Genomic DNA, 47,131 nt, shown 5'->3' on the forward strand with positions numbered 1-47,131 from the left:
CTTCCCGAGCCCAGCAACCTGCACACCTCCCGACAACGGAATCGGAGAAGTTTTCGTACCAAAACTGAAGACCATATCCTCAAATACCTCCCGAATAACGGCACGCACTGCCCTGTAACGCGCCGGGGTACATCGAAGCTAACCAGACTTGTAATGTGATCACAACTTGAGAGTTGTCTGACGAAAAGGATCGTGACCCATATGTGATCTTGCCACGACCGTCGTTCCGGGGTCCCGCGTTGGTCGGTGCAATTGTGGTATGAAAGTGAAGTATTTATGCATCCGATGAAGGAAAGCGAGCCGAGTGGTGTCGATGAAGACCCGCAACACGAGGGTGCCTCTGCTCATGCTGAAAGGCGGTGCCTGGCTGTGAGCGTCGCGGAAGCCTTCACCGGTGGTGTGATTGAACCATTACTCGTTGCCGACCAGGTGTACGACTTCATTGAGGGTGAGATTCTCAGCGGAAGGCTCCCGGGAGGATCGCGGTTGCGAGTGCGGCAACTCGCTGAGATGGCCGGCACGAGTGTCATGCCTGTCCGTGACGCAATCAGTCGGCTGGAGGAGAGCGGGCTCGCTGAGCGCGAGGCGCACAAGGGTGCCGTCGTCAAGAAGTTCAGCACTCCGGAGCTCATCGACATCTATTCGGTCAGACAGATGCTCGAACCGGCAGCTGCGCGGCAAGGTGTGGAGAACCTCTCGAAGCGCGGACTCGGGGAAATGGAACGCCGCATGGTCGCGCTGGAGCGAGCGGTCGAGGAGGATCGGCCGGGAGATGCCCTCGAACACGACTCGGAGTTCCTGCGGGCGATGTACCGTGATTCAGGCAATGAGCTGCTCTGCGACATGATCGATGCGCTCTGGAAGCGCAGCCATCTCTACCGGATCACGGTGACGACCGATGATGTGCGCGAGGGGGGTACGCGAACGACGAGCTGCGACCGCAGAATCTTGGAAGCGGCGCGCGGCCGTGATGGTGAAGCCGCGGCGGAATGGATGGCGATCGCGCTCGGCAAGGCGATCCGCGTGCTCACTACTCTCGACCGAGACTAGAGCCGGGCTCCGGGGAGTTCGGGGAGGCGTTTCAGGAGCTGTTTCGAGCTTCGGATACCGACGGCGCCGGCGGCCCTGGCGCGGGCAGCGAGTTCGACGTCACTCGTGACGACTGAGACGTGCTTGCCTGAGGCGACGGCGGCGCGAACCTGCCGCACGATCGCATCGTCGCCGGTTCCTGGCGCGTTGACGATACGCACACCGCCTGCGCTTTCCAAGCCACGAGCAGACCCTTCCGTCACTAGCACCCACTCGGGGAAGGCCAGATCGAGGCCGGGAACCCGGCTGTCAGGGAGTTCGACGAAGCCGCTGCGCACCCCCGTGTGTGCCAGGCGCACCAGTCGATCCCGCAGCCGTTCGGCCGCGCCCCGTCGATCCCGCCACCAGCCGTCGGGAACTGATCCGACGACGTTCGCCCCATCGACGACAACCACCGGTGGTGCTTGCAGGAGCGGCCTCAGTATCGGCCAACTCGTAGCGAACCCCGGGTGCAGGGGCAACGCCTCGACCTCGTCGCACGGAACCCAAGCCAGTGCGAGGCTCTCCGGATCTGTGATGCGGGGCTCGAACGGGACGACCGTTTCCGCGAGCAGGGTCGTGTACGTCCAGATCTCACGATCCAGTACGTGGGTGAAGAGCGGATGCACGGCACCGTCTGGTATTCCCGCCTCCTCCTGAGATTCGCGGATCGCGCCGTCGACGGCGGCTTCGTGCTGATGCCGAGCGCCGCCGGGAATACCCCAGGTGCCGCCGTGGTCGCTCCATTCGACGCGATGCTGCAGCAGGATCGCGGAGCGCCCGCGGTCCACGGCCAGCAGCCCGGCGGCCCCGAATCGGCCCCAGTATCGAACACCGTCGTGGGCGGTTACCCAGGCATCGCCCGGGTCTCTGAGATCGCTCACCCCGATCCACCCCCGTTCTCGACGCACGTTGACCTCCACCCTAGGGGAGCGGGCCGTGGGTGTCCTGTTATTGTGATCCGCCGCTGCCGGAAGGAGAATGCAGGTATGGAGAACGTGGCAGACAACGGCCGGAGCGAAGGTGCCCCCGAAGAGCCAGTACGCAAGCTGACCGCTGAGGAGTGCTGGCAGAGGCTCCAGACGCATCAACTCGGGCGGCTCGTCACCCGTGTCGGAGACGTACTCGACATCTTCCCGGTGAACTACGTCATCGATGGTGAGTCGATCGTGTTCCGCACGGCCGAGGGGACGAAGCTCTCGCAGGTAGCGATCAACGACTCCGTACTGTTCGAGGTCGACGAGTACAACGTGATGGACGCATGGAGCGTCGTCGTGCGGGGGAGTGCGGCAGTCATCGACACCTCGGATGGGATCGCCGCCGCTGAACGGCTGCCGCTGCAGCCCATGGTGCCGACGATCAAGTGGAACTTCGTCAGGGTCGTGCCCGGGCGACAGGACGGGGCAGTCTCGGGCCGCTTCTTCGACCGCGGACCGGAACCGGATCGCTACGAGGCGCTGCTGTACTAGTCGCGCTCGTCGTACCAAATGAACTGAGGCTGAAGGGCGAAAGATGAACGAGCAGGCATCGGAAGAGACACGCATCGAGGTTGCGCACGACCCAGAGCGTCAGCAGTACACGATCTCGGTGGACGGCGTGCAGGCGGGTTTCGCCTCGTATCGGAGACTGCCCGACCGGCCGGACTCTTCAGGCAGCACGCTTGATTTCGAGCACACCGTCGTCGATCCGTCGTTTGAAGGACGCGGGCTCGGCAGCGCGTTGATCGCGGGAGCGGTCGACGATGTGCGCAGTCGCGGCGACCGTATTGTGCCGACGTGCCCCTTTGTCGCAGTGTGGTTCCGCAAGCACCCCGAGTTCGGCGACGTTCTCGCCGACTAGTTGCTGCCTCTTCGCGTCGCTGAGGCAGCCTACGCGAATGCGCCCGAGGGGCGTGCCAGGTCGGCGATGCCGCGCAGTAGCGCTGCGGAGACCACACCGCTTGAGGCCGGGTTGTCGGGCAGTGGCTGGTTCGTGATGGTGAATGCGTAGCTGCCGGATCGGCCTGCCGCCGAAATCTCGTGCGTCGTGAGTTCGGCTTCAGGATCGGCGATGAGTGAGATACGGGTCTCGTCCCAGAGCCCGGTGGCTGCGGCGAGCGCAACGCCGACGTTGAGCGAAGCCGGGAAGAGTCGGATCGCCTCCTCGATGCCGCCTTCGAACAGTGCGTACGGTGTCGTAGTGGTTCGCAGCTGCTCGGCCTGGTCCGCGGACATCCACGGTTGCACGAGTGTTGCGGCGCGCTTGGTCGAGGTGAGCGAGGCCGTGCTGAGGCCGCTGCCTCGGTTCGCTGCTCGCAGGATGTCGAGGCCACCGATCGCGCCGGTACTCAGCAGACATGTGCCGGGGCCGCATTCAAGCAGTTCGTGCCGAAGGCCGGGCTCCGCAAGCGCTCCGACCGATACCACCAGCAGGGTGCGTCCGGCAGCGACGATGGCCGGCCCGTGCTCCCGCACCGCTTCTCCGCCGGCGCATTCGACCACCAGGTCTGCCGCTTCGAGGGCTGCATCCAGGGTGAGCCTGCGGTGGTCGTGCCGCTGAGTGCGGCTGGAACCGACTACGGATCCGGATCCGGATCGCCCGATGACCCCGACCAATTCAGCGCCGGTGACGCGACCCGAGGCGAGTTCTTCGGCGACCTTCGAACCGATCGCCCCGTGCCCGAGCACGGCGACGCGCAGAGTCGGAAGTGCGGTGGCCATCATGACCCACTCTAGCCTCGCGGCAGCGCGCTCAGGGGCCAGCGCTAGCTGGCCGCCCGACCGTCGGTCTCATCCTCGTTGGGCGCGCGATGCGTTGCGGCGTCGCCCCAACCCGGGGGTGCGTCGGCCTGCAGGTGGCCGGAGCGGTTCGGCGTCTGCGATCCGGAACCATCGAACGGGGCTGAGCCGAAACCGGCGGACCCGAAGGACGGGCGTGTTTCGGTCCGTGCGTTCAGGAAGACTCCAGGGCCGTGCTGCAGTTCGTTCCGAAGTTGCCAGAGCGCCAACCAGAACACCCCGAGGCCGCCCATGATCGCACCGACGAGGGTGATCGAGAACCAGTCCTGGGAGAAGAAGCCGACCAACACGGTGAGGAGATGCCAGATGCCGAATCCGGCGACGTCCCACCAGGAGAGCATGCGCGACTGAATGACCGACGGACGCGCCCGAACGAGGAGCGTGAGCACGAGCTGGGCGATGCCGACCGAGGGGATAGCGATGAATAGCACCCAGAAGAAGGCCCATCCGCCGGCCTTGAACACACCCCAACCGAAGAGCAGCCAGAGGGGCAGCACGACGATTGCCGGGAACAACCACCGGAAGAATGCACGCCGCAACCACATGATCCGCAGCCTAACCCCGCTACTTGTGCGGGGGCCGTATCTGCTCTGCAGGTCAGCTGAGTACGAGCGTGTGTTCGAAGTGTGCAATGCAACGGTTGAGGAGCAAATAGTGCCACGAGCCTGTTCGCTGTGCCAGAATAAGCGCGTCATGCCTCGCACAACGAAGTGAAAGGAGGCGCTGAGATGGCTAAACACACGCTCGACAACGCCACAGATACCGGCCACATTCACGTGGGTAAGGGACTCAATGAGGGCGCACTCGGAGTCGTCGGATCAACGGTGATCGGTCTCGCATCGACCGCTCCGCTCTACTCGCTCGCCGCGACCCTCGGCTATGTGATCATCGCGGTCGGCGCGCAGGCGCCGCTCGTGTTCATCATTGCCTGCATTCCGATGATCTTTGCGGCGTTCGCCTATCAAGAACTCAACCGCGAGATGCCCGACTGCGGCACGACTTTCGTCTGGGGCGCTAAAGCCTTCGGACCGGTGATCGGATGGCTCGGCGGCTGGGCCGTCGCGGTCTCCGCAATCATGGTGCTCTCGAACGTCGGCGAGATCACCGGCAAGTACTTCTGGCTGCTGCTCGGCAACGAGGAGTACGCAGACAACCGGGTGATCGTCGTTGCGACCTCGGTCGTGTTCATGGCGATCATGACGTTCATCAGCACGATCGGCGTGCAGATCGGCGAGAAACTGCAGATGGTGCTGATGACGATCCAGGTGGTCGCCATGGTGCTCTTCGGTGCGCTCGCCCTCTGGCACTCGCTGGATGGCAGCAACGCCGGTTCGGTCGCATTCGACTGGCAGTGGTTCAACCCCGCGCAACTGACGTCATGGTCGGGCTTCATCGAAGCAGTGCTGCTGGCGCTCTTCATCTACTGGGGATGGGACACCTGCCTCGCGCTCAACGAGGAGACGAAGAATCCACGGAAGACTCCCGGGCGGGCAGCGCTCTCGAGCATTGCCGTGCTCATCATCCTCTACGTCGGCACTTCGATTGCGGTCATGATGTTCGCCGGATTCGGTGACACGGGGCTCGGACTCACGAACCCCGAGAGCCTTGATGACGTGTTCTCAGTGCTCGGCGGAGCCCTCTTCGGCCCCTGGGGATGGTTCCTGATCCTCGGCGTCATGCTGTCGGCTGCATCATCCACCCAGACGACGATTCTGCCGACGGCTCGCGGCACGCTGTCGATGGCGGTCTACCGGGCACTCCCCGCGAAGTTCGCGGAGCTGCACCCGAAGTTCAAGACGCCCTGGTTCTCCACCACGCTCATGGGCATCGCGGCCATCGTCTACTACGTCTGCATGTCGATCATCTCCGAAGACGTGCTCGCCGACTCGCTGACCTCAATGGGTCTCGCGGTAGCGCTCTACTACGCGATCACCTCGTTCGCGTGCGTCTGGTACTTCCGGGACACGCTGCGCGATAGTGCGCGCAACCTCTGGATGCGCGGCATCTTCCCGCTGCTCGGCGGCCTGCTGCTCACGTACGCCTTCATCCAGTCGGCGATCGACATGTGGAGCGTCGACTACAGCTACACCGTGCTGCTCGGCATCGGCGGAGCCTTCGTCGTCGGGGTCGGCGCGATTCTGCTCGGCTTCGTGCTCATGGGCATCTGGTGGCTTCGTCCAGGATCGCGTCCCTTCTTCCGGGGCGAGAGCCTGAATCGCGACACCCCCGTGCTGGTGCCCGATGAGGGATGATCGCCCGCATCCGCGAACTGAGGAAGGAACGCCCATGGAACGCTTCGACGTCATCGTGGTGGGCGCCGGCGTCTCCGGTCTCGTCGCCGCGCGACTGCTCGTCGACGCGGGTGCGAGCGTGGTCGTGCTCGAGGCGAGAGACCGCACGGGTGGCCGCACGCACACCGACCGCGAACCCGCAATCGATGGCGCGCCCGCACGGGTGACCGACAGGGGTGCCTCGTGGATTCACGGCATCGACGACAGCCCGGTCTACGCGGCAGTGCAAGCGTTCGGCATGCGCACCGTCGAGTTCACCCTGGGCAGTTATCAGGCGGGCGGGCGCCCGGTCGCCTACTACGGGCCAGATGGATCCCGGCTCTCGGACGCCGAAGCCGAGTCCTTCATCGCCGATGTCGCGACCGCTGACGAGCAGCTGCAGGCCGCAGTCGCTGCATCCCCGCCGGGAACCTCCTTCGCCGAGGCGGTGGAGGCCGCGCTCGCTCCTCTCGAAGCGCTCGGGTGGGATGCGGATCGCGCCCAGCGCGTGCGCGAGTATCTGCATCATCGCAGCGAGGAGCAAGACGGTGCTGACGCCTCCGTGCTCGACGCGCACGGACTCGACAACGAAGAGATCGACGGCGACGAGGTCGTGTTCCCTGACGGGTACGACCGGTTGGCGGCCGCACTCGCCGAACCACTCGACGTGCGACTCGAGCACCGAGTTTCGAACGTGCGGTGGGGGTCGGAAGGCGTCGTCGTACGGTCAGACCATGGCGAGTTCGGTGCGGCGCAGGCGGTCGTGACCGTGCCCGTCGGAGTGCTGCGGTCGAACGCGTTCACGATCGAGCCCGAGTTGCCCGAGCGACAGCGGCGTGCGCTGCACGGATTCGTCATGAACGACTTCGAGAAGATCTTCCTGCGGTTCGACCGGGTCTTCTGGGACGAAAGCGTGTATGCGGTGCGCAGGCAGGGCCCGGCAGGAGCCTGGTGGCACTCCTGGTACGACTTGACCGAGGCGCACGGTGAACCGACGCTGCTCACCTTTGCCGCCGGAGAGTGCGCACGCGAGATTCGTGACTGGAGCGAGGAACGCGTGGTCGCATCGGTCATGGATGGCTTGCGTGACATCTACGGGGCAGAGATTCCCGAACCGGTGCACACGACCATCACGCACTGGCGTGATGACGAGTTCGCCCGCGGAGCCTACGTCTACATGACCGTGGGATCGCACACCTCCGACCATGACGCGCTCGGCGCCCCCATTGGAGGCGTGCTGCACTTCGCGGGCGAAGCGACGTGGACCGACGACCCTGGCACGGTCACGGGAGCATTCGCGTCAGGACACCGTGCTGCAGAGCAGGTGCTCGGCCGCGGCATCGATATCAGCCGTGCCTGGGCGAGCTGACTCGGTGCGGTGGCGAGGCGCGCAATGTCTTCAGCTGCAAGCTCGCGTCTCCGTCAGGGCACGTAACGCATAGCATCGGATCATGGAGAACGAGACGGAGCGACCGGCCTCGGAATCGAGCGAAGCCGAAACGGGTGGCGTGCCGGGCGCTCGGCACGCCTGGGCCGCGACGTCGCTCGGCGACCTGCTGCTGGTCGCCCGAAGCACCACGGACGGCGACGCGCTGGTCGGCCTGTACTTTGCGAACCACAGCTATCCGCCCGCAGCCGATGCGATCGGTGAAGCCGTGGATCTCGCAGAGGATCCGGTGCTCGCCGCAACGGCTCAGCAACTGCGTGAGTATCTCGCCGGGGAGCGCCGCGAGTTCGACCTGCCACTGCGCGCGAGCGGAGATGAGTTCCGAGAGCGGGTGTGGGAGCGGCTGCTCGCGATCCCATATGGCGAGACCACCACGTACGGGGCGCTCGCCGCAGAGCTCGGCAGTCGCGGACTCGCGCAGCTCGTCGGTCAGGCGGTCGGGCACAACCCGATCAGCATCGTGATCCCATGCCACCGCGTGGTCGGAGCCGACGGCTCACTCACGGGCTATGCCGGTGGGAAGGAGCGCAAGCAGCGTCTGCTCGAGCTCGAGGAGCCGCCCGAGGCCGCCGCCTCTCGGCTGTTCTGAATGCACGCTGGGGTGCAAACTCTCTTCGGCTGGCGCAGACTGGGATGAAGAATGCATTCATATCTCAATCTGTGACAGCTGAAGCGCGAGGACTTCTTTGCTCGCATGCGGGGTCTTTAGTCGTTGAGGTCCGCGATCTATCCCTCGCGCCAACCGGTGGTCACATCGACCCAGCCCTCGGCCTCGCAGAGCGCCTCGAGTTCGGTGACATCGATGCGTACCGCAGAGGTCGCGGTACCGGCGGCCGGATAGACGGTCTCGAATCGGCGCAGCGACTCGTCGAGAAAGACCCGCGCGTGCGGCGGGTTTGCGAATGGGCACACGCCGCCGGCCGGGTATCCGGTGAACGCTTCGACGTCTTCGAGACGCAGCATCTTCGGCCGGCCGCCGAATCGCCTCTTGAACATGCCGCTGTTGACCTTTACATCGCCGGCCGCAACGATGAGCACGGCGCGCTCCGACGCTTCGGGGTCGTAGAAGCCGAGCGTCTTGGCGATCCTCGCCGGCTCAGTGCCGACCTTTTGCGCCGCGAGCTCGACCGTCGCACTCGACTCGTCGAATTCGAGGATCTCTCCGCCCCACTCGCGCTCAGCGAAGTGCGCGCGCACCCGTGCGATTCCCATCCGGTCTGCCCCTCCGTCGGCTGCTGGTAGTCTCGACCCAGACTATCTGCGCGCCGACGACGCCCACTCGTAGACCACTGAACAGGATGCCCATGACCGCTGCCATCGGTGATGCGGTGCTGGCGACCGACGGCCTCAGCAAGGATTACGGCACGGTTCGCGTTGTCTCGAACTTCACCCTTCCGTTCCGTGCCGGCAGCATTCACGCGATTCTCGGTGAGAACGGCGCAGGCAAGTCGACGCTCATCAAGATGCTTTCGGGCACGGTCACACCGACGCACGGCGACATCATTATCGGGGGCGCGATCTATCGGCCGCGGTCGGTGCGTGAGGCGCAAGAACTCGGGATCGTCGCGCTGCCGCAAGAGCTCAGCCTGGTCCCGACGCTCGGGGCTGGTGAAAACATCTTCCTGGGCATGCGAAAGAGTGGCCACCGGGTGCTGTCGAAGCAGCGCATTCTGGATCGCGAGGCGCGCATCCACCTCTCTCATCTCGGCCAGCACATCCCGCTCGACGTGCCCGTGGGCGACTTGTCGGCGGTGCAGCAAACCATGGTCGCTCTCGTGCGCGCCCTTGTGCGCGATGCGACGGTCCTGATTCTTGATGAGCCCACCGCAGCACTCACGGATACTGAGACAGCCCAGCTGTTCGAAGTGCTGCGCGCACTCCGTGACCGGGGCACTGCGATCGTGTACGTCTCGCACCGTCTCGAGGAGGTGTTCGCTCTCGCCGACACGATCACCGTGATGCGCAGCGGCGAGCACGTGTGGACGAAACCGACCGCGCACACGGACACCGAGGACGTGATCACGGCGATGATCGGGCGCGAGCAGGGGCAGATCTTCCCGGCGCGTTCGGAGCACCCGGGGCATGAGCTGCTCGAGGTGCGAGACATCGCCGGGCACACCCTGAACGGTGTCTCGCTCTCGGCGCGCAGCGGGAGTGTGCTCGGGGTCGCGGGGCTCGCCGGGGCAGGGCGCAGCGAACTGCTCAAGCTGATCTCGGGTGCCGAGCGCACGCAACGCGGGAGCATCCTGTTCGACGGGCGCGACGTGACGCGTCGCTCGCTCGTGAGACGCATGGACGCGGGTATCGTGCTGGTTCCCGAGGAGCGCCGCAGCCAGGGCTTGGTGGTCACCGATTCCGTGTCCGACAACATCGCGTTGGCGAACCTCCGGGCCCTCAGCGGGCTCGGTATTTGGAACGAGCGCCGTGCTCGCGACACCGCGGAGCGGGGCATCGAAGATCTGCAGATCAAGGTGCTCTCGCCAGATCAACCGGTCGATGAGCTCTCGGGTGGCAACCAGCAGAAGGTCGTGCTCGCGAAGTATCTCGAGCGGAAGCCGAAGCTGCTGCTGCTCGACGAGCCCACACGCGGCATCGACATCGGTACGAAAGCCGAGATCTACTATCTGATCCGTCGGCTGGCAGACGAGGGCGTCGCGGTGATCATGGTCTCGAGCGAGATTCCTGAACTCATCGGCGTCGCCGACGACATCGCAGTGCTGCACGAAGGCCGCCTGATCGACACCGTCCCCGCGGAGAGGGCCGACGAGCGTCTGATTCTGCACCTGTGCTACGGGAACCCGGAGCCGCCACCCGATCCGGAGCCGGGCCCAGTGCCGACCACTGAGATCCCGATCCAAGACGATCCCGATGATGCGCAGGATCTCGGCGATGCACCGGATCCCACCCGCACCCCACCGCCCAGCACCGACCAGCACTCCTCGAGGAACCCCGCATGACGAATCCGACGAACGGCGCGCCGCCCACGGCTAGCGAGAACGGCTCGGTGCCGGATGGCGAGGCGCTTGCGGGGCCGGTGCGCGCCCCGGCGAAGTCATTGCCGGCGCTGGCCCGCTTCGCCCCGTACGGCACCCTGATCGGTTTGATCGGGCTCGTCGTGCTGTTCTCGGTGCTGCGCCCGCAGACCTTCCTGACTCCGCTGAATTTCACGAACATTCTCGAGCAGGTGGCGATTCTCGCCATGATCGCGGGAGTGCAGACCGTCGTGATGGTCGTCGGAGACTTCGACCTCTCGGTCGGATCGCTCGCGAGCCTCGTGGGCGTCGTCACCGCGCAGCTGCTCGTCGGCGGCATGGCTCCGGGATGGGCCGTGCTGATCGGGTTGGGGATCGGCCTGCTGGCGGGAGCTGTGAACGGGGCGCTCGTCGCCTACCTCGGGCTTTCCGCGTTCATCGCCACGCTCGCGACCATGACCACGTTCACCGGGCTCGCGCTACTGCTCTCGAACGGTGCCACGGTGTTCGGCCTGCCCGAGAGCTTCGTGTGGATCGGGCAGGGGCGCTTCGGGCCGATCCCGCTGCCCGTGATCATCACCGCAGTGCTGCTGCTCATCGTCTGGTTCGCACTGTCGCGCACAGTGCTTGGCCGCAGCTGGTACGCGGTCGGCGGCAACGCCGAGGCCGCACGACTCTCGGGTGTGAACACGAAGCTGGTGCGATTCAGCGCGTTCCTCGTCTCGGGGTTCGGGGCCGCGCTCGCGGGCATCGTGCTGACCGCCAGGCTCGCGTCGGGGCATCCGAACGCGGCCGACCCGTACATGCTCACGTCGATCGCCGCCGTCTTCCTGGGGATCACCCTGTCGCGCGCGGGTAAGCCGACCACCGGCGGCACGATCGTCGGCATCGGCATCATGGGCGTGCTCGCGAATGGGCTCAACATCATGCAGGTGAACAGCTATGTGCAGCAGGTGCTGACGGGTGTCATCATCGTCATCGCGGTGAGCCTCAGCCGCCTGAGCCGGAAGCGACGCTGAGTTGCGGGGAGAAGAGGCGGCGGCGCTGCGGGTCGATCGTGGCGCAGGATCGGCGGGGGCGTATGGCCCGGAGACCGTGATCGCGGGTCTCGACTTCGGCACTTCGAGCGTGAAGCTGGTCGTCATGACGGCAGAGGGCATGACCCTCGCAAGCTCGTATGCCGCGTACGGCATGCACACGGGTGCAGCGGGGGAGTCGGAGCAGCAGCCAGAGGACTGGTGGCATGCGGCGGCTCGCGCACTCGCCGACAGCGGCGTGGCAGATCGCATCGATGTGCTGGGGCTGACCGGGCAGATGCAGGACCTGATCGTCGTCGCCGAGACCGGCGGACGACGTCGCGCACTGCGCCCGACACTGCTCTATTCCGATACCCGGGCTGCCGCGCAGCATGAGCGCTTGCGCCAGGCGATCCCGAGCTGGGAGCGGCGTACCGGGAACCATCAGGATGCCTCGAACGTCGCTGCGAAAATCGCCTGGCTCGCTGAGCACGAGGCAGACACGCTGGGTTCTGCCGACGCGCTGCTCTTCGGTGCACCCGGGTATATCGCCTGGCGTGCCGGCGGCGACGCGGTCTGCGACCTGTTGACCGCGTCGACCACCGGGCTGCTCGATGTCGCCGAACGAGGGTGGTTCGGTGCTGCGGCCTCGGCGGCAGGGGCGACGACGCGGCAGCTGCCGAAGTTGATCCATGTGGAGCCCGGTGACAGCGTCTGCGGAGCCGTGGATCCGATCGCCGCGGCGGAGCTGGGGGTGCGCGCCGGTATCCCGATCGTGCACGCCATGGGCGATGCGGGGGCGACGACCGACGGACTCGTCGGCTCCGACCCGGGCGACGCGTACCTCTATCTCGGCACGACCGGCTGGCTCGCCGGAGTCACCCGCGCGCAGGGTGCGGTCGATGATCCGTCGCCGATCCACTCGCTGGTGATGCCCGGCTGGAACGACCGCCTGCGCATCGGTGCCGTGCAATCCGCGGGGTCCGCGGCCGACTGGGCGCGCCGCAGCTTCCTGCCCGGGCTCGACTTCGAGGCCACTGATCGGCTCGTCGCAAGCCGTCTCGGCGAGGTGGCGGTGCGACCGTTGTGCCTGCCTGGACTGACGGGGGAACGCACGCCGGTTCGCGATCCTGAACTGCGCGGCGCCTTCATCGGCGTGCATGAGGCGACGCTGCCCGCAGACATCTATCTCGCTGTGCTCACGGGTGTCGCAATGGGTCTGCGGCACGCGGCAGATGCGATGGGGATCGCGCAGCGCCGCATTCCGCTCGTCGGCGGTGCCGGTGCGAGTGTGCTGTGGCGCCAGATTCTGGCCGACGTGTTCGACGCCACGATCGTGACGGGTGAGGCTGCCGATCCGGGCTGCCGATCCGCCATCCGCGCCGCGGCCGCCGCCCTCGGAATTGGGCCGCTCCTCCCACCCCTCCTGGCACCCGGGGCACCGGTCGTCGAGACCACGCCTTCCTCATCGAGCCCGGCGCTGCGCGCCGGGCTCGAGACTCATCGTCGCCTCTATGACTTGCTCGCTCCGGCATCGCGCGCCGGGAGCGATCCTGCACGTTCCGATACGCAATGAAAGGCACACTCATGAAGTTCACCAAGACCATGACCGCGCTCGGTCTCGCAGCCGGCGCAGCACTGACGCTGGGCTCTTGCTCGGGCGGCGGCGCATCTGACGAAGGCGCGTCGGATTCCGGCGAGAGCCTGACCATCACCGTCGTCACCCCGTACCTTGCGAACGCCGCGACCAAGGAAGTGATCGATCTCTTCACCGAGGAGGGCGAGTCGCGGGGCTGGCAGGTGTCGGTGACCGATACCGCAGGCGACATGAACCAGCTCAACAGTGCCTTCCAGGATGCGGCGGCGCAGAAGCCCGACGCCATCGTGCTCGGCACCGGCGACCCGACGCAGATCTCGCTCGGGCTCAAGGCGGCCGCCGACGCCGAAGTGCCGGTGTTCGCGATCGACGCGGGTGAGGCCGACGGCATCGTCGCGAACGTGACGAGCGACAACACCGACCTCGGAGAGCAGAGCGCACAGGCGCTCATCGATGCGATGGGCGGTGAGGGCAGGGTGCTCATGCTGACCCACGACCCGCACCCCGGGGTGAAGCAGCGTGCCGAGGGCGCTCGGGCCGTGTTCGAAGAGCAGGGCATCGACATCATCGAGGCGAAGCACGTCGAGGTACCCGGTCCGGTCGAAGACGCGCGCGCATCGGTGCAGGATGCGATCTCGGCGCAGGGCGACGAGCTCGACGGCATCTGGGGCGGCTGGGATGAGCCCGCACTGGGTGCGACGCAGGCGCTTGACGCCGCCGGTGTCGACGACGTGCCTGTGGTGGGCGTCGATGGCCAGGATTTCGCGATCGCGGAGATCGAGAAGGGCGGCCCCTTCGTCGCGACCGTCAAGCAGGATTGGCCGAGCATCGCGACCGAGATCGCTGATCTGATCCAGGGCTACGTCGTCGACGGCGACGAGCCCGAGGAAGGCCAGATCGAGCTGCCGGGCACCCTCATCACTCGGGAGTAACGATTCCGTAGTCTGCTGTCAGCGCAGCCCCGCCCGCTTCGTGGGCGGGGCTGCTAGCATTCGTAGTCAATCCGTGCATTGTTCTGGAGGGCACCGTGGAGACCACTCGCACCCGCCGTACGGCGCAGGGCGCGGCCGTGCGAACCGCTCTCGAGAAGACCGAGGGGTTCATCTCGGCCCAGCAACTGCACCGGCGTCTCATCGACGACGGCATGCAGGTCGGCATTGCGACGGTCTACCGGCAGCTCAACTCCCTCGTCACGGCGCAAGAGGCCGACACCATCACGACGGTTGACGGGCAGCTCTACCGCGCCTGCGAGAATCTCGAATCGCACCACCACCACATGGTCTGCGAGGTCTGCGGCAAGGCCGTCGAGATCGCTCCGCCCGATGAGGCGTGGTTCGCCTCCGTAGCCGAGCAGCACGGGTTTACGGTCACCTCGCACATCGTCGAGGTCTTCGGGGTATGCGCCGAGTGCCGGGCCGCCGGGCGCACGGCCGCCCACGACTCCAAGCTCTGAGCGCTGCCGTCACTGCTCGTCCAGCTGCGCGCGTTCCTGGTGCGCCCAGAAGCGGGCGAGGATGTTGGACGCCCGGCCCCCAGCTCCCTGTCCATGCCCACATCCAGCCCCGGGCTGCAGCATGGTCTCGAGGGAAGAAAAACTCATGCAAGATCCGGATCCAGCATGAGTTTCTCTACCCTCGCCAGAGGTAGGAGTCACCCGCACCCGAGGCTGACGTCGGTAGTGGGGGCGACGGTGCACTGAGGGGGCGGATTCTGGGCTCTGGAATCCAGTGCTGGTGAACCGGAAGCGAGCCCGATGGAGCTTGCCTAGCTGAGCGTCCAACCGCTCGCGCGCTCCTGGTGCTCCCAGAAGCGCGCGAAGCGACCGCCCGCCGCGCGCAGCTCGTCAATCGTGCCGTCTTCGACGATGCACGATGCCGAACGCGGCGTCATGCGCACGTACACCGTGCGTGCGATCCGCCCGGAGGCGCAGGAGATCGACATCGACTTCGTACTGCACGGTATCGACGGCCCCGCCTCCGCTTGGGCCACTGGCGCGCAGGTGAGCGATGAGCTCATCGTGCTCGGGCCCGACGGGCGGTCGCAGGCAAGCGGCGGGGGCGTCGAGTGGCAGCCCGGCGCTGCGCGCACCGTGCTGCTCGCCGGTGACGAGACCGCTGTGCCGGCGATTGCCGCGATCCTCGAATCGCTCGAGTCCTCTGGTGAGCCTTTCTCGGGGAGCGTCTGCCTCGAGATCCCGGATGCGGAGGATGCACTCGACCTGCGTGCTCCCGCCGGGGTCGAGGTCGTCTGGTTGCCTCGAAGCGGCGCGGAGCCCGTGGAGCCCGTGGAACACACGGAGCACGGAGTGCTGCTCGACGGGGCAGCGCGTGCTCGGGCAGGGGCGCTCGCAGCAGCTCAGCGATCCGGCGATACCGCAGCCGACACTGGCGCTCCCGGGTGCTACGTCTGGCTCGCGGGCGAGGCCGGGGTCGTCACCGGTCTGCGTCGTCATCTCGTCAGGGACCTGGGCATCGATCGGCGTTCGATCACCTTCATGGGGTACTGGCGGAAGGGCAGGTCAGAGCCGAACTGAGCGTGTGCTCCGTGTTCCCTGAGCGCGCTCGAAACGTGCGCAGAGGAAGTACGCTCAGTACAGGAGGTTGCCATGACTCGTCTGCTGGTCGTCCATCACTCACCGACGCCGCGGGTGCGAGGGATCGCTGACGCCGTGCTGCGAGGCGCCCATCACGAGGACATCGAGGGCGTCGAGGTGATCGAGCGGGCCGCTCTTGAGGCGACGCCCGAGGATGTGCTCGCGGCTGACGGGTACATTCTCGGCACGACGGCGAACTTCGGATATCTGTCGGGCGCGCTGAAGCACTTCTTCGACACCACGTATGACGCCGTGCGCGAGGAGACCGTCAAGCGGCCGTTCTCGTATTGGATTCACGGTGGCCACGACACGACCGGCGCCGAACGGGCCATGGTCTCGATCACGACCGGTTACGGCTGGACGCTCGCGGCCGAACCGCTCGTCTTCACCGGCGACACCGATGAGGAGCATCTGGAGCGGGCCGCAGAACTCGGCGCCACACTCGCAGCGACCGTCATGGGTTGAGCCTGCATGATCGGCGAAGCGATCGGCGAGGTTAGTCGCAGCTGCCCGGCATGCGCTCCCCAGGGCTCATGAAGAGCCACTCCGAGAGATCGGCCCGCAGCACGACTCCGCCCGATTCCGGCAGCTCGATATCGCTGAGCACCATCCCCTTCGGCAGGCGGTCCGCAATGCAGACCGTGCGGGGTTCGGAAACTGCTTGGCGGGCGAAATCGGCCACGGGGCCTGAGCCTTCGATGGTCGTGTCGGTCGGGGTCACCGTGATGTCGCCGTTCTCGACGCCGAGCTCGGCCGTCAATTCGTAGGGCAGCTCGAACGCAGGGCTGCCCGGTAGATCGAACTGCTCGGTGCTCAGCGTGCCGCCGAGCACCATCCGACCATCGCGCATTTCGCCCCGGTCTGCCAGGCCACTGCCCACCAGCGATGCCAGACCATTCACCTGATCCTCGGGAATCTCGAATTCGACCGTGCCGCCTCGCATCTTGCCGATGGTCGGGATCAGCGGCAGTGCGTCCATCTTGAGCGTCGCGGAGGAAGTGATCTCACCGGTTACGGGCACATCCTCGGCGGTGACGGTGACGTCTGCGATCCGCCATCTCAGTGCGCCGAGCGCCAGTGAGCCGGGCAGATCTGCCTCGACCCGGGATTCGCTCGGAACGCGCAGTGCAAGCCTGGCACCGGTTTCGATGACCGAGGGCATGAATGTGCGCAGGCCGATCTCGAGCAGGCCTCCGAGCATGCCGATGATCACGAGCGCGATCACCCAGCGTTTGAGTGCGGTCATCACCTACAGCCTAGTTCAGCACGTGCCGGGTATTGCCCTGGCCGCGCCCATCCGCTACTCCTCGCGCGGTTCGTAGCCGGCCTCGATGAGCGTCTCGGCGCGCTCCGTGTTGAAGAAGAGCTCCGGGCTCTCCGTGCGCAGGCCGAGGTCCCGGTCTGCATGCAGCGCCATCGCGTGGGCCGCGTCGCGCACGTTCCGTTCTTCGATCGCGCGCAGCAGGGCGCCGTGATCGAGCAGCATCGTCTCCCGAGTGGTACCCACGAAGACTTGTCCGCGCGCAACCGCCGTGTTGAGCGCTTGCATCACGCCTGTGTACAGATCGAGCAGCAGCCGACTGCCGCTCGCCTCGACGATGAGGCGATGGAACGAATCTTCACGCGTAATGTCGTTGCAGCGCTCGCCACTGGTCGCCTGTTCGCCTTCAGCCTCGTGCAGTGCGATGCTGCGCTCGTGGCTTGCGCGAAGTGCTGCCAGTTGCGCCTCGCTGCGTTTGATCGCTGCCGTCTGAGCAGCCTCGATTTCGAGCGAGCGACGGTAGATGAGCACTTCTTCAAGGTCGTGGTCGGCGAGAAATTCGGTGAGGATCGACCCGACCGGTGTGCGCGCCCGCACGAACGTGCCCACGCCCTGCACGGTCTGCAGCATGCCCAGTGTTGCCAGCGATCGCACTGCCTCGCGTACCGTCGATTTGCCGACGCCGATGAGCTCCATGAGCTCGGGCTCCTTGGGAATCAACTCGCCGAGTGGCCAATCTCCGCTCACGATCTTGGAGCGCAGGTAGGCGAGGGTCTCCTGAGACTTCTGCGATCCTCGTCGCCCCACTGCAGGCATCTGCCCCTCCGTGCTCATCATCTGCGGCTGATCCGGCCGAACTCAGCGTAGCGCGTCAGGCGCATGGCTCGAAGACAGGGGGTCGGGGAGGGGTAGAGCAGATGTCATAGATCAGATGTACAGGTGACCTGGTGGTACGGTGCAAAGCATGGGCTGTGAAGATGTGAAACCGTATGACGCTCTGCTCCTCTGCTCCTTCGGCGGCCCCAATGCTACCGACGATGTCGTGCCGTTTCTGCAGAACGTGACCCGGGGCAAGAACATCCCCGAAGAGCGTCTCCGCGAGGTCGGCGAGCACTACTACGGGTTCGGAGGCAAGAGCCCGATCAATGAGCAGAACCTGGAGCTGCTCGCCGCATTGCGCGCTGAACTCGATCGTCGTGGCATCGATCTGCCCGTGATCTGGGGCAACCGCAATTGGCACCCCTACACCGTCGACACGCTGCGCGACGCGGCCGCGTTCGGCGCGAAGCACGTGCTGACGCTCGTGACGAGCGCCTACGCCTCGTACTCGGGCAGTCGGCAGTACCGCGAGCACCTGGCGTCCGCCCGGGCCGAACTGGGTGATGCGGCTCCCGAGATCGACATCCTGCGACCCTTCTTCAACGATCCGGGCTTCGTGCGGGCGAACGCGGATGCGGTTGCGGAAGCGCTGGAGCAGGTCGAGGGGGGACCGACCGGGGCGCACATCGTCTATGTGACGCACTCGATTCCCGACACGATGCAAGAGGCGTCTGCCGTCACCGGCCCGGGCTACCGCGAACAGCACGAAGACGTGCAGGGTTCCATCGACGCGTCGCTCGCAGAGCGCTTCGGCGAACGCTTCGAGTCGTCCCTGTCGTACTGCTCGCGTTCCGGAGACCCGCGTGTTCCGTGGCTCGAGCCCGACGTGAACGATCACATCGAACAACTCGCCGCGCAGGGCGTGCAGAAGGTCGTCATCGCCCCGATCGGCTTCGTGTCAGACCATATGGAGGTCGCCTTCGACCTCGACGTCGAAGCTATGGAGACCGCGACTGAGCATGGTCTGGCCGCGGTGCGGGCAGCAACGGTGGGCGTACGCGAGATCTTCGTAGCGGGCATCGTCGACCTGGTGCTCGAGCGCGCCGCTCGCGAGCGCGGCGAAGACGTGCCGGCACCGATCGTCGGGGTGCTGGAAGCGTTTCCCGACGTCGCGCCTCCTGGCAGCTGCCGTATGCGGCACGGCGAGGTCACGGGCATTCCCGTGCTCGCCGGCGCAGACGACTGACAGGCCTGTCCGGCACCAACTCAGGCAACGGCAGCGATGACCTCGGAGAGTAGAAACCAGAAGGCGCGGACCAGAGAGCTCCGGTCAGAGAGTGGAGTACGGAGAAGTATGAGCGAGCATCAGGTACCAGAAGTTGATCACTCGGCCGTGGCCGAAGCAATCAACGAATCGGTGAATTACACGATGTACGCGGTGTTTCGCGAGGACCGGTCGCAGGCGGCGCCCGGTGAGGCTGCGGTCGATGAGGTTCTGGATCGCCTGAGCGCCGTCGAGGGTCTGACAGTGCGCGGCTGGTACGACGTCTCGGGATTCCGGGCCGACGCCGACGTGCTGCTGTGGTTGCATGCGCCCGAGGTCGAGGCGCTCCAAGCGGGGTACCGGGCGGTCGTCGAGGAGTCCGACGGACGTCTTGCTCCGGTCTGGTCGAACATCGGCGTGCACCGTGCGGCGGAGTTCAATCGTGGGCACGTACCGGCGTTCCTCGCGGGCGACGATCCACGGGGATACATCTGCGTGTACCCCTTCGTGCGCTCGCACGAGTGGTACCTGCTGCCTGATGACGAGCGTCGCACCATGCTGCGCGAGCACGGCATGGCGGCGCGCGACTACCGCGATGTGCTCGCGAACACGGTCTCGGCGTTCGCGCTCGGCGACTACGAGTGGTTGCTCGCGTTCGAGAGCGACGACCTGATTCGCATCGTCGATCTCATGCGCGAGCTGCGCGCGACCGATGCCCGGCTCCATGTGCGCGAAGAAGTGCCGTTCTTCACGGGCCCCCGCGTGGCGGGGGAGACGCTGCTGCGCCGCGGCCTCGCAGCGTAGGGCATAGCCGCAGCGGAATCAGACACAGACGCGAAGGCCTCAGCCACCGCCGCGACGATACATGTCCCGGCTGCGGCGGTAGATGCTCCAGCCACGTTAGCCCTGCTCCGCAGTCAGTTGGAACTCCACCTGACCGGACGGTTCGACCGTGACGAAGCCCAGGTTCGGTGCTTCGACGCCGTAGTCGGCGAAGGTGATCGGTATCGATCCTGCAATCTCAGCGGTCTCGCCGTCGCTGCGCAGTTCGATGGTCGCCGTGACCTCCTGCGTCTCACCGGCGATCGTGAGGTCACCCGTAGCATCGACTTCGACGACGTCGCCTGAACTCGGTGCCGACTCGAGCGTCACCGGTTCGGTGAGCACGAATGTGGCCTCGGGAAATTCCGAGGTGCGCAGCGCTTGCCCGCGGAAGTACTCGTCTCGATTGCCGCTATCGGTCGTGATCGAGGCGACATCGACCGTCAATTGTGCGGATTCGAGCGTGAGCCCGGTGCTGTCGACGGTAAAGTCGCCGCTGACGTCATCGGTACGACCAGTGACGGTCACGTCGGTTCCGTTGAGTACCTCATCAACCCGGTAGCCGGCCTCGGACCCGGAGGTGATCCTCCAGGTGCCCACGAGCGCCTCGGGGTCGAGCGCTTCGCCAGACGTTGTTACGTCGGATGGTGCCTCGCCGGTGAGCGTCTCATCGCCGGTGAGCGTCGGTTCCTCGGCCGCGGGGGCGGCGATGAGATCCCGGTAGATCATCGGCCCGGCGATGGCGGCTGTGAGCCCGAGAGCGAGCACACCGGCGCCGACCCCGATGATGATCTTGTGGGATTTCTTCACGAATGCTCCTCGTCGTCGCGCGGTTACGCGCCGGGTGCGACGCTACGACCTAGCATGCCCCGCCAACCTATGAGGGGCGCGAAGATCGTCTGAGAAGCAGGTGAGACTGTGCAGTCTTTGAGGGGCGGTCAGCCCTCTTCGTTGGGAATCGGCGTCTTCTCGCCGGTCTCGGGATGCCTGATCAGGCCGGGATCCGACATGCCGCGGCGCTCGTTATCAACCTCGCGCTCACGTTCGTCGCTCATGTCGGCCCCATCAAGCACTGGTGCGTCGAGAGTTTCCTCCGGTTCAGTGCTGGGAGTCTCCGTACCGGAAGCCGAGTTCTTCGCGTCTGACATTGTGTACCTCCTCGGGCTCGTGCTTCGCACTCTATCGCGCAGGCATCTCGGCATTCGAGGGGTGGCGAATCGGTGGAAAGTCCGCTAGTTCACACGCGCAGCTGGTGAGTGGCGATCGGGGATCCGCCTATCTATTCGCGAATGAGCGCGCAAGGGGCCTGACATCGCCTGCAGTATCGGCCAGAGTGGAGTCAACGTTGAAGGGAGATGCGTGCACCATGACGATGAACGAGCCCCAGAACCCCGGAGAGTCTCAGAATTCCGGAGCCCCTCAGAACACTGGCCTGCCGCAGGGTGCAGAGCCGCAGCAGAGCGGCGATGATCGCCCGGACACAGGCCGGGTGCAGAAGAATCGCCCGCTGATCATCGGTGCGGGTATCGCAGCGGCGATCATCCTGCTGGGTGGCGGCGGAGTCGCGCTCGGTGCAGCACTCGGCAACAACGATGGTGACGGTGGTGGTGCGACCGCGAGTTCTGAGCATGGTTCGATGGAGGATCACGACGATGACGTCGCCGTCGGCGGTACGTCACCCGGAACCGACGACAGTGCCGCGAGGGGCGACGAGGATGGCGCCGGGTCCGGAAGCGACGGCGGAGCGACCGTGGGTACACCGCTGGCTCCTGCTGACGCTGATTCGCTCACCGACGCGATCAAGGCGGCGCTTGCCGAGACGTCTGGGAAGGGCGCCACGTCTATCGACGTCGAGCGTGGTGGGTGGGAAGTCGACGTGCGCCTTGCAAACGGCACCCAGGCCGAGGTGTGGGTCGCTGAGGACGGCAGTGCGGCCGTGCGAGACGAGGACAGCGATCCCGACGATGATCCATTGCTTGACGTGTCGAAACTGCAGTCGATCATTGATGCGGCGCTCGACGCGGCGGGCGGGGGCGAGATCGATTCGATCTCGACTGACGACGGTCGCGTGCGCTACGAGGTGGAGGTCAACCCCGGCAACGGCGTGGAAGTCGAGGTCGAACTCGATGAGAGCCTCGGTGTGCTCGGCGTGGACTGAGCGCAAGCCAAGTGCACATTAGACGGTGCCGCTCAATTGCGCTGGATCAATGAGCGGCACCGTCTGAGTTTTTTGGTCCTATTCCAAATCTGCGAGCAGCTGAGACGTGAACTCGTAGCTCTGCCTGAGGACCTCGTCAATTCCCCTCTTATCGCCGAACACATGGGCCTCGTGCTCCACCACGACTGGGCCGGAGAATCCTTGCGAGAGAAGAATCCGTAGCGCACTCGCGAAGTCGATGTCTCCTGTGCCAAGCTTTGGGAAGCTGAAGCTCTCAGAGGTTCCCTGAGCATCCTTGAGCGCGAATAGCAGGGTCTTGCTTCCGAGGCGACGTGCCGCATCATCTACATCATGCGTGGTGACTTCGAGGTGTGATGGATCGAAGCTGATCCCCAGATCTGGTACTTCCTGAAGTACCTCGAGAGCCGCATCGGTCGTAGAGACAAGCTGACGCACAATGGGTTCCAGACCGACGGCAACGCCGAGTGACCTGGTGCCGTCGATGATGCGGCGCAGGGAATCCACGAATGCTGACATTTCACCTCGGGCACCGGCCACTCCAAGCAAAGAGTCGCCGGGCTCATCTCCGGGAATCACATGGATAAGTGGGGCACCGAGGTCGACAGAGATCTTTGCAAGATCGAGCGTCCAAGCTACTGCGTCAACGCGCCTATCTGGGTCAGGGTTCGCAAGACCCTCCCGGTGGGCGACAACGGAGGTAATCGCCTCAGTCGCTGCGAGCTTCTTGACCACCGACCATGGTGTGTCAGGAGTGAGGTGTGGCTCCGCCCAGGGGAGAGTCTCGGCGTTCAGTTCAGCGCCGTCGAACCCCGCGCTACGTATACGTTCAACAGCCTCGAGAACCGGAATACCAGTCAAAAATCCGGTATGAAAACTCGTGCGCATAGTCAGGTCCCTTTCTTCTCCGGTGCGTCGATTTACTCGTATGAAGGAATGGGCTCTTCAGGGTCGGCAAGAGGCAGAGAGACCCAGCCGTGTGTACGTACCGAGCGATAAGCCGCGGTCACGACCTCTTGTGCTTTCACCCCGTCTGCGCCAGTTGGTGCAACTGCGTCGTCGATACCAGTACGCAGCACGCCCTCGAACGCTTGCCATTCGGAGATGTATGGGTTGGTACGTGGTGGGGTGAACTCGAGCCAGCTTCCTGGCTGATAATCGTTCCACCACGCGGTGGGCCAGTAGGCTTCGATCACTTCCTGGGGAAGTTCATCCTTGGCGAGTTTGCTAGAAATTGCGAGGGGAACGCTGGAGAAGGGATTAATCGTTTCTGTGGCGAGATGGATTGTTCCATCGGGGCCATACAAATCAGTCGCACCGGAAACCTGGGGAGAGAAGCGATCCGAATTGATTACGCCTGTGGCGCCGCTTTCGAAGCGTACTAAAAGGAACACATTGTCATCTGCAGGATGCGGAATTACGCGGTGGTCCATGGTCGCACATACCTCGACGATTTCTCCGAGGAAATATCGGGCCAGATCGATGCGGTGTACGCCAAGGTCAAGGATTGCCGCGCCACCGGACTGCTGCAGGTTATAGCGATAACCGGTGGCGGCCGGATACACGTCCCACCCCTCCGAATACACTGAACGGAAACCTTGAACTTGGCCAATCACTCCGCTGTCGATTGCCCGTTTTGTGATCTGAGTAGGTTCCCAGAATCGTTGGTTAAATCCGATTTGTAAGCGAACCCCGGCCTTTTCACAGGCTTCCTGGATCGCAATAGCGTCAACTAAGTTGTGTGCGACTGGCTTCTCGCAGAACACATTGATTCTCGCGGCCGCGGCGTCCTCGATTACCTGACGGTGCAGGTGGTTAGGAATCGCCACAAGCACGATGTCGAGGCTAGCGTCTGCGAACATCTCGCGATAGTCGCTGTATGCCGTCGCACCATATTGATCCGCGAGCTCCTGAGCTCGCTCGATGCTGGGGTCTGCGATGCCGACGATCTCAAGACCTTCGATCGCTGCGATCGAGGGCAGATGAGACAGGCGCGCAATGGCCCCGGCCCCTACAGCGCCGACACGAAATGGACGTGAAGTATTGGTGGATTCAGTCATGAATCGAGTTTCCTTCCCGGAATGACGGTGTAGCCCGTGAAGCTACTTGATGATGCCGATCTTCGAGCGGTCGAGAGAAATGAAGACTGCTACAGCAAGTACGACACCCTTGACGATGGTCTGCTCCGCATCTCCAACACCGATAAGGACCAGGCCGTTCGAGAGCATGGAAATGATCAGTGCACCGACGACGGTCCCGCTGATCCGCCCAAGACCTCCGGTAAGCGGAGTCCCGCCTATAACGACGGCTGCGATGACGTCGAGCTCGAATGTCGTACCCGCGATCGGGGAGCCAGTGCCGAGTCGAGCAGCGAGAATTGCACCCCCGATACCAGCTAGGAGACCGGAGAGAACAAAGATCCAGACCTTGGTCTGACGCGAGGGGACCCCTGCGAGGGTGGCGACGCGCTCATTGCCGCCGATTGCCCGAACGCGACGCCCGAAGACCGTGAATTGAAACAGAAAGCCGGCGAGAAGCGTCACTACGATGCCGACAATGATGATGCCAGGCATGACGCCGAGCCACGGCAGGAATCCTTCGGTAGGCATGGGTTTGGAGGAGCCTCCGCTGATCAGGATGGTAAGTCCGCGGGCGGCTTGCAGCATGCCTAGAGTCACGATGAATGATGGAACTCTCGCGAAAGCGAACACCACACCATTGATTAGGCCGGCCAGGGCGCCGACGGCCGCTCCAACGACGAGACCGAGAGCGCCATGTTCTAATCCGACTAATGCGGTGACAACACCGGAAAGACCGACGACTGAGCCAACCGACAGGTCGATGGATCCGGAAGTGATCACGAAGGTCATGCCGTAGGCCACTATGGCCAGGACGACGGACTGCTGCAGGATCACCAATAGATTCGATGGAGCAATGAACGTCTGCCCTTTGAGTACGGTGAAGAGGAGAAACAGTACGATCAGTGCTGCATAAGGTACGAGCATTTGAACTGTGGTGCGTAGTGAGCGCTGCCGTCTTGCCTCAGGTGAGGTGACCACTGGGGCAGTTTGAGGGTTTGGAGAAGTCATATCATTGCCCTAATCAAATCGTGCTCCTCGGGAACAGGAGCGTTGTAGTCTGCGGTGACATTGCCTGTTTTCATGATCAGAACGCGGTCAGCGAGGCGACGAAGTTCAGGAAGCTCATCTGAAACAACCACCACGGCCTTACCGTCCGAGCGGGCCCGATCCAAGAGTTCATAGATCTCGCCCTTAGCGCCGACATCCACGCCGCGCGTGGGGTTGTTCAGAAGGAGCACCGGCACATCGCGATGCAACCAGCGTGCTAGCAGGACTTTCTGTCTATTGCCACCCGAAAGGTTTCTGACCTGTGTGCCTGCCGAAGGTGTCTTGATGTTGAGCCGGTCTATCAGGCTCTTTACCGATTTCAAGCCTGCCTGCGGGGAGATCATTCCCAACTTGCTAAACCTGTCGAGGCTGCCGAGTACCAGGTTCTCCTGTACCGAGGAGAACAATAGGAGACCTTCCTCATCGCGGTCCTTGGGAACGTAGGCCAGACCCGAGGCGATGCGGGCTCGAACACCATCGCCTCGCACTGCCATGCCAGAGACCGTGATGCTGTCATAGTTGGCCTTGTCCGCACCTGCGAGCGCGCGAATGACTTTGTCGGCGCCACAGCCCACTAGGCCGCCAATACCCAGCACTTCTCCGGCTCTCACTGAGAAGCTAATGGAAGAGCACCCATCCGCCTGCAGATTCACTACGCTAAGCGCAGCAGCAGCTTCCTCAGCGTTATCTGCACGTGCCTCTCGGACAGCGAGAACCTCAAGGTCTCGGCCCACCATGGAGCGCGAGATCGCCGCTTCGTCAGTTTCGGTGACGAGAGCTTCTCTTACGAATGCACCGTCCTTAAGGATTGCGACCCTATTGCAATGCTCGACAATCTCGTCTAATCGATGCGTAACGAAGATCACAGCACCGCCGTTGGCGGCGAACCGCCGAATCTCATCGAAAAGAACGACAGCGCCGTCCCGCGAAAGCACATTCGATGTCTCATCGACCAAGAGCACCTTTGGATTTGCCGCCAGCGCGCGAGCGAGCTCGATCATCTTTCGATGCTCGATCGGGAGACCAGACACCACACTATGCAAGGGGTAGTCGGCGCCGATCGCATTGAGTGCCTCTCGCGCGAGTCGATCCCTCCGAGACGGTATGATCGTGCCGCCGACGGTGTATTCCTTTTCGCGGCCGAGGAGAACATTCTCCGCAATTGTGAGTGTGGGTGACAGCAATGTCTCTTGGGGAATCAGCGCGACTCCCTTGTCTAGAGCATCGAATGGGCCGGTAGGGGCGAAATCGGTGCCGTCGAATCGCATCTCTCCACTGTCAAGCCTGAGCGAACCGCTGATCGCACCAAGCAATGTGGATTTGCCCGCACCGTTCTCTCCGGCGAGGCCAAGGACGTCCCCTGCTTGGAGTCGGATTGCAGATTCCTTGTCCCAGCGCAGGGCTCTCACGCTGCCGTAAGACTTGCGGAGTCCTTGGAGTTCAAAGAGCTTCGACGACACCGTTCAGCCCTCCTTTCTTCTCTTCGGTGAGCTGCTACTGCAGAGTGATTTCGAATGAACCTTCGGCGTCAGGGTTGGTCACCTGGCTGAGCTCCGTAAAGTCGTACTCCGGAGGGTTCTCGATGTACTGATCCTTGAAGTCCGCAACATTGTCTTGATTTACTTCGAGGAGATCGAGCTTGACAATCGGAGTCTTGGGGTCGATGCCCTCGAGCTTGTCGTAGAGCATGACGAGTCCGAAGCCCCCCTGCAGCCAGTGGCCGCCAAAGCTTACGAAGTAGTCCCCATTCTCAATTGATGTAATCGCCTCAGGGGTGAGGTCCATGCCGCCGAACTTATACTCATCGGCACGCCCGGCGTTCTGTGCCGCCTTGATGGCGCCGAGGCAGAGGTTGTCGTTGTAGCACCAGACTCCGTTGGCTGATCCGCTTGGATTTGCTTGGAGCAGATTCTCAAAGGCCGAAAGCCCGTTCTCTTGTGCCTCTCCGTCACCGGCTTGATACTGGACGAGGTTGCCGCCGGCTGCGATAGCGGTTTCGAGGCCAGCTTTTCTGCCCTCTGTTACTGAGGAGCCAGGAACGCCGCCGAGCGCAAGGAGGTCTGATGACCCCGCGTCGATGAGTGTCTTCGCGATGTTCTCGCCCGCCAGTTCGTCATTTGGTCCAATAAATGCGGTGTAGTCAGGCTGTCCGTCTTCGCCGGGTTCGAAGCCGGGGTAACGATCAGTTACCACGACCTCAACGTCAGCGTCCTCGGCGGTCTTGAGTAGCTGTGACGCCACCGAAGTGGAGGTCGGGGTAATGACGAGCCCATCGACACCTTGGCTGATGAGGTTTTGGACGTCGGCAAGCTGCTTCTGTTCATCGCCGTTTGCGGCGACGGCATTGATTTCGAGTCCGAGCTGCTCGGCCCCGTCCTCAACGAAGTCCATGTAGGCGGTCCAGAACGGGCTGTTTGACGTCGGGTACGAGACTCCTATGGTGTAGTTACCGCCCTCGGCTTCGGATTCGGATCCCGAAGAATTTCCATTGTCGAGCAACCCACCTCCGCTGCAGCCGGTGAGCGCGACACTGATACCTAGAGCACCTGCCGCGAGGATGCTGAATTTGCGAGTGCGATTCATGATGAGCGATCTCCTTTGATTGCAGGCAGGTCTGAGCCTCGCCCGGGTGGGCGATGCTTCCCCTGCCGGGGTGGGTATGTGCCTTTTGGGGGGTTCCTAGGGATTACTGATCCGCGGAGCGCCTTCCGGGATGGCTTGAGTGAGTTCATGGCGCTCGAGCGGCCCGCCGAGCCGCTCGGTCACTTTGCGGGCTGCGGTGAGAAGCTGTTCAGCGGCAAGGGGCACCCGGTCGAGCCCCATTCGATGGATGGGACTCGAGACACCGATGCATCCCGTGACGGTACCGTCGATACCGAAGACGGGGGCGGCCAGGCAGCGCACGCCGGGATTGTATTCCTCGTCATCGATGGCGTATCCGCGTTCTGCGATGGCGTCGAGGTCGCGGGCGAGTTCGTCGAGCGAAGTGAGGGTGCGTATGGTGAAGCGGTCGAGAGGGAGTGTGAGCCAGGTTTCGCGTTCGGCTGCAGGGACATGTGCAAGAACCGCCTTGCCTGTCGCGGTTGCATGCATCGGCGGGCGTGCGCCGACCTCTGTGTCGACAGAGACGCGGAACGGTGCCTTGCGCTGCAGCACGTAGACAGGGCCGCCCGACGTCATCTGTGAAACATGCACGGACTCACCAGTTAACTCGAGCAGTTCATCGCAGGCGTCTTCCGCTGCGGCCCGAACGTCGAGTCGGCGTAGCACGGACCCGGCGACCGAAAGGAGCTTCGCGGAGGAGCGGTAGCGCTTCGTCATTTCGTCTTGCTGCACGTATCCACGGTGCATCAGCGTGCGAAGGAGGCGGTGCGCATTCCCCTTATCCATCGACAGCTCTGCGGCAAGGTCGCTGACTCCGAGGCCGGTATTGCTCTGTGCGAGGGCCTCGATCACATCGAGGCCCGACTCCAGGGCGCCACTGCGGGTACGTGACTCATTCATGAGTAACAAGCTAAACCCAGGTTGTTCATTTGTCAAAGAAATTGTTTTAAGGGGGCACAGGGAGGGTGTCTGCGCTTGAATCTTGAGGACTACGTGCCTCTTTCGTGGACAAGAGGTGCAATCTGGTCAAAGTTGTTGCGAATAAGTCAACAGCGTTGTAATCTCATGCTCATGACAGAACAGGATCGTATGGCGCGCGCAAGCGCAATAGTCGAGGCCGGATCAGTTGAGCAAGCGCTCACAGACGGCTCCCTTTCAAGACAGCAGAGGATCACTCTCGCCGAGGCTACGATCATTGGACTCCTGAAGCAGGAAGTCCGCACCTTCGTCGGCATCTTCGGCCACGGAAGTACTGACCTCGGTGAAGTAATGCGTGTCTACGAAGCAGCCGGGGCGCTCAAGACTCATGCGGTCCGCAACGAGGTCGAGGCAGCTCATATTGCAACGGCATTGCGTTGGGTAACCGGTGAAAAGGCGGCTGTGTTCACTTCGATCGGGCCTGGTGCACTTCAGGCGCTCGCAGGCAGCCTTGCCGCAAGCAGCGACGGCATTGGCGTCTGGCATATCTATGCGGATGAAACGACCGAAGCTGAGGGCCCGAACATGCAGCAGATCCCGGACGGTGGACAAGAGTCCTTCCTGAAACTGGTCTCGACCATGGGCCCCGCCTACACGCTGCATACTGCCTGGGCGCTGCCGGAAGCCTTGCGTCGAGGTAGGAACTCAGTTGAGAATCCGTATAGAGCCCGGCCGTTCTACCTCCTACTCCCGATCAATACGCAACCGCAGATCGCGGATTTCAACCTCGGTGCTTTGCCCGTCGCTGAGCCTCTGGCCCTCGGGGCTGCGGCCGATGACGGTTCCTACGAAGAAGCGGCGCGCGCGCTGCTCGATGGTGAGCGGGTGGTCGTTCGGGTAGGCGGCGGCGCGCGAGCAGCCGGCGCGGAGATCGAAGAGATTCTTGAGCTCGTCGATGGTTTTGCAGTTACTTCGCCTTTGGCCTCAGGCACACTTGCCTATGATCACCCGCGCAATCTTACTGTCGGGGGCTCGAAGGGTTCGATCAGTGGCAACTATGCAATGGAGAACGGTGATGTTCTCCTTGCAGTAGGGACTCGCGGCGTCTGTCAGTCGGATATGTCTCGCACGGGCTATCCCAAGGTCGGGAAAGTCGTGAACATCAACGCTGATCCAGCTGATGCCGTGCATTACAACCATGCGATCCCCTTGCTGGGTGATGCGAAGTCTACCTTGAAGGGTCTCATCACTGCGTTGAGAAAGCTTGGTGCGGTCCCTGCCGGACTCTCGAGCCAGTGGGCGAAGGATTGTCTGCAAACCTGGGACGAGTGGGTCGCCTTCAAAGAAGAGAGATTTTCTGTGTCTGCTTTGGAGGATGCAGTTTGGAAGCGTAAGGTCCTGACGCAGCCAGTAGCTCTCAAAGCGGTGAACGACTGGGCCCGTAGCCATGACGACGCGGTTCTCTTCTATGACGCGGGTGATGTCCAGGCGAATGGATTTCAAGTTGCTGAGGATGACCGGGTTGGTCGCACGATCACGGAAACTGGTGCCAGCTATATGGGCTTCTCTACGAGCGCAGTTGTTGCGACTGGAATCGCGAGGGAGCCATTCTTCGGGATCTCGCTGACAGGCGACGGCAGTTTCACGATGAATCCCCAGGCGCTTATTGACGGAGTGCAGCACAATGCCCGTGGCGTCATCGTCGTGTTTGATAATCGCCGACAGGGTGCGATTTCGTCGTTGCAGCTCGATCAGTACGGAATTGACTATGCGACCAGTGACCAGGTTGAGGTTGACTACCAAGCCTGGGCAGCATCCATTGGTGGCATTCAAGCGCTACACGGCGGATACAGTACTCGGGAGCTGGTAGAGGCGCTCGATCGGGCGTACGCCTATGAGGGACTCTCACTCATTCATCTTCCTGTCTACTTCGGTACTGAAGCTCTCGGTGGTTTCGGTTCCTTCGGGCGATGGAACGTCGGCCCATGGGTCGCTGAAACCGAATCCCTCCGTCACGAACTGGAGATCTGAATCATGACTGTATTCCCTGAGGTAATTCCCGGCAGGCTCTTCATCGACGGTAAGTGGGTGAGCGCTTCGGGCGGGTCGACTCGCGATGTGCTTGATCCGGCGACGGAGGAGTCAATCGGCACGATCGAACAAGCCTCCGTCAACGATGTCGAAGCAGCACTCGCCTCGGCCGCAGCTGGTCTGGGTACTTGGCGTAACACGGATGCTTGGACTCGTTCTGCGAAGATTCGTCGAGTGGCAGAGATCCTGCGCGGGTGGATTCCGCAGGCTGCTCAGTTGATGACACGTGAGCAGGGCAAACCGCTTCGCGAATCGGAGGCCGAGTGGAATGCGGCCGTCGACCAGTTCGACTGGTACGCGGACGAGGCGCGCCGTATCTATGGACGCACTGTCGATGGGCATTCGACGGCCAATCGCATTCTCGTGCGTCGTGAGCCCATTGGTGTCGTAGCAGCGTTTGCCGCGTGGAACTTCCCGGCTTTGCTGCCCGCTCGCAAGATTGCCCCGGCGCTTGCGGCGGGCTGTTCGGTAATCGTGCGGCCCACGGAGGAGGCACCGTTTTCCACGTTGCTTATCGCTAAAGCTTGTGAGCTGGCGGGGATCCCGGCCGGTGTTATTACTATCCTCACTGGTCGCGCCTCACAGATCAGCGAGCAACTCATCAACTCGGGCGTAGTACGTAAACTCTCTCTCACTGGATCGGGGACGGTAGGGCGGACATTGTTGCACCTCGCGGCCGACAACATGGTCGCGGTTTCGATGGAGCTGGGCGGTCATGCACCTGTGCTCATATTTGAAGATGCCGATATTGAGACAGCGGCGCGGGCGTGCGTTGCCTCGAAATTCCGGAACACAGGCCAGGTATGCGCTTCTCCGTCGCGTTTTATCGTGCAGGAGTCTGTCGCAGAGCGATTCTCTGCTGCATTCATCGCGGCGACCCATGAATTGAAAGTAGGGGATGGACGCGACCCGGCTACTGTCGTTGGCCCTCTCAGCAACTTGAAACGCGTGTCTGAGGCGGAAGAGCTCATTGAAGATGCGGTGGCAGGCGGCGCAAGAATCGCTGCTGGTGGGAAGCGTGACACACGCTTCGAAAAGGGATATTTCTTTGAGCCAACAGTTCTAGTCGATGTACCCGCGACTAGCCGCATCTTGCGCGACGAACCTTTCGCGCCCGTCGCGCCGATTGTGACTTTTGACACGTTTGAGGAGGCGATCGCGATCGCCAATTCCACGGTATTTGGGCTCGCGAGTTACGTCTGGACACAGGATCTGCGTACGGCCTTCCAAGCTTCTGAACGGATCGAGGCTGGAATGGTGGGAGTGAACAATATGGCAGTTGCTACGGCCGAGTCGCCCTTCGGCGGTGTTAAGGAGTCCGGCTTCGGTCGCGAAGGCGGCAGCGAAGGAATTCTGGATTACACGGTCGCGAAGGCCACCATCATCACACTGTGAGGAAATATTCATGAGCACGGACACTCCAGAGCATCCAAGTGCCGATGATTCCCATATTCGTGGCGTCGATGGCAACTTGACCAACTACGGGGACCTTGGATTCAGCAAGTTCATCCGCCGGGCATTCTTGAACTCCGCAGGGCTTGACCCTGAGGATATCACCCGCCCGGTGATCGGCATCGTGAATACGACCTCGGATTACACGACTTGCCACCGTGAGATGCCGCAGATGATTGAGTCAGTGAAGCGAGGCGTACTGGAGGCAGGGGGAATTCCGTTTGTCTTCCCGGTGATGTCGCTCGGTGAGATTCTCACTAATCCAACCACGATGCTGTTTCGCAACCTCATGGCAATGGAGGTTGAGGAGCAGATCACTTCTCAGCCCATGGACGCTGTAGTGCTACTCGGTGGTTGCGATAAGACCGTGCCAGCAGAGCTAATGGCTGCAGCATCAGCAAACATCCCAGCAATTCAATTGGTGGTCGGACCGATGTCCGTCGGTAATTACAAGGGGGAGCGCCTTGGCGCTTGCACCGATTGCCGCCGCATGTGGGCTGAATTCCGAAGCGGCAACGTGGATGAGGGAGAGATCAGCGAGATCAACGCTCAGCTTGCGCCATCTGCTGGCACCTGCATGGTGATGGGTACAGCCTCAACGATGGCGTGTCTCGTTGAAGCTCTCGGTATGTCGTTGCCATTTTCAGGCACTGCACCATCGGTGTCATCTGAGCGATTGAGGATCTCGGTGAAAACGGGCCGACAAGCGGTCGAACTCGCACGGTCGGGTCGGAAGCCGTCAGAGATCATGACCGAGGCAGCTTTCAAGAATGCAATCATGGTGCTTGCAGCGATCGCTGGGTCCACCAATGCGATCATCCATCTCACTGCAATCGCGCGACGGCTTCGACTCGATATTGATCTTGACGACTTCCACGAGATCGCGCAGAGGATTCCCGTGCTTGTGAATTGCAAGCCGGCAGGCTCGAATTACCTTCCCGATATGCATCGAGACGGAGGAGTACCGGCTTTGCTCAAGGAGCTTGAGAGTGTGCTCCATCTCGACGCACTCACTGTGACAGGGAAGACCCTTGGTGATCAGTTGCTTGAAGCTGAAGCGCCACAAGATTGGCAGGACACGATCCGCCGTACAGGCAAGCCACTTAAAGCTCCTGGGGCACTGGTGACCTTGCGAGGCTCGCTCGCCCCCGATGGAGCCGTTATCAAGGCCGCGGCCGCGTCACCGCATCTCATGCAGCACGAGGGTATCGCACATGTTTTTGACTCACTCGAAGAGGTTGAGGAGAAACTGGACGATGAAAGCCTGGGTCTGACTCCGGAACACATTCTCATCATGCGGAACATTGGTCCAGTCGGTGCAGGTATGCCCGAGGCAGGTTCAATCCCGATTCCGAAGTACCTCGCACGCCAGGGCGTTAGAGACATGGTCCGCATCTCCGACGGGCGTATGTCAGGAACCGCCTATGGGACGATTGTGCTGCACGTAAGCCCTGAAGCAGCGCTCGGGGGACCGCTTGCACTGGTGCGAAGCGGTGACCGGATCAAGCTCGACGTCCCAGATCGGACTGTGGATCTTCTGGTCGATGAAGGGGAGCTTGAGCGGCGCCGTGCCGAACTGGTGTTGCCTGAGCCCCCGAGGCGTGGTTGGCGCCGACTGTACGCCACCAGCGTTGTACAGGCGTCCGAAGGCGCAGATCTTGACTTCTTGCGGGGAGTGGACTGACGGCTGGCGACTACTGCTCTGCTGCTCAGTGCGCGTCGGCCTCGAACTGGGCGCGATAGCGCTCGATCTTGGCGCGATCCGGGCCTGCTTGCGAGACTGGCGTGTCACCCTCTAGGAGCGCGGAGAGCGTCTCGAGGCAGGTCTCCCAGCCGGCTGCGGTGCGCGGCATCCAGTCGGGGTCGAGGATGGAATTGTTCAGCTGCAGCACGCTGCCGGCGCCATCAGCGTCGATGGTCCACCGCAGGCGTTCACCGGCCCAGTCGTAAGCGAGTACCTGCGGCTCGGCGAACTCCGTCACTGTCGATTCATCGGGTGCCTCGTCGTCCATGAGGAATGCGATGCGTCCTCCGACGCGTGGTTCCAACTCCACTCGGCAGGGATACCAACGGCTGAGCTCGTCGGGGTCGGTGAGCATGTGCCAGACGCGTGCGGGGGAGTGGGCCAAGCGGAGGGAGAACTGCAGCACCGGTTCGTCAGTGCTTCGGTCGACGTTGACGTGGATAGTCATGTTGACTCCTTTGTCGGGTGCAGGTTGAAACTTGTCGGTGTTCGTTGTCACCGGCCTGGCCCTCTCAATACCGGGGAGAGTTACGAGAGCGGATCAATGCCGTTGAACTCGGCGAAGGGTGCGGCGCCCGTGATCGCGTACTCGAGGATGACTAGGCCAGTCGGCATGGTGCGCTGGCTGCGCAGTTCAAGGCCGACGTCTGCGTGGCCGGTGAGCAGTCGGCGGCCTTGGCCGAGTACGACAGGAGCGACTACGAGGCGGAGCGTATCGACGAGCCCGGCATCGAGCAGAGAAGCGGCGAGACGGGAGCTGCCGTGTACTTGCAGTTCCCGCCCAGGGCTCGCCTTCAGCTCGCCGATCGATTCGGCGAGGTCGCCGCGCAGAATCGTCGTCGGATCCCAACTCCCCTCGGTGAGGGTGCTGCTGACGACGTACTTCGGCAGAGTGTTCATGCGTTCGGTGAAGGGATCGGGCTCGGGAATCTGAGGCCAGTCGCGAGCGAACGCTTCGTACGTGTGGCGGCCGAACAGGAGTCCGTCTGCGAGATCCAGCCAGTCGGACGCCTGCCTGACGAAGTTCTCATCGAGGTAGGGAACGAACCAGCCACCGCGGGTGAACCCGTCACTCGGGTCTTCGTCTGCGGATCCTGGCCCCTGAGACACCCCGTCGAGGGTGACGAACTGGGTGATTGCGATCTTCAAGCTCGTACCCCGGTCTCATTCCGTGTCTTGCTCGGTTGGTGCGTTCAGCATCGCAGGGTCTGTTCCCTGGGGCAAGGAGTATCTGAGACTGGGCCGGGCCGCACAGGCCGGGGTGATCAGACAGTGTTTTCGATGCACCACGCGATTCTGCGGGTTGATCGCGCGTGTCTCAGAGACATCATCCATGGTCTGGTGATCAGTCGATCCAGATTTGAAACACGGTGAGGACTTGGGCTGCCCGCACATCGGAGCCGTCCGCAGCAAAGCGCTTGCGATCAGCGAACCGATCCCGGCGGCCCACATCTTGAGATGCTGTCGATCACAATTCTCCAGAATGCGACAGCCGGGTAGATTGTGTTCGAACCCTGGCCTATCGGCTGCCAAACCAGGGAATCGCTACCTCTGCAGAGAGCGAGCGCGTCAGTGGCACACGGCCAGCATGCTGCACCGTGTGATTCGTAGCGCTCGAGTAACTGGCGCGGCGAAATACTTGCTCATCTTCCACGAAGCTCCTCGAGGAGATCGCCCGTCGTTGACGGCCGACAGAGAAGCGAGGCGGTCGACAGATGAATTCTTGGTGAAGCGAGTGAGTGCATGTCGCCATGTATCTCGATATTCATCAATATAGAGGCATGTCGGCTCAAGGCGCCCGCTCCGCGGGCTCGGCGCCAGGACCGGACGTGCACCTGCACGTCCGGTCACTGGTCACCGACGACGCTGTGCGCGCCGCCGACGTTGTCGTGACGATAGGCTGCGGCGACGCTTGCCCGTTCTTCCCCGGCAAACGCTGCGAGGACTGGAAACTCGACGACCCCGCCGGCCGGGGCATGGAAGCGGACGGGCAGATCCGCGACGAAATCAAGACCCGGGTCGAGGCACTGATCTCAGAACTCCTCGAATCGTGACCTACGACGCTCCTAAGTCACCCGTGACGCCGTCAAGGAGCGCCGCGGAGGTGTTCTGCGCATTCTTGAAGCTTGGAGTCACCTCGTTCGGTGGCCCGGTCGCGCACCTCGGCTACTTCCGTGAAGAACTCGTCGTTCGCGGCAAATGGGTGAGCGAGGCGCAGTACGCCGAACTGGTCGCACTGTGCCAGTTCTTGCCGGGTCCGGCGTCGAGCCAGGTCGGGTTCGCGCTCGGCCTGATCCGTGCCGGCTTCCGAGGCGCAGTGGCGGCATGGGCAGCGTTCACCCTGCCCTCGGCGCTGCTGCTCGTGCTCTTCGCCCTCGGCGCCGTCAGACTCGAGGGCATTATCGGGCAGGGCCTGATCATGGGGCTGCAGGCGGTCGCGGTCGCGGTCGTCGCGCACGCGGTGATCGGGATGGCGCGTACATTGACACCGGATCTGCGGCGCATCTTGATCGGCATCGCCGCCGCAGGCCTGGCACTCCTGCTCCCTGGTAGTTTCGGGCAGGTCGCCGCGATCCTCGCAGGCCTCGCTGGCGGTGTGCTGTGGTGCCGCGGCGCGGCCGTGTCTCGGGCTGATCCTCTGGCGGTGCGGGTCTCCCGCAAGACCGGGGTCATGTCGCTGGCCGCCTTCGGCTGCATGCTGGCCGGTCTGCCGGTACTCGCCGTATTCACCCAGAACGCCTGGGTCGGGATCGCGGACGCCTTCACCCGAGCCGGGGCGGTCGTGTTCGGCGGCGGACACGTCGTGCTGCCCTTGCTGCAAGCGGAGCCCGCCATCGCCGATTCGATTCCTACCGAACAGTTCCTCGCCGGGTACGGGGCCGCCCAAGCCGTGCCAGGTCCGCTGTTCACCTTCGCGGCCTACCTCGGCTTCGACATGGTGCCCGGCCCCCTCGCTCCTATTGCAGCGCTCCTCGCGCTGGTCGCCGTCTTCGCGCCCGGACTGCTTCTTCTCGTCGCGGCCCTGCCGTTCTGGGACCGGCTGCGCCAGACCCCGAACATCCGGGCCGCGCTCACAGGCGCGAACGCGGCCGTCGTCGGTCTTCTGGCCGCGGCGCTCTGGACCCCGGTGATCACTTCCGGAATCACCGGGGTAGCGCCCTTCGTCATCGCCGCAGCATGCTTCCTGATGCTCACCGTGTGGAAGCTCCCCGCGTGGGTCGCAGTCCTCGCGGGCGCAGCAGCGGGGGTGACTGTGGCGGCTACCGGTGCGGGCCTGGGTTGGGTGTGACCCGATCAGGTTCTTGCCCCTGTTGGTAGACGTCGGGGATGCCGTCGGCGTTCGCATCGACCGCATCTCGCAACGCGATGCGTCGGTACCCGCGGTTGCGGGTGCCGAGCAGGATCGCCGCAAGCGTTGCGGCGATCACGGATGCGGTGAGGATCGCGACTTTCGCGTAGTCGTGCTCGACGGCGCCGGCGGAGAAGCTGAGCTCGGCGATGAGCAGCGACACGGTGAACCCGATACCGGCAAGGAGCCCGACTCCGGTCATGTCGATCCAGCGTAGATCGGGGTCGAGTTTTGTACGCAGTGCCTTCGTAGTGAGCCAGGTCGTGGCCACGATGCCGAGCGGCTTGCCCAGGACGAGAGCGGCTGTGATCGCGAAGGTGATGGGGTTCATCATCGCGTCACGGATCCCCTCAGAGCCTCCGACGGAAACGCCTGCGGCGAAGAACGCGAAGACGGGCACGGCGATTCCGGCTGAAAGCGGGCGGAAGCGGTGCTCGAACTCTTCCGCGAGCCCCGGACGCTCCGAGCTCGCCTTGCGATCCACGCGGCGGTGGAGCACCGGAATGGTAAATCCGAGCAGCACGCCCGCGATGGTGGCGTGCACTCCTGAGGCGTGCATCAGAGCCCATGCGACGATTCCGATGGGAAGCAGGATCAGCCAGGCCGCGAACGGGTGCAGCCCGAAGAAGGCCCGGTAGCGTTGCGCGATGAACCCGTAGATCGCGATGACTGCGAACGCGAGCAGCAGGGGCATGATCTCGATGCGGTCGGTGTAGAACACGGCGATGATGCTGATCGCGAGCAGATCGTCGACGACGGCGAGGGTGAGGAGGAAGATCCGCAATGCTGAGGGGAGATGGGAGCCGATGATCGCGAGCACCGCGACGGCGAACGCGATATCGGTAGCGGTCGGGATCGCCCACCCTGCACGGAGCCCGGGCTGTTGCCAGACGATCACCGCGTAGATGAGCGCAGGCACGGCAACGCCGCCCGCGGCGGCGGCGATCGGGATGATCGCGGTGCGGAACTTCCTGAGGTCCCCAGCGACGAACTCACGTTTCAACTCGAGGCCGACGAGGAAGAAGAAGATGGCGAGCAGCCCGTCGGCGGCCCACGCCCCGAGGCTGAGGTTCAGGTGCCAGGGCTCGTAGCCGATCCTGAAATTCCGCAGAGCGAAGTACGCGTCTGCGGCGGGCGTGTTGGCCCAGACGATCGCGACGAGGGCGGCGCCGACGAGCAGTATGCCGCCGACGGCCTCTTTGCGCAGCAGAGCGCCGATGCGCTTCGCCTCGGCGAATGTCCCATAGCGAGGGAAGGTGCGATCGGAGTGGGTAGGGGCAGCGTTCAAGGCATCTCCTGAGGTGTGCATGCAGGCTGGAAGAATCGGCTCGAATCGGGCCCTTGCCCCGCTTGGGGCCAAGGGATCGATCCTGGATCAGACTGCAGGAGACGTGGGAGTGGTGCCGGAGAGCATCGCACCCCAGGAGGAGATGTACCCGTTCGTGCCGGGGTGCGGCAGCACCCAGCTCATCGGCATGAAAGCCGCATGAATCCGGTGATGCATCATTGCCTTCGAGGATAGCAGCGTCTCATGACGAGTCACCGTGCGTCCCGTACCCGCGCTTCCGCGAGCACTTGCAGGTATCGGACTCGCCGGCCTGCCGTATCGGACAGCCCCGGAGATCTACTCCCCAGAGCATTCCGCGCGACGGGGTGGGCTCCAGATCCTCATCGGTGTGCGGCGCCTGCGGCAACGGGTCGCCGAGGAGTAGAGTCGAGTGCGGTGCGCCGGGAAGTCTGGTCGGCACACCGCCTATTCGGGTGGTGTTCATCAACGCAGAGGACAGCCCTATGAACTCGCGCACCGGGAGTTTCGCGCAAGCTCACATGCGCGATCTTGCTCACCGCGCTACTGCCCGCACCCGCTATCTCGCCGGGCATGCACCAGCGCGCATGGCGATCCTCGTGTTCGCCGCCGCGGTGCTACTGTTCACGGCCCTGCTCATGCTGCCGATCGCATCCCGCACCGGCACGATCGCCGCGCTGCCCGACGCCGTGTTCACGGCGGTGTCGGCGGTGACCGTCACGGGGTTGACGACCGTGGATACGGGCGAGCACTGGTCGATGTTCGGGCAAGTCGTGATCTTGGCCGCGATCCAGGCCGGTGCGCTCGGGGTCGTCACGATCGCGCTACTCCTCGCGCGGATGGTGACCCGCAGGCTCGGGGTCAGCGGACGGGTGTTCGCGCAGTCGAGCATCGGCACCACCGGGCTCGGAGACGTGAAGCGCCTTCTCCGGGTCGTGGTCATCACCACATTCACAGTCGAATTCGTCCTGATGCTGATGATCGTCCCAGCATTCATCGTCGCCGAAGAGTCGTTCGGGTGGGGGCTCTGGTACGGAGTGTTCTACGCAATATCGGCGTTCGCGAACGCAGGTTTCACCCCGCACGCCGGCGGCATCGGCCAGTTCGCCGACAACCCGTGGGTACTATCCCCGCTCGCGATCGGCGTGTTCGTCGGGAGCTTCGGGTTCCCGGTGTTTCTGAATCTCATCCGCGCGAAGTGGACGCGGAGGCAATGGACACTCCACACGAAACTCACGATCACCACCACCATCGTGCTCTTCGTGCTCGGCACGGTCGCCTGGGCTGGATTCGAGTGGACGAACTCGGCCACAATTGGCGGCGAGAACTCGTGGGCGAAGATCGGACATGCGTCATTTGCGTCGGCGATGCTGCGCTCAGGTGGTTTCGCCGTCGTCGACACGGAATCGATGACGGCGACCACCATGCTGCTTAGCGACGCGCTCATGTTCGTGGGTGGCGGATCCGGCTCTACCGCCGGCGGCATCAAAGTCACTACCCTCTCGGTCCTGTTCCTCGCGATCTGGGCTGAAGCGAAAGGCACACAGCATACCAACGTCGCAGGTCGTAGAATCCCGAACAGCACGTTGCGTCTCGCGATCAGCGTTGTGTTCCTCGGCGCCACGCTCGTGCTCACCGCCACCGCCCTGCTCACCACCGTGAGTGATGCCACGCTCGATCGTCTCCTGTTCGAGACAATCTCCGCTTTCGCGACATGCGGCCTGTCCGTCGGAGTCTCAGCTGAAGTCGGTCCGTTCGGGAAATATGTCCTTTCCGCACTCATGCTCGTCGGACGCGTGGGCCCGATCGTGCTCGCGACCGCCCTCGCCGTGCGACAGAGGAAAGAGCTCTTCCGGCTCCCTGACGAGCGGCCTATTATCGGGTAACTCGGCATACGTCAGCGCATGGCGCCGCGCCTACCCAAATGCCTCGTGTGGGATGCCGCCGTGTACTCATGCATCCCGATCAGCTCGACAGTCTTCGGCATCGCACCAGGGGCGCAGCGTCGGCAGCCACCCCGCTTGCGCTTACAACTCCGGAGAATGCATGCTCTCGACGATCTAATACTTCGCACCGCTCCCAGGTCGGGCCGATCGCGGCAAGGTGCCCGCTCGTACTCGTGATGGAGGTCGTGGATAATGCAGGCGAGTCGCTCCGGGAGGCGACTGGGATCTTGAGCCCTCGAGGCTAGAGCATATGCCGCCCCGAGGTAGCCGCCATCGAGCAGCCCATCGTGCAGGGCAAGAATCCATGACCCGCCCATGTCAAGGATGACGCGACGCACCGAACTCGGTCGGGTGTCAACACGATGAACCCACGAAAAAGTCCTGAGCGCGACACCGCTTGTCAACGATGTCGCGACTCAGGACACTGGTCGGGCTGACAGGATTTGAACCTGCGACCCCTTGACCCCCAGGTAGACGGTTCAGCCCAGATCCTTGATTTTCCGGGCATCTCTGCCCCTCAAACGGCCCTATTTCACGTTGTGGATTGCATGGTTTGCATGCGTCAGGTCCCGGCCGGGTCCCGGCTCTTAGTAGGTCTCCGCGCCTTTACGTGCGGTTTACGGAGACACCGCCGAAGGTCTCCGCCTGAGATGGCGTGCTCCGCGATCGCGGGTCGTGACAGTCGGGACTGCGAACCCTGGATGCTAGCGATCGTCTGTCCCGAATCTCACACTAATCATGCGGCAAGATGAGAGACCTCTTCGCTTCCGACCCGCCGCCGGTAGCCGTCTCTTCTTTGCACCCCTCATCAACGTTCGACACATTCTCTTTTACGATTGCGCCAGCTACCTGCATGAAAATCCTCACTACGGCCGATAGCTCGAACAATGCATACCACCAAAACCAAAACGCGAGATAAACCGCGAAGTAGTGCAACCAGGCGTCAGAAAACGCAACTCCGAGTGGGATTACTGTAAATCCCGTCCCGAACGCGATCGCCAGAAAAGAAGCTAAGACCAGACCGATCTGGATCATTGCCGACCAGGCGAAGGTGAAGAGCAAATTCTGAAAAGAGGAGTACCTGGAGCCTTGAGGTATCAGATTTGACCATCTGCGAACACGCTTATCACCAGGAACACCCAACGCGATACCCGCCCCGGCGATCGCAGCCCCAAAACTCAGCGCAGCATAGAGGAGTGCGTAATTCGCTAAGTCCTGAACATACAGCGCACCGAGCGGAACAGATGGCGCTATAAGGCCTGTAACGCATGCGAGAACCAAAGAGACCCAGAGCGCGGGATCCTTCAGGAGCTGTTTACGCCTTCCCCAAACTTCTCCACTCCAGAAACCTAGCGTCCGCTTTTTTCCCATGCCCCACCTCCTTGGTTGCGCGATGAGCAACGGAATTGTCTACGCAGTTGCGCCTTCGTCCTCTGCGATCATTTCCAAAGAGGACTCCCTGATCGCATCGAGCTCCTCGAACGCGGTAGCTCCTCGCTCAACCTCAACCTGGGTCTTCCTTGCATACCTCTCAAGGTTGATCGTCTTGTTCCCGGCTTCGCCGGGAGCTTGGCCGACAACGATGACGTTCTTCAGCGAGGAAATCTTCTTGCGAGCAAGACCTAAAATATCCTGCACAATACCTTTCTTCTTTGAAAGGCCCTCGCCCCGAGGTGCGACAAGTTCAACGCGAGCACTTGCTGCACTGGATTCTTCAGCATATTTATGAATTTCGTTGCTGTCGTCTGACCAGTCCAAGTTGGGCTGATTAACGGCAACGGTTACCTTCTTGACAGTCTCGAGTTCTTGAACCGCCCTATCAAACTCCTCGGAGGTGACTTGATTGAGATCGATCGTCAGCCTGTCATAACCGGCATCTCGCCCAAGAGCCTGCAGGTATCGTTCGATGATTGCGGTGGAGACGCCTGGCCGTTTACGTTCAATTGCGACGAGGCGCGAGGTCGTATTAAAAATCGCCCAGACCGCGACCGCAAAAACGCCTTCATCTCGTTCGACCGACTCTTCGGAGCCAGTCCGTTCGTTATAGAAGACCGGCACCTGATCTTCACTGCCAGAGATGAACCTCAGCGCCGTGACGTCCTCGCTGATGCGGCTGGTCTGCGTCACTGCTACAACCTGTCCGAGCACGACCTTGCGGCTCTCGCGCGCGGAAGCGAGGTCTGCGACCAAATTCACGAACTCTTGGTAATCAATTACTCCAGACGCGTCTCGACCGTGAATCGAGTAAGCCGCGATGCTTCTCATCTGGGTACGTTTTCTAGCCAATTCACTTCCAATCGGTTTGTCCCACGGCGGGGACATACATCAACAGCGACGTAAAAGGCACTGCTCGGGCACAAAAGCACCCGGTACGGCTCATAGTAGCTTTCAGCACTGCCGTGTAATCCTCACAACACTCGTGACTACTACCGGAGCGAAGCTCGAGCACGCCGGGAACGTGCCTCTGTGTGCATGTTCACTGGAGTTGCGTCGATTACTCGGCGGACCATTTCAGCGATGAATCGGTCGGGCCGTAGATCAACCGGCACCTTGTCCCAAGGAAGGTGCACCGGAGGAAGGCTTGATAGTGCCACCTCGACAGCCGACTGCTCGACATGCTCTTCGATGTCGTCGTCTGAGTCTTCGCTGCCGTCGACACCTGCCTCGGCGAGTGGATCTTCGCCATCACCCTGATCATCATCCGAGTCTTCAACGGAGAGGTGACTGCCGTACTCAATGACAATGAGGGAGACTGCGTGGTAGGCGTCGTCTTCTCGTCCGAGCTTCTGGAGCAGATCGATGAGCCATTCCGCCTTGTCGGGCGACTCGTCGAAGATGGTGGATCGGAGCCCGTAGACGAAGCCGAGTGCGGCTAGTGGGTGGCGGAGACGGAGATTCTTCGCATCTCCGTAAGACTCCTCGACCCGATTGGCCGCGTTCTTCCCAAAGCTAGAGTCCATCCGCTTTGTGCTGATAAGGAGCTCCGGTCCCGCTGCCCAGTTCGACATGACCACATCAACCTGTTTGAGGTAGTTCTTGCCAAGAATGTTCGCCGACGAAGCGGCAGCTCCGGTGGGTGGTGTCTTTGCCCGAAGTCGCTTCCAGAGTGCATCACGTTCTTTGGCCGTGACCCTGTTAAGCAGGCTCACGATGGGGCCAGGCAAGATTCTCGGTGCCGAAGGACGCGGCCAAGCTGCATCAGCATCGAACCCAGAACGACGGAGCTCATACGAAAGCCAGACGTCCAGCGCGAGAGCGGGTACACCCGTTGTCGTGGGCGCTTTCAGGTAAAGCGGCACTCCAAGAAGCTTGATGAGGGTGTCGTAGTCAGGGTCATAAAAGAGAGCTCCGCTCTCGTCTCTTACCCAGGGGTTGCTGTGTTCCCCGCCGGGGGCGGCATCAGCGACGATGCGATCAAAGATCGCCCACGCTTTCGCCTTTGTCGATGGTTCAGCGGCCACTTCGTCCCCTTGCTTGGCGTCGGCCAGCCAGGGTGGCGTGGGCGTCTCGCACATGGTCGAGTTCTGATTCTGTAATGACGCCGGAGCCCACGAGCACGACGCTGTCGACGAGCTTGACTGCGGCGATGAGGTCACCTTGTTGGAGGAGCTTCGCAACGTCTGGCTTGATAAAGCGCAGCTGCTCTGCGCACGCCTGGACGTGTGCGGGTGAGGGCATAGCCCAAACGTCAGCCTCGCGTGGCTCAAGTTTGAGAATCCCTCCCCCATACGAGCGCCCCACCATCTCGGCGTTGAGAAGAGTCACCGAGTTAAGGCTCGCGATCGGTAGAAGCTCGCGCCCCAATTTCCGGTGTTGATCGTCGAGGTAGACGCCGTGGACCGAGTTAAGGTGGTGCGCGCCCGCCGTGTTCGTCGTCAGCCGAGGCGTGTCCGCGTTCATGCACGTCAGCAGCAAGTCGGCAGGTTTCAGAAGCGGCACTCGGTACCACGGTTTCCGCACTCTGCACTTGTACGCTTCGTCGACGCCTGCGAGGTGTCCGGCGTCGATATATGCCTGGGAAGCAGAAGACGGTTTGTCTGCCGGGCGGAACAGCCACGTCGACTTGCCTTGTTGCCCCAACTTGGTCATCGCGCCAGTGGAGAGCTCAAGGCCTCTGAGATGGGAGCTCCCGGGCGGCGAAAGCCTCACAAGATCTTTGCGGGGCAGACCGAGCTCTTTAACTCGTGCCGGAGAGAGGGCGAAATAACGATTGTTACCCGTGACCATCCCGAGAGTGGTGTCACCCCATGTATCGAGGCTTGTGAAGTGACCATCCTCCCGGAGCGTGCGAAGAGGTTCCACCGCGTCCGGGTCTACCAGCAACCCTGTCCATTTCGCTGATGGGTCGGAGGGCTTCCAAGTGAGCGAACCGCTAAGCGATGCAAGCGCCTCAGCGTCTTGTGCTTGATAGACCGTTGCGTAATCGGCTGGCCCCTCGTTGAAGCCGTCAGCGAGAAGCAACACGACCTCGGCTTCCGCTTCAGGGAAAACTTGCTCAGTGAAAAGAACAAGTTCAACGCTGCGGAATCGGTCAAAGAGGAACTGCCGAACCGCCGCGGCGTAGTTCACGCTGAGAAGCTCTGCGGGGAGCACGAGACCCATCCGTCCGCCGTCTTTCAAGAAGAGGGCGGAGTGGACCGTGAACGCGGCCCAGCTTGATGCCAGCGCAGTCAGAGAGACACCGGCTTTTAGAGCCGCTGCGCGCGACCTAGTTCGGGAGTCGCCACTGAAGTCCTGGTAGCGAATGTAAGGCGGGTTTCCAACCACGACTGAGTAACGGGGCTGTGGCTCAACGAGAAAGAAATCGCTGACCGTGATGCTCGGGTTTCCACCGGCTTCCTCAACTCGACGGCGCGCGACTACAGCGCTGTGCTCGTGTATCTCGACACCGTCGACAGTGGGAGCTCCGGATCCGTGTTCCTGGAGCCGACGGACTGCTTGGACGAGGAACGCTGCATCACCCGCGGAGGGTTCAAGGACCGTGTCGGTTGAGCTCCGGATCGCCCAGTCCGTGACGTAGCGCGTTATCGCATCGGGTGTGAAGAACGCGCCACGAGCTTTACGCAGTTCTGCCGTATCGGCAGAAGTGGCAGCGGTTTCAAGCATGTCTCCATTCTGCCGCACACCTCCGACAGACACGGGGATTCTGCTCAGCATGGCGAGCCCTCCCCGACGTAGAACCACCAGTTGACGATGCGAAAAGCGTCTGCGTGTGCCCTGGCCGCGGCCCACCGTGTCATCACGCTGGTCTTCCGAACGCTTGCTCCAGGAAGTCTGCCGTGACCGGGTTCACCGTCTCGTTCCGACGGACGTAGTACTGTCTCGTGATCGAAGGATCGCTGTGCCCGAGCAGCTCGGAGGCGAGCTGGAGTCCCCCGCTCTCGTTGATCGCGGTGGCGGCGGTGCGACGGAACCGATGCGGGGTGACGTCCGCAACACCCGCCTTCTCCATCACATCGCGGAGCTGTCTGCGGATGTTGTTGGTTGTGTGCGGTGTTCCTAGACGGGTGGCGAACAGCAGTGCATCCGGATGCGTGAAGAGGATCTTCTTAAGACGCGCCTGGACCGCTTGGAGCGCGAAGCCCGGCAGGGCGACTCGGCGGACGGAGCGGGCGGTCTTGGGATGATCCTGGCGGCGCGTGGGTTCACCTTTTCGACTGACGATCGTTCCAGAGATGCGCACAGAGGGGATCGGGACCTCAAAGTCGAGGTCTCCGAGGCGGATCGCGAGGACCTCGCCGATGCGTGCTGAGGTTCCGAGCATGACCTCCACGATCTGCCCGAGTTGCCCGTCCGGTTTCGGCCCTGCCTTGATCGGTCGCTGTTCCCAGGTGCTGATGCCAGTGCGTATTGCTTTGAGCTCGTCCCAGGTGAACACGTCCGGGGTACGGGTGGGGCGTCGGAGCCGGGAGACATGATCCATCGGGTTACGAGGAATGATCTCATGGCGCACGGCGAGTCCGAGTGCGAGCCGGAGGACGACTCGGGCTTGGCGTGCTCGGTTGTAGCTTTTCTTCGCAAGTTGCTTGAGGAAGTAGTCGCAGCGGGCCACCCCTATCTCCCTCAGTGTGACTTCCTTGAAAAAGGGCAGGACGAGGGTGCGCATGTTGCGCTCGTAGAGCAGCCTTGTCGTTGGCGAGAGACGGTCTTCAAGGTCCATGTCTTCGAGCCAGTACGACACCAATGCTGGGAACGAGCTGTCGGCGCTCATCCCGGAGAAACCTGGGTGGAACAGATCCCGTTCGGAGAGCTTCTTCTTCAACTCGCGCTCTGCGGTGGGCCTGGTCGCGCCGGTGGCCTGGACGTGTCTGCTCTTACCGTCCCAGTCCCGGTACCGGGTCCGAGCGCTGTACCGTCCGCTGTCGATGCGTCGGGTGCTGATGACGCGGGTCTGATGTAGGAACAGGTGACATCAAACATGGCTAGCCGAGAGGGCTGGCCTGGAAGGATGTCATCATGCCCAAGCCGTTCCCCAAGGAGTTCAGAGATGACGTGATCCGCGTCGCCCAGA

47 protein-coding genes are annotated in these 47,131 nt (G+C 62.9%); 24 read left to right on the plus strand and 23 right to left on the minus strand.

Annotated elements, in window-relative coordinates; translation table 11 throughout:
• Positions 1-369 precede the first annotated feature (369 nt).
• Positions 370-1,050 (plus strand): GntR family transcriptional regulator, encoded by a 681-nt coding sequence (locus tag ACUYV6_RS12750; protein ID WP_449279048.1) that lies wholly within the window; start codon positions 370-372, stop codon positions 1,048-1,050.
• Here the strand turns inward: ACUYV6_RS12750 and ACUYV6_RS12755 are convergent.
• Entirely contained in the window at positions 1,047-1,952 is a 906-nt protein-coding gene (locus ACUYV6_RS12755) for an NUDIX domain-containing protein (protein ID WP_449279049.1), read from the minus strand. The two genes, ACUYV6_RS12750 and ACUYV6_RS12755, sit on opposite strands and share 4 nt — an antisense overlap.
• Positions 1,953-2,057: 105 nt before the next feature.
• Between ACUYV6_RS12755 and ACUYV6_RS12760 the strand changes: the two genes are divergently transcribed.
• Positions 2,058-2,537 carry a pyridoxamine 5'-phosphate oxidase family protein gene (locus tag ACUYV6_RS12760; protein ID WP_449279050.1) on the plus strand — a complete coding sequence of 160 codons (480 nt, stop codon included), beginning with the start codon at positions 2,058-2,060 and terminating at the stop codon, positions 2,535-2,537.
• A 43-nt stretch (positions 2,538-2,580) separates the two neighbouring features.
• Positions 2,581-2,907: a GNAT family N-acetyltransferase gene (locus ACUYV6_RS12765; protein ID WP_449279051.1), complete on the plus strand. Its 327-nt coding sequence runs from the start codon at positions 2,581-2,583 to the stop codon at positions 2,905-2,907.
• Positions 2,908-2,936: 29 nt separating this feature from the next.
• On the opposite strand, the gene ACUYV6_RS12770 is transcribed toward ACUYV6_RS12765, so the two are convergent.
• Positions 2,937-3,767 carry an aspartate dehydrogenase domain-containing protein gene (locus ACUYV6_RS12770; protein WP_449279052.1) on the minus strand — a complete coding sequence of 277 codons (831 nt, stop codon included), beginning with the start codon at positions 3,765-3,767 and terminating at the stop codon, positions 2,937-2,939.
• 44 nt (positions 3,768-3,811) lie between these two features.
• Positions 3,812-4,390 carry an MFS transporter permease gene (locus tag ACUYV6_RS12775; protein WP_449279053.1) on the minus strand — a complete coding sequence of 193 codons (579 nt, stop codon included), beginning with the start codon at positions 4,388-4,390 and terminating at the stop codon, positions 3,812-3,814.
• A gap of 183 nt (positions 4,391-4,573) precedes the next feature.
• Here ACUYV6_RS12775 and ACUYV6_RS12780 point away from each other — a divergent pair, with 183 nt between their 5' ends.
• The 3 genes from ACUYV6_RS12780 (at position 4,574) to ACUYV6_RS12790 (ending at position 8,151) form a co-directional block, all read left to right on the plus strand.
• Complete coding sequence (locus tag ACUYV6_RS12780) at positions 4,574-6,097, plus strand: APC family permease (protein ID WP_449279054.1); 1,524 nt, start codon at positions 4,574-4,576, stop codon at positions 6,095-6,097.
• Positions 6,098-6,131: 34 nt separating this feature from the next.
• Positions 6,132-7,484, plus strand: a complete 1,353-nt coding sequence (locus tag ACUYV6_RS12785; RefSeq protein WP_449279055.1) for a flavin monoamine oxidase family protein — start codon at positions 6,132-6,134, stop codon at positions 7,482-7,484.
• Positions 7,485-7,566: 82 nt separating this feature from the next.
• Positions 7,567-8,151, plus strand: coding sequence for a methylated-DNA--[protein]-cysteine S-methyltransferase (locus ACUYV6_RS12790; protein WP_449279056.1), 585 nt, complete (start codon positions 7,567-7,569; stop codon positions 8,149-8,151).
• A 137-nt stretch (positions 8,152-8,288) separates the two neighbouring features.
• On the opposite strand, the gene ACUYV6_RS12795 is transcribed toward ACUYV6_RS12790, so the two are convergent.
• Positions 8,289-8,774, minus strand: a complete 486-nt coding sequence (locus ACUYV6_RS12795) for a YbaK/EbsC family protein (RefSeq protein ID WP_449279057.1) — start codon at positions 8,772-8,774, stop codon at positions 8,289-8,291.
• 92 nt (positions 8,775-8,866) lie between these two features.
• Here ACUYV6_RS12795 and ACUYV6_RS12800 point away from each other — a divergent pair, with 92 nt between their 5' ends.
• The 5 genes from ACUYV6_RS12800 to ACUYV6_RS12820 all read left to right on the plus strand — a co-directional run bounded on the left by ACUYV6_RS12800 (position 8,867) and on the right by ACUYV6_RS12820 (position 14,600).
• On the plus strand, positions 8,867-10,519 hold the full coding sequence (locus tag ACUYV6_RS12800) for a sugar ABC transporter ATP-binding protein (protein ID WP_449279058.1): 1,653 nt from the start codon (positions 8,867-8,869) through the stop codon (positions 10,517-10,519).
• A complete protein-coding gene (locus ACUYV6_RS12805; RefSeq protein ID WP_449279059.1) occupies positions 10,516-11,553 on the plus strand; it encodes an ABC transporter permease in 1,038 nt (345 codons plus the stop codon). Before ACUYV6_RS12800 ends, ACUYV6_RS12805 begins: the two co-directional genes overlap by 4 nt.
• A 1-nt stretch (position 11,554) precedes the next feature.
• Positions 11,555-13,126: an FGGY family carbohydrate kinase gene (locus ACUYV6_RS12810; protein WP_449279060.1), complete on the plus strand. Its 1,572-nt coding sequence runs from the start codon at positions 11,555-11,557 to the stop codon at positions 13,124-13,126.
• Positions 13,127-13,137: 11 nt separating this feature from the next.
• Positions 13,138-14,079: a sugar ABC transporter substrate-binding protein gene (locus tag ACUYV6_RS12815; protein WP_449279061.1), complete on the plus strand. Its 942-nt coding sequence runs from the start codon at positions 13,138-13,140 to the stop codon at positions 14,077-14,079.
• A gap of 95 nt (positions 14,080-14,174) precedes the next feature.
• Positions 14,175-14,600: a Fur family transcriptional regulator gene (locus tag ACUYV6_RS12820; RefSeq protein ID WP_449279062.1), complete on the plus strand. Its 426-nt coding sequence runs from the start codon at positions 14,175-14,177 to the stop codon at positions 14,598-14,600.
• A 311-nt stretch (positions 14,601-14,911) separates the two neighbouring features.
• On the opposite strand, the gene ACUYV6_RS12825 is transcribed toward ACUYV6_RS12820, so the two are convergent.
• Positions 14,912-15,037 carry a hypothetical protein gene (locus ACUYV6_RS12825; protein WP_449279094.1) on the minus strand — a complete coding sequence of 42 codons (126 nt, stop codon included), beginning with the start codon at positions 15,035-15,037 and terminating at the stop codon, positions 14,912-14,914.
• Here ACUYV6_RS12825 and ACUYV6_RS12830 point away from each other — a divergent pair.
• A complete protein-coding gene (locus ACUYV6_RS12830) occupies positions 15,012-15,680 on the plus strand; it encodes a siderophore-interacting protein (protein ID WP_449279063.1) in 669 nt (222 codons plus the stop codon). The two genes, ACUYV6_RS12825 and ACUYV6_RS12830, sit on opposite strands and share 26 nt — an antisense overlap.
• 72 nt (positions 15,681-15,752) lie before the next feature.
• A complete protein-coding gene (locus tag ACUYV6_RS12835) occupies positions 15,753-16,205 on the plus strand; it encodes a flavodoxin family protein (protein WP_449279064.1) in 453 nt (150 codons plus the stop codon).
• A gap of 31 nt (positions 16,206-16,236) precedes the next feature.
• On the opposite strand, the gene ACUYV6_RS12840 is transcribed toward ACUYV6_RS12835, so the two are convergent.
• Positions 16,237-16,986, minus strand: coding sequence for an LmeA family phospholipid-binding protein (locus ACUYV6_RS12840; protein ID WP_449279065.1), 750 nt, complete (start codon positions 16,984-16,986; stop codon positions 16,237-16,239).
• A 54-nt stretch (positions 16,987-17,040) separates the two neighbouring features.
• Complete coding sequence (locus ACUYV6_RS12845) at positions 17,041-17,817, minus strand: FadR/GntR family transcriptional regulator (protein WP_449279066.1); 777 nt, start codon at positions 17,815-17,817, stop codon at positions 17,041-17,043.
• Between the two features lie 148 nt (positions 17,818-17,965).
• Here ACUYV6_RS12845 and ACUYV6_RS12850 point away from each other — a divergent pair, with 148 nt between their 5' ends.
• Positions 17,966-19,066: a ferrochelatase gene (locus ACUYV6_RS12850; RefSeq protein ID WP_449279067.1), complete on the plus strand. Its 1,101-nt coding sequence runs from the start codon at positions 17,966-17,968 to the stop codon at positions 19,064-19,066.
• A 108-nt stretch (positions 19,067-19,174) separates the two neighbouring features.
• On the plus strand, positions 19,175-19,888 hold the full coding sequence (gene hemQ, locus ACUYV6_RS12855) for a hydrogen peroxide-dependent heme synthase (protein WP_449279068.1): 714 nt from the start codon (positions 19,175-19,177) through the stop codon (positions 19,886-19,888).
• 96 nt (positions 19,889-19,984) lie between these two features.
• Here the strand turns inward: hemQ and ACUYV6_RS12860 are convergent, their stop codons facing one another.
• Entirely contained in the window at positions 19,985-20,716 is a 732-nt protein-coding gene (locus ACUYV6_RS12860; protein WP_449279069.1) for a YceI family protein, read from the minus strand.
• Between the two features lie 128 nt (positions 20,717-20,844).
• Positions 20,845-21,054, minus strand: coding sequence for a hypothetical protein (locus ACUYV6_RS12865; protein ID WP_449279070.1), 210 nt, complete (start codon positions 21,052-21,054; stop codon positions 20,845-20,847).
• 218 nt (positions 21,055-21,272) lie between these two features.
• Between ACUYV6_RS12865 and ACUYV6_RS12870 the strand changes: the two genes are divergently transcribed.
• Positions 21,273-22,064: a PepSY domain-containing protein gene (locus ACUYV6_RS12870; RefSeq protein WP_449279071.1), complete on the plus strand. Its 792-nt coding sequence runs from the start codon at positions 21,273-21,275 to the stop codon at positions 22,062-22,064.
• A 78-nt stretch (positions 22,065-22,142) separates the two neighbouring features.
• Here the strand turns inward: ACUYV6_RS12870 and ACUYV6_RS12875 are convergent, their stop codons facing one another.
• From ACUYV6_RS12875 to ACUYV6_RS12900, 6 genes are all read right to left on the minus strand, one after another.
• Complete coding sequence (locus ACUYV6_RS12875; protein WP_449279072.1) at positions 22,143-22,943, minus strand: sugar phosphate isomerase/epimerase family protein; 801 nt, start codon at positions 22,941-22,943, stop codon at positions 22,143-22,145.
• A gap of 59 nt (positions 22,944-23,002) precedes the next feature.
• Positions 23,003-24,142 (minus strand): Gfo/Idh/MocA family protein, encoded by a 1,140-nt coding sequence (locus ACUYV6_RS12880; RefSeq protein ID WP_449279073.1) that lies wholly within the window; start codon positions 24,140-24,142, stop codon positions 23,003-23,005.
• A gap of 42 nt (positions 24,143-24,184) precedes the next feature.
• Positions 24,185-25,087 (minus strand): ABC transporter permease, encoded by a 903-nt coding sequence (locus ACUYV6_RS12885; protein ID WP_449279074.1) that lies wholly within the window; start codon positions 25,085-25,087, stop codon positions 24,185-24,187.
• Positions 25,088-25,167: 80 nt separating this feature from the next.
• Positions 25,168-26,670, minus strand: coding sequence for a sugar ABC transporter ATP-binding protein (locus ACUYV6_RS12890; protein WP_449279075.1), 1,503 nt, complete (start codon positions 26,668-26,670; stop codon positions 25,168-25,170).
• A 34-nt stretch (positions 26,671-26,704) separates the two neighbouring features.
• Positions 26,705-27,793, minus strand: coding sequence for a substrate-binding domain-containing protein (locus tag ACUYV6_RS12895; protein ID WP_449279076.1), 1,089 nt, complete (start codon positions 27,791-27,793; stop codon positions 26,705-26,707).
• Between the two features lie 96 nt (positions 27,794-27,889).
• Positions 27,890-28,714, minus strand: coding sequence for an IclR family transcriptional regulator (locus tag ACUYV6_RS12900; RefSeq protein WP_449279077.1), 825 nt, complete (start codon positions 28,712-28,714; stop codon positions 27,890-27,892).
• A gap of 171 nt (positions 28,715-28,885) precedes the next feature.
• Here ACUYV6_RS12900 and ACUYV6_RS12905 point away from each other — a divergent pair, with 171 nt between their 5' ends.
• The 3 genes from ACUYV6_RS12905 to ACUYV6_RS12915 are packed head-to-tail and all read left to right on the plus strand — an operon-like array spanning position 28,886 to position 33,959.
• The gene (locus tag ACUYV6_RS12905; RefSeq protein WP_449279078.1) at positions 28,886-30,763 is read left to right on the plus strand and encodes a thiamine pyrophosphate-dependent enzyme; all 1,878 of its coding nucleotides are present in this window, start codon (positions 28,886-28,888) and stop codon (positions 30,761-30,763) included.
• 3 nt (positions 30,764-30,766) lie between these two features.
• Positions 30,767-32,218: an NAD-dependent succinate-semialdehyde dehydrogenase gene (locus tag ACUYV6_RS12910; protein WP_449279079.1), complete on the plus strand. Its 1,452-nt coding sequence runs from the start codon at positions 30,767-30,769 to the stop codon at positions 32,216-32,218.
• 10 nt (positions 32,219-32,228) lie between these two features.
• Entirely contained in the window at positions 32,229-33,959 is a 1,731-nt protein-coding gene (locus ACUYV6_RS12915; protein ID WP_449279080.1) for a dihydroxy-acid dehydratase, read from the plus strand.
• Positions 33,960-33,984: 25 nt separating this feature from the next.
• Here ACUYV6_RS12915 and ACUYV6_RS12920 read toward each other — a convergent pair whose 3' ends face one another.
• Both ACUYV6_RS12920 and ACUYV6_RS12925 read right to left on the minus strand, forming a co-directional pair.
• Positions 33,985-34,467 carry an SRPBCC family protein gene (locus tag ACUYV6_RS12920; RefSeq protein ID WP_449279081.1) on the minus strand — a complete coding sequence of 161 codons (483 nt, stop codon included), beginning with the start codon at positions 34,465-34,467 and terminating at the stop codon, positions 33,985-33,987.
• Positions 34,468-34,547: 80 nt separating this feature from the next.
• On the minus strand, positions 34,548-35,168 hold the full coding sequence (locus ACUYV6_RS12925; RefSeq protein WP_449279082.1) for a dihydrofolate reductase family protein: 621 nt from the start codon (positions 35,166-35,168) through the stop codon (positions 34,548-34,550).
• A 590-nt stretch (positions 35,169-35,758) separates the two neighbouring features.
• Here ACUYV6_RS12925 and ACUYV6_RS12930 point away from each other — a divergent pair.
• Together ACUYV6_RS12930 and chrA are read left to right on the plus strand one after the other, a co-directional pair.
• A complete protein-coding gene (locus tag ACUYV6_RS12930) occupies positions 35,759-36,073 on the plus strand; it encodes an arsenate reductase ArsC (RefSeq protein ID WP_449279083.1) in 315 nt (104 codons plus the stop codon).
• A 50-nt stretch (positions 36,074-36,123) separates the two neighbouring features.
• Positions 36,124-37,308: a chromate efflux transporter gene (chrA, locus tag ACUYV6_RS12935; protein ID WP_449279084.1), complete on the plus strand. Its 1,185-nt coding sequence runs from the start codon at positions 36,124-36,126 to the stop codon at positions 37,306-37,308.
• Here chrA and nhaA read toward each other — a convergent pair.
• Positions 37,280-38,677 carry a Na+/H+ antiporter NhaA gene (gene nhaA, locus ACUYV6_RS12940; RefSeq protein WP_449279085.1) on the minus strand — a complete coding sequence of 466 codons (1,398 nt, stop codon included), beginning with the start codon at positions 38,675-38,677 and terminating at the stop codon, positions 37,280-37,282. The two genes, chrA and nhaA, sit on opposite strands and share 29 nt — an antisense overlap.
• On the opposite strand from nhaA, the gene ACUYV6_RS12945 reads away from it, so the two are divergent.
• The 3 genes from ACUYV6_RS12945 (at position 38,676) to ACUYV6_RS12955 (ending at position 40,560) form a co-directional block, all read left to right on the plus strand.
• The gene (locus tag ACUYV6_RS12945) at positions 38,676-38,858 is read left to right on the plus strand and encodes a hypothetical protein (RefSeq protein ID WP_449279086.1); all 183 of its coding nucleotides are present in this window, start codon (positions 38,676-38,678) and stop codon (positions 38,856-38,858) included. The genes nhaA and ACUYV6_RS12945 overlap by 2 nt on opposite strands.
• 54 nt (positions 38,859-38,912) lie before the next feature.
• Entirely contained in the window at positions 38,913-39,080 is a 168-nt protein-coding gene (locus tag ACUYV6_RS12950) for a hypothetical protein (RefSeq protein ID WP_449279087.1), read from the plus strand.
• 79 nt (positions 39,081-39,159) lie between these two features.
• Positions 39,160-40,560: a TrkH family potassium uptake protein gene (locus tag ACUYV6_RS12955; protein WP_449279088.1), complete on the plus strand. Its 1,401-nt coding sequence runs from the start codon at positions 39,160-39,162 to the stop codon at positions 40,558-40,560.
• A gap of 792 nt (positions 40,561-41,352) precedes the next feature.
• Here ACUYV6_RS12955 and ACUYV6_RS12960 read toward each other — a convergent pair.
• From ACUYV6_RS12960 to ACUYV6_RS12980, 5 genes are all read right to left on the minus strand, one after another.
• Positions 41,353-41,991: a hypothetical protein gene (locus ACUYV6_RS12960; RefSeq protein WP_449279089.1), complete on the minus strand. Its 639-nt coding sequence runs from the start codon at positions 41,989-41,991 to the stop codon at positions 41,353-41,355.
• A 39-nt stretch (positions 41,992-42,030) separates the two neighbouring features.
• A complete protein-coding gene (locus tag ACUYV6_RS12965) occupies positions 42,031-42,885 on the minus strand; it encodes a hypothetical protein (protein ID WP_449279090.1) in 855 nt (284 codons plus the stop codon).
• Positions 42,886-43,046: 161 nt separating this feature from the next.
• Positions 43,047-44,081: a hypothetical protein gene (locus ACUYV6_RS12970; RefSeq protein ID WP_449279091.1), complete on the minus strand. Its 1,035-nt coding sequence runs from the start codon at positions 44,079-44,081 to the stop codon at positions 43,047-43,049.
• Entirely contained in the window at positions 44,071-45,726 is a 1,656-nt protein-coding gene (locus tag ACUYV6_RS12975) for an N-6 DNA methylase (RefSeq protein ID WP_449279092.1), read from the minus strand. The genes ACUYV6_RS12970 and ACUYV6_RS12975 overlap by 11 nt, the downstream gene beginning before the upstream one ends.
• Positions 45,727-45,859: 133 nt before the next feature.
• On the minus strand, positions 45,860-46,831 hold the full coding sequence (locus ACUYV6_RS12980) for a tyrosine-type recombinase/integrase (protein ID WP_449279093.1): 972 nt from the start codon (positions 46,829-46,831) through the stop codon (positions 45,860-45,862).
• Between the last annotated feature and the right edge of the window lie 300 nt (positions 46,832-47,131).

This window comes from Leucobacter sp. GX24907, from assembly GCF_053567335.1.

Excerpts from the sequence above, each read along its gene's own strand:
- ACUYV6_RS12760 (WP_449279050.1), top strand. The coding sequence starts at position 2,058 with ATGGAGAACGTGGCAGACAACGGCCGGAGCGAAGGTGCCCCCGAAGAG.
- ACUYV6_RS12765 (WP_449279051.1), top strand. The coding sequence starts at position 2,581 with ATGAACGAGCAGGCATCGGAAGAGACACGCATCGAGGTTGCGCACGAC.
- ACUYV6_RS12770 (WP_449279052.1), bottom strand. The coding sequence starts at position 3,767 with ATGGCCACCGCACTTCCGACTCTGCGCGTCGCCGTGCTCGGGCACGGG.
- ACUYV6_RS12775 (WP_449279053.1), bottom strand. The coding sequence starts at position 4,390 with ATGTGGTTGCGGCGTGCATTCTTCCGGTGGTTGTTCCCGGCAATCGTC.
- ACUYV6_RS12780 (WP_449279054.1), top strand. The coding sequence starts at position 4,574 with ATGGCTAAACACACGCTCGACAACGCCACAGATACCGGCCACATTCAC.
- ACUYV6_RS12785 (WP_449279055.1), top strand. The coding sequence starts at position 6,132 with ATGGAACGCTTCGACGTCATCGTGGTGGGCGCCGGCGTCTCCGGTCTC.
- ACUYV6_RS12790 (WP_449279056.1), top strand. The coding sequence starts at position 7,567 with ATGGAGAACGAGACGGAGCGACCGGCCTCGGAATCGAGCGAAGCCGAA.
- ACUYV6_RS12795 (WP_449279057.1), bottom strand. The coding sequence starts at position 8,774 with ATGGGAATCGCACGGGTGCGCGCGCACTTCGCTGAGCGCGAGTGGGGC.
- ACUYV6_RS12800 (WP_449279058.1), top strand. The coding sequence starts at position 8,867 with ATGACCGCTGCCATCGGTGATGCGGTGCTGGCGACCGACGGCCTCAGC.
- ACUYV6_RS12805 (WP_449279059.1), top strand. The coding sequence starts at position 10,516 with ATGACGAATCCGACGAACGGCGCGCCGCCCACGGCTAGCGAGAACGGC.
- ACUYV6_RS12815 (WP_449279061.1), top strand. The coding sequence starts at position 13,138 with ATGAAGTTCACCAAGACCATGACCGCGCTCGGTCTCGCAGCCGGCGCA.
- ACUYV6_RS12830 (WP_449279063.1), top strand. The coding sequence starts at position 15,012 with ATGCACGATGCCGAACGCGGCGTCATGCGCACGTACACCGTGCGTGCG.
- ACUYV6_RS12825 (WP_449279094.1), bottom strand. The coding sequence starts at position 15,037 with ATGACGCCGCGTTCGGCATCGTGCATCGTCGAAGACGGCACGATTGAC.
- ACUYV6_RS12835 (WP_449279064.1), top strand. The coding sequence starts at position 15,753 with ATGACTCGTCTGCTGGTCGTCCATCACTCACCGACGCCGCGGGTGCGA.
- ACUYV6_RS12840 (WP_449279065.1), bottom strand. The coding sequence starts at position 16,986 with ATGACCGCACTCAAACGCTGGGTGATCGCGCTCGTGATCATCGGCATG.
- ACUYV6_RS12845 (WP_449279066.1), bottom strand. The coding sequence starts at position 17,817 with ATGCCTGCAGTGGGGCGACGAGGATCGCAGAAGTCTCAGGAGACCCTC.
- ACUYV6_RS12850 (WP_449279067.1), top strand. The coding sequence starts at position 17,966 with ATGGGCTGTGAAGATGTGAAACCGTATGACGCTCTGCTCCTCTGCTCC.
- hemQ (WP_449279068.1), top strand. The coding sequence starts at position 19,175 with ATGAGCGAGCATCAGGTACCAGAAGTTGATCACTCGGCCGTGGCCGAA.
- ACUYV6_RS12865 (WP_449279070.1), bottom strand. The coding sequence starts at position 21,054 with ATGTCAGACGCGAAGAACTCGGCTTCCGGTACGGAGACTCCCAGCACT.
- ACUYV6_RS12870 (WP_449279071.1), top strand. The coding sequence starts at position 21,273 with ATGACGATGAACGAGCCCCAGAACCCCGGAGAGTCTCAGAATTCCGGA.
- ACUYV6_RS12880 (WP_449279073.1), bottom strand. The coding sequence starts at position 24,142 with ATGACTGAATCCACCAATACTTCACGTCCATTTCGTGTCGGCGCTGTA.
- ACUYV6_RS12885 (WP_449279074.1), bottom strand. The coding sequence starts at position 25,087 with ATGCTCGTACCTTATGCAGCACTGATCGTACTGTTTCTCCTCTTCACC.
- ACUYV6_RS12895 (WP_449279076.1), bottom strand. The coding sequence starts at position 27,793 with ATGAATCGCACTCGCAAATTCAGCATCCTCGCGGCAGGTGCTCTAGGT.
- ACUYV6_RS12900 (WP_449279077.1), bottom strand. The coding sequence starts at position 28,714 with ATGAATGAGTCACGTACCCGCAGTGGCGCCCTGGAGTCGGGCCTCGAT.
- ACUYV6_RS12905 (WP_449279078.1), top strand. The coding sequence starts at position 28,886 with ATGACAGAACAGGATCGTATGGCGCGCGCAAGCGCAATAGTCGAGGCC.
- ACUYV6_RS12910 (WP_449279079.1), top strand. The coding sequence starts at position 30,767 with ATGACTGTATTCCCTGAGGTAATTCCCGGCAGGCTCTTCATCGACGGT.
- ACUYV6_RS12915 (WP_449279080.1), top strand. The coding sequence starts at position 32,229 with ATGAGCACGGACACTCCAGAGCATCCAAGTGCCGATGATTCCCATATT.
- ACUYV6_RS12920 (WP_449279081.1), bottom strand. The coding sequence starts at position 34,467 with ATGACTATCCACGTCAACGTCGACCGAAGCACTGACGAACCGGTGCTG.
- ACUYV6_RS12945 (WP_449279086.1), top strand. The coding sequence starts at position 38,676 with ATGCAGGCTGGAAGAATCGGCTCGAATCGGGCCCTTGCCCCGCTTGGG.
- nhaA (WP_449279085.1), bottom strand. The coding sequence starts at position 38,677 with ATGCACACCTCAGGAGATGCCTTGAACGCTGCCCCTACCCACTCCGAT.
- ACUYV6_RS12955 (WP_449279088.1), top strand. The coding sequence starts at position 39,160 with ATGAACTCGCGCACCGGGAGTTTCGCGCAAGCTCACATGCGCGATCTT.
- ACUYV6_RS12960 (WP_449279089.1), bottom strand. The coding sequence starts at position 41,991 with ATGGGAAAAAAGCGGACGCTAGGTTTCTGGAGTGGAGAAGTTTGGGGA.
- ACUYV6_RS12965 (WP_449279090.1), bottom strand. The coding sequence starts at position 42,885 with ATGAGAAGCATCGCGGCTTACTCGATTCACGGTCGAGACGCGTCTGGA.
- ACUYV6_RS12975 (WP_449279092.1), bottom strand. The coding sequence starts at position 45,726 with ATGCTTGAAACCGCTGCCACTTCTGCCGATACGGCAGAACTGCGTAAA.
- ACUYV6_RS12980 (WP_449279093.1), bottom strand. The coding sequence starts at position 46,831 with ATGAGCGCCGACAGCTCGTTCCCAGCATTGGTGTCGTACTGGCTCGAA.